Origin of the sequence: Streptomyces tanashiensis (assembly GCF_014648895.1) — a bacterium.
In the GTDB taxonomy this organism is placed as follows: Bacteria; Actinomycetota; Actinomycetes; order Streptomycetales; family Streptomycetaceae; genus Streptomyces; species Streptomyces tanashiensis.
In genome coordinates, this window is record NZ_BMRZ01000001.1 from 626481 (window position 1) to 683541 (window position 57061).

The 57061-nt window shown below is 73.8% G+C and carries 50 protein-coding genes and 1 pseudogene (2 of these 51 only partly in view); 30 read left to right on the forward strand and 21 right to left on the reverse strand.

What is annotated here, in order from left to right:
* From IE237_RS02800 to IE237_RS02835, 8 genes are all read left to right on the forward strand, one after another.
* Window positions 1-109: the 3' end of a glycosyltransferase gene (locus tag IE237_RS02800; RefSeq protein ID WP_189800167.1), read on the forward strand. The gene continues 1028 nt to the left of window position 1, outside the view; only the last 109 of its 1137 coding nucleotides appear in the window; its start codon lies beyond the left edge, outside the window; its stop codon occupies window positions 107-109.
* Window positions 106-1560, forward strand: a complete 1455-nt coding sequence (locus IE237_RS02805) for a sugar transferase (RefSeq protein WP_189800168.1) — start codon at window positions 106-108, stop codon at window positions 1558-1560. The genes IE237_RS02800 and IE237_RS02805 overlap by 4 nt, the downstream gene beginning before the upstream one ends.
* A 2-nt stretch (window positions 1561-1562) precedes the next feature.
* Window positions 1563-2885, forward strand: a complete 1323-nt coding sequence (locus tag IE237_RS02810) for an O-antigen ligase family protein (protein WP_189800169.1) — start codon at window positions 1563-1565, stop codon at window positions 2883-2885.
* Between the two features lie 934 nt (window positions 2886-3819).
* Window positions 3820-5436 carry a murein biosynthesis integral membrane protein MurJ gene (gene murJ / locus IE237_RS02815; protein WP_229842209.1) on the forward strand — a complete coding sequence of 539 codons (1617 nt, stop codon included), beginning with the start codon at window positions 3820-3822 and terminating at the stop codon, window positions 5434-5436.
* Window positions 5336-6136, forward strand: a complete 801-nt coding sequence (locus tag IE237_RS02820) for a polysaccharide deacetylase family protein (protein WP_189800171.1) — start codon at window positions 5336-5338, stop codon at window positions 6134-6136. The genes murJ and IE237_RS02820 overlap by 101 nt, the downstream gene beginning before the upstream one ends.
* Window positions 6133-7266, forward strand: coding sequence for a glycosyltransferase (locus IE237_RS02825; RefSeq protein ID WP_189800172.1), 1134 nt, complete (start codon window positions 6133-6135; stop codon window positions 7264-7266). The genes IE237_RS02820 and IE237_RS02825 overlap by 4 nt, the downstream gene beginning before the upstream one ends.
* 13 nt (window positions 7267-7279) lie before the next feature.
* Entirely contained in the window at window positions 7280-7957 is a 678-nt protein-coding gene (locus IE237_RS02830) for a YveK family protein (protein ID WP_189800173.1), read from the forward strand.
* Window positions 7954-9078 (forward strand): GNAT family N-acetyltransferase, encoded by a 1125-nt coding sequence (locus tag IE237_RS02835; protein WP_189800174.1) that lies wholly within the window; start codon window positions 7954-7956, stop codon window positions 9076-9078. Before IE237_RS02830 ends, IE237_RS02835 begins: the two co-directional genes overlap by 4 nt.
* A 444-nt stretch (window positions 9079-9522) precedes the next feature.
* Here the strand turns inward: IE237_RS02835 and IE237_RS02840 are convergent.
* Window positions 9523-10731, reverse strand: a pseudogene (locus IE237_RS02840) (glycoside hydrolase family 26 protein); the annotation flags it as partial.
* Window positions 10732-10888: 157 nt separating this feature from the next.
* Here IE237_RS02840 and IE237_RS02845 point away from each other — a divergent pair.
* On the forward strand, window positions 10889-12199 hold the full coding sequence (locus IE237_RS02845; RefSeq protein ID WP_229842211.1) for a carboxylate--amine ligase: 1311 nt from the start codon (window positions 10889-10891) through the stop codon (window positions 12197-12199).
* 26 nt (window positions 12200-12225) lie between these two features.
* The gene (locus IE237_RS02850; RefSeq protein ID WP_189800662.1) at window positions 12226-13482 is read left to right on the forward strand and encodes an FAD-dependent oxidoreductase; all 1257 of its coding nucleotides are present in this window, start codon (window positions 12226-12228) and stop codon (window positions 13480-13482) included.
* A gap of 67 nt (window positions 13483-13549) precedes the next feature.
* Here IE237_RS02850 and IE237_RS02855 read toward each other — a convergent pair whose 3' ends face one another.
* Together IE237_RS02855 and IE237_RS02860 are read right to left on the reverse strand one after the other, a co-directional pair.
* A complete protein-coding gene (locus IE237_RS02855) occupies window positions 13550-13783 on the reverse strand; it encodes a chaplin (protein WP_189800176.1) in 234 nt (77 codons plus the stop codon).
* 176 nt (window positions 13784-13959) lie between these two features.
* Window positions 13960-14373 carry a rodlin gene (locus IE237_RS02860; RefSeq protein ID WP_189800177.1) on the reverse strand — a complete coding sequence of 138 codons (414 nt, stop codon included), beginning with the start codon at window positions 14371-14373 and terminating at the stop codon, window positions 13960-13962.
* A 219-nt stretch (window positions 14374-14592) separates the two neighbouring features.
* On the opposite strand from IE237_RS02860, the gene IE237_RS02865 reads away from it, so the two are divergent.
* Window positions 14593-15003, forward strand: a complete 411-nt coding sequence (locus tag IE237_RS02865) for a rodlin (protein WP_189800178.1) — start codon at window positions 14593-14595, stop codon at window positions 15001-15003.
* Between the two features lie 77 nt (window positions 15004-15080).
* On the opposite strand, the gene IE237_RS02870 is transcribed toward IE237_RS02865, so the two are convergent.
* Window positions 15081-15287, reverse strand: a complete 207-nt coding sequence (locus tag IE237_RS02870; protein ID WP_189800697.1) for a hypothetical protein — start codon at window positions 15285-15287, stop codon at window positions 15081-15083.
* Between the two features lie 118 nt (window positions 15288-15405).
* Here IE237_RS02870 and IE237_RS02875 point away from each other — a divergent pair, with 118 nt between their 5' ends.
* Together IE237_RS02875 and IE237_RS02880 are read left to right on the forward strand one after the other, a co-directional pair.
* Window positions 15406-16446: an LCP family protein gene (locus tag IE237_RS02875; protein WP_189800179.1), complete on the forward strand. Its 1041-nt coding sequence runs from the start codon at window positions 15406-15408 to the stop codon at window positions 16444-16446.
* Between the two features lie 94 nt (window positions 16447-16540).
* Window positions 16541-16948, forward strand: a complete 408-nt coding sequence (locus IE237_RS02880; RefSeq protein WP_189800180.1) for a rodlin — start codon at window positions 16541-16543, stop codon at window positions 16946-16948.
* A gap of 109 nt (window positions 16949-17057) precedes the next feature.
* Here the strand turns inward: IE237_RS02880 and IE237_RS02885 are convergent, their stop codons facing one another.
* A complete protein-coding gene (locus IE237_RS02885; protein ID WP_189800181.1) occupies window positions 17058-19079 on the reverse strand; it encodes a thioredoxin domain-containing protein in 2022 nt (673 codons plus the stop codon).
* A gap of 110 nt (window positions 19080-19189) precedes the next feature.
* On the opposite strand from IE237_RS02885, the gene IE237_RS02890 reads away from it, so the two are divergent.
* Window positions 19190-22651, forward strand: coding sequence for a tetratricopeptide repeat protein (locus IE237_RS02890; RefSeq protein WP_229842213.1), 3462 nt, complete (start codon window positions 19190-19192; stop codon window positions 22649-22651).
* 106 nt (window positions 22652-22757) lie between these two features.
* Here the strand turns inward: IE237_RS02890 and IE237_RS02895 are convergent, their stop codons facing one another.
* Entirely contained in the window at window positions 22758-23006 is a 249-nt protein-coding gene (locus tag IE237_RS02895; protein WP_189800182.1) for a hypothetical protein, read from the reverse strand.
* Window positions 22999-23880, reverse strand: coding sequence for a mycothiol conjugate amidase Mca (gene mca / locus IE237_RS02900; protein ID WP_189800183.1), 882 nt, complete (start codon window positions 23878-23880; stop codon window positions 22999-23001). The genes IE237_RS02895 and mca overlap by 8 nt, the downstream gene beginning before the upstream one ends.
* Before the next feature lie 98 nt (window positions 23881-23978).
* Here mca and IE237_RS02905 point away from each other — a divergent pair, with 98 nt between their 5' ends.
* The 4 genes from IE237_RS02905 (at window position 23979) to IE237_RS02920 (ending at window position 29934) form a co-directional block, all read left to right on the forward strand.
* Complete coding sequence (locus tag IE237_RS02905) at window positions 23979-24380, forward strand: DUF4307 domain-containing protein (protein ID WP_189800184.1); 402 nt, start codon at window positions 23979-23981, stop codon at window positions 24378-24380.
* 190 nt (window positions 24381-24570) lie between these two features.
* The gene (greA, locus tag IE237_RS02910; RefSeq protein WP_189800185.1) at window positions 24571-25068 is read left to right on the forward strand and encodes a transcription elongation factor GreA; all 498 of its coding nucleotides are present in this window, start codon (window positions 24571-24573) and stop codon (window positions 25066-25068) included.
* 107 nt (window positions 25069-25175) lie between these two features.
* Window positions 25176-27641, forward strand: coding sequence for a serine/threonine-protein kinase (locus tag IE237_RS02915; RefSeq protein WP_229842215.1), 2466 nt, complete (start codon window positions 25176-25178; stop codon window positions 27639-27641).
* 4 nt (window positions 27642-27645) lie between these two features.
* The gene (locus IE237_RS02920; RefSeq protein ID WP_189800186.1) at window positions 27646-29934 is read left to right on the forward strand and encodes a serine/threonine-protein kinase; all 2289 of its coding nucleotides are present in this window, start codon (window positions 27646-27648) and stop codon (window positions 29932-29934) included.
* A gap of 12 nt (window positions 29935-29946) precedes the next feature.
* Here IE237_RS02920 and IE237_RS02925 read toward each other — a convergent pair whose 3' ends face one another.
* The 3 genes from IE237_RS02925 to IE237_RS02935 form a co-directional block, all read right to left on the reverse strand.
* Complete coding sequence (locus IE237_RS02925; RefSeq protein ID WP_370468148.1) at window positions 29947-30792, reverse strand: ABC transporter permease; 846 nt, start codon at window positions 30790-30792, stop codon at window positions 29947-29949.
* A gap of 5 nt (window positions 30793-30797) precedes the next feature.
* On the reverse strand, window positions 30798-31823 hold the full coding sequence (locus IE237_RS02930; protein ID WP_189800188.1) for an ATP-binding cassette domain-containing protein: 1026 nt from the start codon (window positions 31821-31823) through the stop codon (window positions 30798-30800).
* A 93-nt stretch (window positions 31824-31916) separates the two neighbouring features.
* The gene (locus tag IE237_RS02935; RefSeq protein WP_189800189.1) at window positions 31917-34796 is read right to left on the reverse strand and encodes an AfsR/SARP family transcriptional regulator; all 2880 of its coding nucleotides are present in this window, start codon (window positions 34794-34796) and stop codon (window positions 31917-31919) included.
* 215 nt (window positions 34797-35011) lie between these two features.
* Here IE237_RS02935 and IE237_RS02940 point away from each other — a divergent pair, with 215 nt between their 5' ends.
* On the forward strand, window positions 35012-35578 hold the full coding sequence (locus IE237_RS02940) for a helix-turn-helix domain-containing protein (RefSeq protein ID WP_229842216.1): 567 nt from the start codon (window positions 35012-35014) through the stop codon (window positions 35576-35578).
* A 113-nt stretch (window positions 35579-35691) separates the two neighbouring features.
* On the opposite strand, the gene ilvA is transcribed toward IE237_RS02940, so the two are convergent.
* Entirely contained in the window at window positions 35692-36921 is a 1230-nt protein-coding gene (ilvA, locus tag IE237_RS02945) for a threonine ammonia-lyase (RefSeq protein WP_189800190.1), read from the reverse strand.
* Window positions 36922-37070: 149 nt separating this feature from the next.
* Here ilvA and IE237_RS02950 point away from each other — a divergent pair, with 149 nt between their 5' ends.
* The 3 genes from IE237_RS02950 (at window position 37071) to IE237_RS02960 (ending at window position 38478) form a co-directional block, all read left to right on the forward strand.
* Window positions 37071-37610: a MarR family winged helix-turn-helix transcriptional regulator gene (locus tag IE237_RS02950; protein ID WP_189800191.1), complete on the forward strand. Its 540-nt coding sequence runs from the start codon at window positions 37071-37073 to the stop codon at window positions 37608-37610.
* A 31-nt stretch (window positions 37611-37641) separates the two neighbouring features.
* The gene (locus IE237_RS02955) at window positions 37642-38112 is read left to right on the forward strand and encodes a sigma factor-like helix-turn-helix DNA-binding protein (RefSeq protein ID WP_189800192.1); all 471 of its coding nucleotides are present in this window, start codon (window positions 37642-37644) and stop codon (window positions 38110-38112) included.
* A gap of 114 nt (window positions 38113-38226) precedes the next feature.
* Entirely contained in the window at window positions 38227-38478 is a 252-nt protein-coding gene (locus IE237_RS02960) for a hypothetical protein (RefSeq protein ID WP_189800193.1), read from the forward strand.
* 34 nt (window positions 38479-38512) lie between these two features.
* Here IE237_RS02960 and IE237_RS02965 read toward each other — a convergent pair whose 3' ends face one another.
* Complete coding sequence (locus tag IE237_RS02965; RefSeq protein WP_189800194.1) at window positions 38513-39667, reverse strand: cystathionine gamma-synthase; 1155 nt, start codon at window positions 39665-39667, stop codon at window positions 38513-38515.
* Between the two features lie 72 nt (window positions 39668-39739).
* On the opposite strand from IE237_RS02965, the gene IE237_RS02970 reads away from it, so the two are divergent.
* The 4 genes from IE237_RS02970 to msrA all read left to right on the forward strand — a co-directional run bounded on the left by IE237_RS02970 (window position 39740) and on the right by msrA (window position 44474).
* Window positions 39740-40849 carry a tetratricopeptide repeat protein gene (locus tag IE237_RS02970; protein ID WP_189800195.1) on the forward strand — a complete coding sequence of 370 codons (1110 nt, stop codon included), beginning with the start codon at window positions 39740-39742 and terminating at the stop codon, window positions 40847-40849.
* A gap of 141 nt (window positions 40850-40990) precedes the next feature.
* Window positions 40991-42652 (forward strand): M48 family metallopeptidase, encoded by a 1662-nt coding sequence (locus tag IE237_RS02975; RefSeq protein ID WP_189800196.1) that lies wholly within the window; start codon window positions 40991-40993, stop codon window positions 42650-42652.
* Window positions 42649-43776, forward strand: a complete 1128-nt coding sequence (locus IE237_RS02980) for a hypothetical protein (protein ID WP_189800197.1) — start codon at window positions 42649-42651, stop codon at window positions 43774-43776. Before IE237_RS02975 ends, IE237_RS02980 begins: the two co-directional genes overlap by 4 nt.
* A gap of 32 nt (window positions 43777-43808) precedes the next feature.
* Entirely contained in the window at window positions 43809-44474 is a 666-nt protein-coding gene (msrA, locus tag IE237_RS02985; protein ID WP_189800198.1) for a peptide-methionine (S)-S-oxide reductase MsrA, read from the forward strand.
* A gap of 10 nt (window positions 44475-44484) precedes the next feature.
* Here the strand turns inward: msrA and IE237_RS02990 are convergent, their stop codons facing one another.
* A complete protein-coding gene (locus IE237_RS02990; protein WP_189800199.1) occupies window positions 44485-44838 on the reverse strand; it encodes a DUF1330 domain-containing protein in 354 nt (117 codons plus the stop codon).
* Window positions 44839-44940: 102 nt separating this feature from the next.
* Window positions 44941-45993 (reverse strand): NAD(P)-dependent alcohol dehydrogenase, encoded by a 1053-nt coding sequence (locus IE237_RS02995; RefSeq protein ID WP_189800200.1) that lies wholly within the window; start codon window positions 45991-45993, stop codon window positions 44941-44943.
* A 128-nt stretch (window positions 45994-46121) separates the two neighbouring features.
* On the opposite strand from IE237_RS02995, the gene IE237_RS03000 reads away from it, so the two are divergent.
* Window positions 46122-46967 (forward strand): helix-turn-helix domain-containing protein, encoded by an 846-nt coding sequence (locus IE237_RS03000; RefSeq protein ID WP_189800201.1) that lies wholly within the window; start codon window positions 46122-46124, stop codon window positions 46965-46967.
* 76 nt (window positions 46968-47043) lie between these two features.
* Here IE237_RS03000 and IE237_RS03005 read toward each other — a convergent pair whose 3' ends face one another.
* Both IE237_RS03005 and IE237_RS03010 read right to left on the reverse strand, forming a co-directional pair.
* Window positions 47044-48312: a L,D-transpeptidase gene (locus IE237_RS03005; protein ID WP_189800202.1), complete on the reverse strand. Its 1269-nt coding sequence runs from the start codon at window positions 48310-48312 to the stop codon at window positions 47044-47046.
* A gap of 183 nt (window positions 48313-48495) precedes the next feature.
* Window positions 48496-48834 (reverse strand): hypothetical protein, encoded by a 339-nt coding sequence (locus tag IE237_RS03010; protein WP_189800203.1) that lies wholly within the window; start codon window positions 48832-48834, stop codon window positions 48496-48498.
* Between the two features lie 111 nt (window positions 48835-48945).
* Here IE237_RS03010 and IE237_RS03015 point away from each other — a divergent pair, with 111 nt between their 5' ends.
* A complete protein-coding gene (locus IE237_RS03015) occupies window positions 48946-49212 on the forward strand; it encodes a hypothetical protein (RefSeq protein ID WP_189800204.1) in 267 nt (88 codons plus the stop codon).
* Window positions 49213-49428: 216 nt separating this feature from the next.
* Here the strand turns inward: IE237_RS03015 and hutH are convergent, their stop codons facing one another.
* Window positions 49429-50970, reverse strand: coding sequence for a histidine ammonia-lyase (hutH, locus tag IE237_RS03020; RefSeq protein WP_189800667.1), 1542 nt, complete (start codon window positions 50968-50970; stop codon window positions 49429-49431).
* Between the two features lie 240 nt (window positions 50971-51210).
* Here hutH and IE237_RS03025 point away from each other — a divergent pair, with 240 nt between their 5' ends.
* Window positions 51211-51747: an RICIN domain-containing protein gene (locus IE237_RS03025; protein WP_189800205.1), complete on the forward strand. Its 537-nt coding sequence runs from the start codon at window positions 51211-51213 to the stop codon at window positions 51745-51747.
* A gap of 4 nt (window positions 51748-51751) precedes the next feature.
* On the opposite strand, the gene IE237_RS03030 is transcribed toward IE237_RS03025, so the two are convergent.
* The 4 genes from IE237_RS03030 to IE237_RS03045 form a co-directional block, all read right to left on the reverse strand.
* Window positions 51752-52912, reverse strand: coding sequence for a GGDEF domain-containing protein (locus tag IE237_RS03030; protein ID WP_189800206.1), 1161 nt, complete (start codon window positions 52910-52912; stop codon window positions 51752-51754).
* 87 nt (window positions 52913-52999) lie between these two features.
* The gene (locus IE237_RS03035) at window positions 53000-53788 is read right to left on the reverse strand and encodes an enoyl-CoA hydratase/isomerase family protein (protein ID WP_189800207.1); all 789 of its coding nucleotides are present in this window, start codon (window positions 53786-53788) and stop codon (window positions 53000-53002) included.
* A gap of 62 nt (window positions 53789-53850) precedes the next feature.
* A complete protein-coding gene (locus tag IE237_RS03040; protein ID WP_189800208.1) occupies window positions 53851-55002 on the reverse strand; it encodes an adenylate/guanylate cyclase domain-containing protein in 1152 nt (383 codons plus the stop codon).
* A 186-nt stretch (window positions 55003-55188) separates the two neighbouring features.
* Complete coding sequence (locus IE237_RS03045) at window positions 55189-56034, reverse strand: biotin--[acetyl-CoA-carboxylase] ligase (protein ID WP_189800209.1); 846 nt, start codon at window positions 56032-56034, stop codon at window positions 55189-55191.
* Window positions 56035-56168: 134 nt separating this feature from the next.
* On the opposite strand from IE237_RS03045, the gene IE237_RS03050 reads away from it, so the two are divergent.
* Window positions 56169-57061: the 5' portion of an acyl-CoA carboxylase subunit beta gene (locus IE237_RS03050; protein ID WP_189800210.1), read on the forward strand. Its footprint extends 700 nt past the window's final position; 893 of the gene's 1593 nt are visible here — the first part of the coding sequence; its start codon is at window positions 56169-56171; its stop codon lies beyond the right edge, outside the window.

A 57061-nucleotide genomic window follows, 5' to 3' on the forward strand; every position in this document is an offset into this window, starting at 1 on the left:
CGTCCTCAGCAGATTCGATGTCCGGCGCACCGGCGCGGCCGTCGCGGACGTCTACCGCGAGCTGGCCGGAGTGCGGGGGGCCGAGCACAGAGAGCCGATCGCGAAGTGACCACGGAAAGTACCAGCGTTCCCCCCTCGCCGGGCCCCTGGCCCACGGCGAGCCAGGCGGCCTTCGGCCTCGCCTCCCTGGCGCCGCGCCGCGGCACGCCCGGCCGTCTCGCGCTGCCGCGCCACCGCCGCGTGCCGCGCCGGTCCGGCGTGGCGGCGCTCGTGGCGGTCGACGCCCTGGCCGTCCTCGGCGCCGCGTCGGTGCTGAGCGCGGCGCACCAGGACCTCCGGCTCGTGCTGCCGGTCCTGGCGGTCGTCCTCGTCCTCGACGGGCACGCGGGGCTCTATCGGCCGGCCGCGCACACCCGGGCCCTCGACGAGCTGCCCGCGCTCGGCTCCCGCGCCGGGTTCGCCTGGTGCCTGGCGGCGGCGGCGGTCGCCGCGTACTCCCCCGCCCTGGCGATGGGGCCGCTGCGGCTGTGCGCCGCCTACGGCATTCATGTGGCCGTGGTGTGCCTGGTCCGCGCCGTGCTGCTCGGGCGGCGGCGCCGGATCGCGCGGGAGCGTCCGCGGTCGGCGCTCGTCGTCGGCGGGGCGGGGGCCGCGCGCCGGTTCGCGGCCGCGGCCGCCCAGCACCCCGAGTACGGGATGCGGCCGGTCGGGATCGTGGGCGTCCCGGAGCAGGGCGGAGCCCCCCGGATGCCCGGGGAGGCCGGGCTCCCGGTGCTCACCACGACCGAGGAGATCAAGCGGGCCGTCATCCAGAACGCCGTGCGCGACGCGGTGTTCCTCGACGACGAGCCCGGTCTGGTGACGCTCTTCCAGCAGTACGGCTGCGCCACCTGGCGGGTCGGCGGACGGCACCAGGACGGGCCGATGGGCGCGCACATGTGGGGGTACGCCTGGCGGCCGGTCGTCCCGCTGGGCGAGCGGCGCGGGCGGACCGCGAAGCGGGCCCTCGACATCGCGCTCGCCGCCCCCGCGCTCGCGGTCGCGCTGCCGGTGCTGCTGCTCTGCGCGCTGGCCGTGCGGCTCTCGGACGGTCCCGGGGTGCTCTTCCGGCAGGAACGGGTGGGCCAGCACGGGCGCCACTTCACGCTGCTGAAGTTCCGTACGCTGCGTCCCTCCGACGACACCGAGTCGGCGACCCGCTGGAACGTGGCGGGCGACCGGCGGATGAGCGCGGCCGGGAGCTTCCTGCGGAAGTCCTCGCTGGACGAGCTGCCGCAGCTGTGGAACGTGCTGCGCGGCGACATGAGCCTGGTCGGGCCCCGGCCCGAACGGCCCTACTTCGTCGCCCAGTTCAGCAAGATCCACACGGGGTACGCGGCCCGGCACCGGATGCCGGTGGGGCTCACGGGTCTCGCGCAGGTGCACGGGCTGCGCGGGGACACCTCGATCGAGGACCGCTGCCGCTTCGACAACCACTACATCGACCACTGGTCGCTCTGGCAGGACGTCTGCATCCTGCTGCGCACGGCGGCCGGCCTCGTCCGACCCACGGGGAGCTGAGAATGGCCACGGCCGTGACGGTGACGACGACGGTTCCGGACTCCGGTGCCGAGGTACGGGACTGGGCCCGCAGGGCCGGGGCGCTGTCCCCGGTGCTCGCCGTGATCGCGCTGCTGCTCGTCCCGGGCGGCGGCGGCGCGCAGGGCGGCACCGGAGGCACGGGGACGGTCGCGGACGCGGCCTCCGGGCTCCTGGTCCTGATCTGCCTGGTGCGGGTGATGCGCGGCGGGACCCGGCCGCTGACCCGGGCGGCGGCCGTCGTCCTCGGTCTGCCGGTGCTCGGGATCTGTCTGGCCGCGATCACCTCGCACGACCCGGCGGCGAGCCTGCCGGGCGTCGCCCGGTACGTGCAGATCTTCGTCCTCGTGCCGGCGGCCGTGCTCCTGATGATCCGCGACCGGCGGGACTTCGCCCTGGTGGCCTGGAGTCTGGTCGCGTTCGCGCTGCTCCAGGGCGCGGTCGGCGTCGTCCAGTTCCTGACGGGCACGGGCGCCTCGTACCAGGGTGAGGACATCCGCGCCGTCGGCACCTTCGGGGCCACCGACGTGATGGGCATGGCGACGGTCGTGGCGTACGGGCTCGTCGTCGTCACCGGGATCGCGCTCGGCAGCGGCCCCGGCCGCGTCCGCACGACCGCGCTGGTCTGCGCGGGTCTCCTCTTCCTGCCGCTGGTGCTGTCGTTCAGCCGGGGCGCGTGGATCGCGACCGTGCTCGCCTGCGCGATCCAGCTGCTGCTCGCCGGGGTGCGGCGGGCGGCACGGGCGGCGCTCGTGGCGGGCGCGCTCGGCGTGGTCCTCGTCGGCGGTCTCGGGATCGGCTCGGAGATGGTGAAGGAGCGGGTCACCAGCATCACGCAGGTGGCGGCCGCGCCGGACCAGTCGGTCACCGACCGGTACACGATGTGGGCGGCGGCCGGGCGGATGTGGCACGCGGAACCGGTCACGGGCGTCGGCCTCAAGGGCTTCCCCCAGTACCGCGACTCGAACGCCTCGCTGGCACTCTCCTCCGGCAGCGACACGGCCGGCGCGGGCGCCGCCTTCGCGCGCCAGCCGCTGCTCTCCCCGCACAACATGTACCTGCTCGTGCTGAGCGAGCAGGGCCTGGTCGGGCTGCTCGCCCTGGCGGGCAGCTGGGTGGCGCTGCTCGTCGGCGCGCTGCGGCGGCAGCGGCTCGGCGCGGACTGCGCGCTCGTCGCGACGGGACTGCTCTCCTGGCAGCTCATCGACTTCTTCTACGCGGACATCGGCGGCCCCTCCACGGTCCTGATGTCGGTCGTCTTCGGTCTGGCGGCCTGGTGGTCGCTGGCGGAGGTGAGGCGTGCGTGACCCGTGGGCCGGGGAACCGGAGCCCACGGACGCGCCGTGGGCCGACGGGTCGCGCCCCGCGCCCCGGCCGCCCTGCGGCGCCCCGCTGAACGACCCCTGGCAGGCCTCGCCTCCGGGTCCCACGGACTCCCCGTGGGACCCGGAGGCCGTCGTGCTGCCGGGGCCGGGAGCGGTGGCGGCCGGGACGGCCACGGGAGCGGGAGCGGGAGCGCGGGCCGGGACGGCCGCCGCGGTGGCCGGCGCCCGCGCCGCCCGCGCCACGCGGCCCCCGACGATCCCCGGGCCCGGCCCGGCATCCGCCCCCGGCCCCGGCGCGGCGGAGGCCGCGGGGGCCGCGGGGGCCGGAACGGGGCCGGACCGGCCCGGCACGGGATCCGGCTGGTCCGGTACTGGATCCGATTGGCCCGGCGCGGGATCCAACCGGTCCGGTACTGGATCCGGCTGGTCCGGTACTGGATCCAACCGATCCGATACTGGATCCGAATGGTCCGGCACGGGATCCAACCGGTCCGGCACTGGATCCGAATGGTCCGGCACGGGATCCAACCGATCCGGTACTGGATCCGAATGGTCCGGCACGGGATCCAACCGATCCGGCACTGGATCCGAATGGTCCGGCACGGGATCCAACCGATCCGATACTGGATCCGAATGGTCCGCCGCCGGGTCGGGCCGAGCCCGCGGGGAGTCCGGCCGGGACACTGCCGGGCCCGGCCGGGCCGGCGCCGGCTCCGGGCCCGTCGGTGTCGGGGGTTCCCGGGACGCCCGGCTCGTCGCCGGGGCACGGTGGGTGCCGCGCCGCCCCGCCGGGGCTCCGGCCGCCGCGCCCCGGCCTTCGGTCGCCCCTCCCCCCGGACGCCGGGCGCACGCCCGCGCGCGGGTCTCCCGCGCCCGGGCGTCCGGAGGCGGCGGGTTCCTGGCGAGGGCGGCGGCCGTGACCGCGGGTCTGACCGCGGCCGGGGCGGTCCTCGGGCTCGTGCGGGACCAGATCATGGCCGGGTACTTCGGCGCCGGGACCGGCACCGACGCGTTCCTGGTGGCGTGGACGGTGCCCGAGTTCGCCTCGACGCTGCTCATCGAGGACGCGATGGCGCTGATCCTGGTGCCCGCCTTCTCCCGCGCGCTGGCCCGGCGTTCGTCCGCCCTGTCCGGCGATCCGGTGCGTGCCCTGGTGCGTGGGACGCTCCCCCGGATCGTCCTCGCCCTCGGTGTCGCCGCCCTCGTCCTGATCGTCGCCGCCCCGCTGCTCGTGACCGCGCTCGCGCCGGGGCTGCCCGACCCGGCTCTCGCCGTCGACTGCACCCGGCTCACCGGCACCTGCGTGCTGTCCTTCGCCCTCGTGGGGTACTGCTCGGCGGCGCTGCGGGCGCACGGCCGCTTCCTGCCCCCGGCGGCGATCTACGTCGCGTACAACGCGGGGATCATCGGCACGATCCTGGTGCTGCGCGAGCCGTGGGGGGTGCGGTCCGCCGCCGCCGGGGTCGCCGTCGGCGGGGTCCTGATGGTCCTCGTCCAGGCCCCCTCGCTCCTGCGTGAGCTGCGGACGCCCCGGCGCACGGAGCCGGTGGCGGCCGCGCCCGCCTCCACGGGCGAGGGCCGCATCCTGGTCCTCGGACTCATCGCGCCCGTCGTCGCGTTCTCCCTGTGCCGCCAGTCCCAGACCCTGATCGAGCGGTTCCTCGCCTCGCCGCTGCCCGCCGGCGCCATCTCGCATCTGAACTACGCGCAGAAGGTCGCGCAGATGCCGATGATCCTCTCCCTGATGCTGTGCACGGTCAGCTTCCCGGTGGTCGCCCGCGCGCTCGCGGCGGGCGACCCCGAGGCGGCCCGCCGCCGGGTCGAGCGGGATCTGCTGCTCGCCGCCGTCGTCGTGCTCGTCGGCGCCTCGACGGTGATCGCCGCCGCCCCCCGGATCGTCGAGCTGCTCTTCGAGCGCGGTGAGTTCACCGGCGCCGACACCGTCTCCACGGCCGCCGTCATGCGGGTGTACGCGCTCGGCCTGCTCGGCCAGACGATGGTCGGCGCCCTCGTCCGCTGCTACTTCTCCGCCGCCCGCCCGCTCTGGTACCCGGCCGTCGCCATGGCCGCCGGCCTCGTCACGACCGCCGCCGCCGGCGTCCCCGGCGCCCACTACTGGGGCGCGGTCGGCATCGCCGCCGCCAACGCCCTCGGCATCACCCTCAGCGCCGTCCTGCTGCTGCGGGGCGCGCACCGCCAGGCCGTCCCCGTCCGCGTCGGCCATCTCGGCGAGGGACTGCTCCGGCTCGCCACCGCGAGCGCCTGGGCCACCGGCGCCGGCTGGCTCGGCCAGCTGGCGATCGACTCCTCCGCCCTCGCCGTCGCCGTCGCCGGACTGATCGTCGTCGGTGTCTTCGTGCTCTTCATCGCCTGCGCCGCCAAGGCGCCCGAGATCCCGCCCCTGCCCCGCTCCGCCTTCCGGAGGACCCCCCATGCCCGCCGCCACCGCGCTGCGCCGTCCGCTGCCGAAGCCGCCCCTGTGGAAGCCGCCCCTGTGGGTGGCGATGTACCACTCGATCACGGACACCGCTGACGATCCGTACCGGGTGACCGTCTCCCCCGTGCGCTTCGCCCGGCAGCTGCACTGGCTCGGCGACCGGGGGCTGCGCGGGGTCTCGGTGCGGGAGCTGCTCGCCGCCACCGCCGAGGGGCGCGCCAAGGGGCTCGTGGGCCTGACCTTCGACGACGGGTACGCGGACTTCCTCGACTCGGCGCTGCCGCTGCTGCGCCGGCACGGCTTCACGGCGACGGTGTACGTCCTGCCGGGCCGCCTCGGCGGCGAGAACGGCTGGGACACGGCCGGGCCCCGCAAGTCGCTGCTCGACGAGGACGGCATCCGGCGGATCGCCGAGGCCGGCATGGAGATCGGCTCGCACGGCCTCCGGCACGTCCGGCTCACCGAGGCCGACGACGCGACGCTCGCCGCCGAGACCCGGCAGAGCCGTGAGCTCCTGGAGGAGATGACCGGCCGGCCGGTGGACGGCTTCTGCTACCCGTACGGGCAGGTCGACCCGCGCGCGATCCGCGCCGTGCGCAAGGCCGGTTACCGCCACGCCTGCGCCATCGACCCGGGCCCGCACACCGGCACGTACGCCCTGCCCCGCATCCACATCGGCGAGAACGACACCCCCTGGCGGCTCACCGCGAAGCGGGTCCTGCACCCGCTGCGCCGCCGCCATCCCGCCGATCTGCCCACCGCCCCGTACGCCCCGGCCCCGGTCGGTGCGCCGTGAGGGTCCTGCACGTCATCACCGGGCTCGGCATCGGCGGGGCCGAGCAGCAGCTGCGGCTCCTGCTGCGCCACCTCCCGGTGAGCGGCGGGGTCGTCACGCTCACCAACCCGGGCGCCGTCGCCGCGGGCATCGAGGCCGACGGCACACCCGTCACCCACCTCGGCATGACGGGGAACCGCGACATCGGGGCGCTGCCCCGGCTCGCCCGGATCGTCCGGCAGGGCCGCTACGACCTCGTCCACACGCATCTGTACCGGGCGTGCGTGTACGGCAGGACGGCGGCCCGGCTCGCCGGGGTCCGCCGGGTCATCGCCACCGAACACTCCCTCGGCGAGACGCAGATCGAGGGCAGGCCGCTCTCCGCGGGCACCCGCGCCCTGTATCTGGCGTCCGAGCGGCTCGGCACCTCCACGGTCGCCGTCTCGCCCAGCGTCGCCCGCCGGCTCGCGGACTGGGGCGTGCCCCCGGACCGCATCCGGGTGGTGCCGAACGGCATCGAGACCGGCCGGTTCGCCTTCGACGCGCGCGCCCGCCGCCTCACCCGGGGCGTCCTCGGCATCCCCGAGGACGCGTACGTCGTCGGCGGCGTCGGACGGCTCACGCCCGGGAAGAGGTTCGACCGGCTGGTCCGGGCGGTGGCCTCGGTGCCGGAGGCCCGGCTGCTCCTGGTCGGCGAGGGCGAGCACCGCGAGGAGCTGCTGCGGGTCGCCCGGGAGTGCGGGGCCGCCGGCCGGATCCTGCTCGCCGGGGCCTGCGAGGACCCGCCGACCCACACCCCGCTCGGGCCCACGCTGCCCGAACTCCTCTCCGCCATGGACGTCTTCGTGTCCACCTCACCCGACGAGACCTTCGGGCTCGCGGTCGTCGAGGCGCTCGCCGCCGGCCTTCCCGTGCTGTACGTGGCCTGCCCGGCGATCGACGACCTGTCCCCGGACGCGGCACCGGGCGCGCGCCGGATCGGGGAGTCCGTGCCCGAGCTGATCTCCGCGCTGCGCGGCCTCGGGGACGCCCGGCCCACCCGGCTCCCGCCGCCGGCGGCCGCCCACCGCTACGACATCGCGCACAGCGCACGGCAGTTGATGTCCCTCTACGACCAGGCCGTCCACGGCACCCCCTCCCCCGCGAAGTGAGAGAGCCCGCACCATGAACACCACCCCACCCCGCGCCTTCCTCCCCGCCGGCCTGCGCTCCCCGGGCCGCTGGGCGGTCCTCCCTGCGGCCGTCCTCGCCGGGGCGGTCCTCGGCGGCGGCTACGGCGCCCTGAAGACCCCGGAGTACGCGGCGACCAGCTACGTGATCGTCGTACCGGCCGAGAAGTCCGACCCGGCGGCGGCGCTCGGCTTCGCCCAGGCGTACGGGCGGGTCGCCACCGACATCGCGGTGACCGGCGACGCCCAGGTGTGGGCGGGGGTCACCGCCGACACCCTGCGGAAGAACGTGCTGGCCGCGACCTCCCCCGACGCGCCGATGATCTCGATCACGGCACGGTCGGCGAAGCCCGCCCAGGCGGTCTCGATGGCCGACGGGGTGGCCCGCGCGCTCGTCCTCAACAGCACACACGTCGCCGGCAGCACCGGGGTGAAGGTCGTCCAGTTCTCCCGCGCCACCAAGCCCGTCGCCCCCGTCTCCCCGTCCACGTCGCTCTCCGCGCTCGTCGGCGGCTGTGCGGGCGGTCTCCTCGGCGGCCTGGTCCTCCTGGTCCGCCCGAAGCGCCCCGCCTCCCGCGACGGGGCCCGGCATTCCCGGCAGGCGACCGCCCCGGCCCCGTCCGCCCCCGTGCCCGCCCCGGCGGTCGCCCAGCACCAGCCGGAGGCGGTGTGAGCCCGAGAGCCCTGCGGACCGAGGTCTGCCGTGACGAGGAGGAGTTCGGGCGGCTTTCGGCCGAGTGGACGGCGCTGTACGGGCGCTGCTCCTCCGCCACCCCCTTCCAGTCCCACTCCTGGCTGCACTCCTGGTGGCTCTCGTACGGCCGGCCCGGTGCGCTGCGGGTGGTGCTCGTACGACGGGAGGACGGCGAGCTCGTCGCCGCCGCTCCCCTGATGCGGGCCCGCGGGCCGCTGCCCGTCCTCACCCAGCTCGGCGGCACCATCACCGACTTCACGGACGTGCTCCTCGACGACGGCTGCCCGGAGGCGGCGTCCGCCCTGGCCGGGGCCCTCGCGCGGGCCGCCCGGGGCGCCGTCGTCGACCTGCGGGAGGTCCGGCCCGGCGCGGCCAGCGAACGGGTCTTCGCCCACTGGCGCGGCCCGCGCCGCCGGCTGCCCGACTCGCTCTGTCTGGAGCTGCCCGCCGTCCCCATGGAGGGCCTCCTCGAACGGATCCCGTCCGGGAAGGCCCAGCGGGTCCGTGCCAAGCTGCGGAAGCTGGACGCGCTCGGCATCGACGCGCACGTGGTGACCGGCGAGGAGGTCCCGGCCGCCCTCGACCGGCTCCTGAGCCTCCATCAGCTCCAGTGGCAGGGCCGGGGCGTCACCGCCGAGCACACCAGCGAGCGGTTCGCCCAGCACCTCACCCGGGCCGTGCGGCCCATGGTCGAGCGCGGCGACGCGATGGTGACCGAGTTCCGGCTCGCCGGGGACGTGGTCGCCGCCGATCTGACCCTGATGTCCCCGCGGCTCGCGGGCGGCTATCTGTACGGCGCCGACCCCGCGCTGCGCGCCCGCAAGGTCGACGTGGCGACGATGCTGCTGCGGCACGGGGCGCGGGAGACCAGTGCGGGCGGGCGGGCGACGCTCAGCATGCTGCGGGGCAGCGAGTCGTACAAGCAGCACTGGCGGCCCGAACCGGTCCGCAACCGCCGGCTGCTCCTCACCGGGCGCGGTACGGCCCCGCTCCTCTGGCTGTGCGCGGGCGCGGCCGACGCCCGGCGCTGGGTGGCCCGGCAGGCGCGGGAACGGGCCTGGGTGGGGCGGGCGCTCGGCCGCGGCGGTGGTGGCGGATGAGCTCCGCCACCACCGCCGTGAGGGACGTCAGAAGGGCCAGACCTCCTTCAGGGTGTCCTTCCAGTCGAGGTCGACCTCGTCCTTCCAGTTGTCCTTCGGGACGCAGACGGGCCCGCCGATCCAGCTCTCGACCCACGAACCGAGCTCGACGGTCCAGCAGTCGGGCTTGGGTTCCGGCTTGGGCTCCGGCTTGGGCTCGGGCTTGGGCTCCGGCCTCGGCTCGGGCTTCGGTTCCGGCTTGGGCTCCGGCTTCGGCTCCGGCTTCGGCTCGGGCTTCGGTTCCGGCTTCGGCTCGGGCTTGGGTTCCGGCTTCGGCTCGGGCTTCGGCTCGGGCTTCGGCTCGGGCTTCGGTTCCGGCTTCGGCTCGGGCTTGGGTTCCGGCTTCGGCTCGGGCTTGGGCTCAGGCTTGGGCTCAGGCTTGGGCTCAGGCTTGGGCTCAGGCTTGGGCTCAGGCTTGGGCTCAGGCTTGGGCTCAGGCTTGGGCTCAGGCTTGGGCTCAGGCTTGGGCACAGGGACCGTCGGGTCCGTCGGGTCTACGGGGTCCGTCGGATCGGTCGGATCGACCGGGTCCACCGGATCGGTCGGGTCGACCGGGTCCGTCGGATCCGTCGGGTCGACCGGGTCCGTCGGCTCCGTCGGGAGTTCCGGTTCCGTGCCGTACAGCATCTGCCGGAACACCAGCGACGACCGCGGATTGTCGTCGCACTGCCAGACGCCGTGCGGGCAGTAGTCGGTGATCGTGTGGTAGAGCGGCTTGTGCTGCTTCATCCACTCCAGCATGCGCCGCATGTATTCCGGATTGTCGCCGTTCCGGAAGAGCCCCCATTCGGGGTAGGAGATCTGCTTTCCGTGCTCGGCGGCGAAATCGACCTGCTTCTGGAGCCCGTACGGTTCGCTGACGTGCCGGTCGAAGTCGCTCCCCGGCGGCTGGTCGTACGAATCCATGCCGATGATGTCGACGACGTCGTCGCCCGGGTAGCACTCGGTCCACGGAATCGCGTCGCGCCCGCGGCTCGGATTGAAGTCGAAGCGGAACTTCTGGCCCGGTACGGCACGCATCGCGGTGACGATCCGGTTCCAGTACTTCTTCCACGCGGTGGGATCGGGAGCGCACCGGTGGGTGTAGGTGGTGCCGTTCATCTCCCAGCCGAGGACGATGACGGTGTCCCTGGCGCCGAGCTCGACGAGGCGTTCGGCGAGGGTCGTGAAGTGGTGGTCGTAGTAGCCGGCGGCGCCGAGCTGGAGCTGGCGGCGGACCTCGTGGTCGGGGACGCCGGCCTCGTTGCGCTCCAGCATGGGGACGTTGAGGACGAAGAGCCGGTCGGTCCGCTCGTTGCGCCAGTCGGCCCAGGCGTCGAGGAAGCCCGGGGGTCCCTCGATGTTCTTCCAGCGGTCGCCCGGCAGGTAGGTGTGGCCGACGCGGAGCTCGTGGCCGCCGAGCCACTGCTGGAGCTGCCCGATGCGGGCGACCCCGAGCGCGCCCGATTCGAGGAAGGCTCCCATGGCGCCGGAGAGAGTCGGACCGGGGTCTTTCGTCGTTACGGATTCGGTGGCGTGCGCGGGGGACGAGAGCACGACTGAGCCCGAGGTGAGGAGACCGGCGGTGACCACCCCCAGCCACACTCTCGCTGTTCTCCGGTGGGCAGCTGCCATGGCCGCTCCTTCGCTCCGTAGGCCATTTGATGGTCCGTCAATCCGATACTCCGAAAGTATTCCTAATGAGCCGACCGTGAACTCTGCTTCCATCTGATCAGTAGTCCATTAGAGGATTTCATCGCCCACTTGGGGCACCCGAGATGAAGGGCATGCCGTGCTGAGCCATCAGCATTTCGACATCAGCGTCCCCACCGTCCTGGTGCGGCTCGACCGGAACCCCTTCCATCACGGCACACTCGGCGCCGCGCGCTCGCTGGGACGGGCGGGAATTCCGGTCCACGCGGTCATCGAATCGAGCACCAGTCCGGTCACCCGCTCCCGCTTCCTCCGCTCGGCCCGGGAGCGCCCCGGGACGAATTCCTCCGCCGAGCTCTCCGCCCTGCTGAACCGCGTCGCGGACCAGATCACCGACGATCCGTCACATCCCGTGCTGGCCGTGCCGCTGGACGACGTGAGCGCCCTCGCCCTGGCCCGGCGCCGTGCCGGACTCGTCCCGCGCTTCCTGCTGCCCGAGCAGACCGAGGAACAGCTGCTGCGGGTCGCGGACAAGGCGGAACTCGCCGAGACCTGCGCCGGTCTGGGCCTGCCCCATCCCCGTACCGAACTCCCCGAGGGCGCCGACGAGGCCGCCGCCATGGCCTGGTCGCTCGGCCTTCCGGTGGTCGCCAAATGGAGTCGCCCCTGGCTGCTCCCGGCCGGCGGCGGGCTGCGCAGCACCTCGATCGTGCGGTCCCTGGCCGAGGTGCGGGAGCTCTACGCCCGCACCCCGGAGGCCGGCAGCCGGCTGCTGCTCCAGGAACTGCTCCCGGCGGGCCGGGACCTCGACTGGTTCTTCCACGGGTACGTGGACTCCGCGGGCCGCTGCTCGACCGGGGCGACCGGCCGCAAGGAACGCTCCTGGCCGGACGGGGCGGGGCTGACCGCCTCGGGCCGCTGGACGGTGAACCCCACCGTCGACCGGACGGCCCGCGAGCTGCTCGACGCGCTGGGCTACCGGGGCGTGTGCGACCTGGACTTCCGGCTGAACAGGGCGACCGGCGCGTACCACCTGCTCGACTTCAACCCCCGGCCCGGCGCCCAGTTCCGACTCTTCACCGACCCGGACGGCCTGGACGTGGTCCGGGCGCTGCACCTGGACCTCACCGGCCGTCCCGTGCCGCCGCACTCCCCCGCGTACGGCCGCCGGTTCCTGGTCGAGAACTACGCGACGCTCTCGCTGCTCGCCTCCCCGCGCCGCCGGTACGCGCCGGAGCCCGGCGGTACGCGGGAGCGGACCGAGTGCGCCTGGTTCGCGGCCGACGATCCGGCGCCCGCGCTCGCCATGGGGGGCGCGTGGCTCACGCACCTGCTGCGCAAGGCCCTGAAGACGCTGCGCCGGGCGGTCGCGTCCCGCCTGGCGGGCCCGGCCGCCACCCCCGCGGCGCCCCCGGCCCGCACCTCGACCGACCAGCTCACCCCACGATGAACGCGGAAGGCACGATGTCGAAGTCGATGTACGACCTGGTGGTCGTCGGGGCCGGACCCTACGGCCTGTCCGTGGCCGCCCACGCGGCGGCCCACGGGCTGAACCTCAGGACCTTCGGTCGCTCGATGGAGTCCTGGCACGCCATGCCCTCGGGCATGTTCCTCAAGTCGGAGCCCTGGGCCTCCCACCTCTCCGACCCGGAGGGGGCGTACGGGCTCGACGCCTACGCGGCGACCAGGGGCGTCCGCGCCGAGCACGGCGTGCCGCTCCCGGTGGACCTCTTCGCCGCGTACGGCGACTGGTTCGCCCGGCAGGCGGTGCCCGCGCTCGACGGGCGGCTCATCGGCTCCGTGGCGCCCGCCGCCGGGGGCTTCGAGCTGCGCACCGAGGACGGCGAGGCGCTGCGCGCCCGGACGGTGGCGCTGGCCGTCGGCGTCCTGCCCTTCCTGGAGATCCCCGGGCCCCTGCGGGAACTGCCCCGGCGGTACGTCACCCACTCCAGCCACCACGGCGAGCTCGACGGATTCGCCGGCCGGGACGTCACGGTCGTCGGGGCCGGACAGGCGGCCCTGGAGACCGCAGCGCTCCTCAGCGAGCGGGGCGCCGCCGCCGTACGGATCGTCGCCCGCGCCGACCGGCTGAACTGGAACACCCTGCCGCCGGCCCTCGACCGCGGCCTGTGGCCCTCGCTGCGCGCCCCGCACACGGGTCTCGGCTGCGGCTGGCAGAACAAGCTGTACGCGGACACCCCCGGGATCTTCCGGCGCCTTCCGGCCGCCACCCGTGAGCGGATCTTCGACGCGGCACTCGGCCCGGCGGGCGCCTGGTGGCTCCGCGAGCGGTTCGCGGCGGTCGGCGACGTCCGCCTGGGCCATTGGATCACCTCGGCGGCCGTGACCGGGGACGAGCGGCTGCGGCTCGACGTTGCGGGGCCCGACGGGACGTCCGTCGTGGAGACCGACCACGTGATCGCGGCCACCGGCTTCACTCCGACCCTGGACCGGGCCGGGGTCCTCTCCCCCGCGCTGCGCGGGGCGCTGCGCAGGGTCGGCGCGGGCGGCGCTCCGGAGGTCGGCGGCCTCTTCGAGTCCTCCTGGCCGGGTCTCTTCCTCGCCGGTCTGCTCACGGCCCCTTCGTACGGGCCGTCGATGCGGTTCGTCTTCGGCGCCGAGTACACGGCGGGGCGGCTGGTGAAGGGCGTCCGGCAGCGGCTGCGGGCGGGCGCCGGGAGCGGGTTGCCGGGCCGGCCGCGGACGGGCGGGAAGGCGCCGGTCGCGGCATGACGGAGGGCCGGTCCCGGGGAGCGGATGCTCTCCGGGACCGGCCCTCCGCGCCTGCGGGCGCCGGGACTCAGGCGTTGATGCAGGTGTTGAAGGCGGCCGGGTTCAGGGCGCCGATGACGTTCACGCTGTTGCCGCAGACGTTGATCGGGACGTGGATCGGGATCTGCACGACGTTCCCGGAGAGGACGCCCGGCGAACCGACGGCGAGACCGTGCGCGTCCGCGTCCGCGAAGGCGGGCGACGCCACACCCAGGGCCATGACGATTCCGGCGACGACGGCCGCAGCCTTCTTACAGTTCATTTCGTCTGGATCCTTTCCTCGGCGGAATACGTTTCCGCTGCACACAACACAACGAACATCCCGCGCAAAGGAAACCGGAATAACAGCGGCACCTTCGCTTTCACTCCATTGCCCGCACGGAACAGGGCCGGAGGGAACGTGAGCGCTCCCTCCAGCCCTGTCGTGCGCGAAACGGATCAGCCGTTGTAGGCGCCGTTCCCGGAGAGGACCGGGATGTCCTCGATGAGGTGCGACAGCGGCTCGTCGCCCTTGGCCTGGGTGGAGTTCTCGGCGCACTGCTGGTTCTGCGGGGACGACAGGACGTTGACGTCCTGGACGGCGACCGGAACCAGGAGACCGAAGAGGGGGCCGACGTTGCCCTTCACCGGGGCACCGAGGCAGAGCTTGTTCAGGGAGCCCTGGACGGCGGAGAACTGCGGGCTCATGTCGCCGTGGGTCTTGGAGTTGCCGAACGACTGGTGCGCGCCGTTGCCCGAGAGCGAGGTCGTGCCGCCGTCGTCGGCGATGGCGAGCGCCGGGGAGACCGCCGCAGCAGAAACGCCCACGACGGAGGCCGTGACAGCCGCAGCCGCCATAATCTTCTTGATCACGGTGATTCCGTTCCTGTTCCCACCAATCGACCTGATTGATGCGACGGGATCAACTGCGGCCGCGGGCTTTGGTTCCGGCGCTTCACTCGTTCGACTGGGTACGCGTTTCGCGCTGCCGCGTGCGCTCCGCCAAGGGGGTGACACGGCGGAACCCCTGCGTCCGAAGGCCTGTTGATCAGGTCGCTCCCTGCACGGAGCAGGTTCTAGAAGGGAACTCCCGTGATCAAGAAGGTTATGGCCACCGCGGCCACGGCCGCGGCCATCGTCGGCGCCTCCGCCGCCGTGGCCTCCCCGGCGCTCGCCATCGCCAACGACGGCGGCACCACGTCGCTCTCGGGCAACGGTGCGCACCAGGAGTTCGGCAACTCCGCCACCTACGGCAACATGAGCCCGCAGTTCGCGCTCGTCCAGGGCTCCCTGAACAAGCCGTGCATCGGTCTGCCGGCCAAGGTCAACGCCGGTTCGCTGATCGGTGCCATCCCGATCGCCGTCCAGGACATCAACGTCCTGTCGTCCCCGCAGAACCAGCAGTGCACCGAGAACTCCACCCAGGCCAAGGGTGACGAGGCTCTGTCGCACATCCTGGACGACATCCCGGTCCTGTCGGGCAACGGCGTCGGCAACCACTGACGTTCCGCCTGAGCACGACGACGTTCACACGTCAGGGGCCGCCCTCCGGGGCGGCCCCTTTCGTCCGTCCGCAGGTGCTACCAGTTCGGCCAGACCGGCGTCGCCATCAGGCGCTCCCACTCCCGGTCGGGCATCCCCGGCACCGCCCGCCCCGCCTGCACCCACTGGGTGACCAGTGCGGAATAGACGGGGAACGGAGTGCTGTCGGCCGGGGGCGGGTCGCTCACATATCGGCTCTTCGGAATGAAGGCCATCCGTTCCCATTTTCCGGGATCCGGCGCCATTTTCGCTCCTTCCGCTGCGATTCCCGCATCATTACACAGGCGCCGCAGGAGAGTGATTCGTCCCGTTCAAGTCGCGTCGCGTACCTGTGTGCGAGCGGGTCGAAAATACGGTGCGGAGATGAAATTCCCGCTCCCTCGGCCGGCCCGGCGTCCGCTGCTCGCCGCGGCGGCTCTCGCCTCTCTCGCCGCACTGTCCCCCGGGGCGCTCGCCGTCGCCCCCACCGGTCTCCCCGCCCCCGAGAAGGGGCTGAATCTGCTGGTCGTCGGCATCGACAGCCGCAAGGGCATCACCGAGGAGGAGAAGGAACGTTTCCACCTCGGTGGGAAGGGGTGCGACTGCACGGACGTGATGATGCTCGTGCACGTCTCGGCGGCGAACGACCGGGTCGAGGTCGTGGGCCTGCCCCGCGACTCCCTCGCCTCCCTCCGGGCGGGGCACGTGGACCGGCGCACCGGGAAGACGCACGCCGCCCACCAGGCGAAGATCAACGGCGCCTGGACGGAGGGCGGCTCCGCGTTCACGGTGGAGACCGTCGAGTCGATGACCGGGCTGCCCGTCCACCGCTATCTGGAGATCGACTTCCGGCGCTTCATGGACACCGTGGACCGCGTCGACGGCGGCGTACCGATCTGTACGGAGCAGCCGCTCAAGGACCCGTCCACCGGCATCGACCTCCAGCCGGGGACCAAGCGGGTGGCCGGCGGCGAGGCGCTCCAGTACGTGCGGTCCCGGAAGGCCGACGGACAGATGGACTTCGGCCGCATCCGCAAGCAGCAGAAGTTCGTCGTGAACACCCTGCGCCGGCTCCACGACGGGATCCTCGACGACCCGGCGCGGCTGAAGGCCCTCGCGGACACCCTTCGCGGGACGGCGGCGGCCGAGCGGGGGATCTCGACGGCGGAGCTGCTGACCCTCGCCGCGCACCTGCGGGACCTGCCCCCGGAGCGCACGGAGTTCACGACCGTGCCCGTACGGGGCTTCAACCCGGACATCGAGGGTGTCGGGTCCACGCTCGCCTGGGACGAGGAAGGGGCCGCGGAGGTCTTCGGGCGCCTGGCCGAGGACCTGCCGCTGCCCGCCGCGGGGGCCGTCGCGCCGAGCGAGATCCCGGCGGCCGTGTACCGGCCCGCCCGGGGTTCTTCGCTCATCTGCCCGTAGGCCGTCCGGTGGACTTCCCGGAACCTCCGGACCGCTGACCAGTTGATCAGCACGGCTCGGCACTCAGCGGGCCAGGACCCGAAAGGCCTGAACAATGAAGAAGCTCTTGGCGACGGCTGCTGTGGCCGCGTCCGTCCTCGGCGCGACGGCGGCGGGTGCCGGTCAGGCGCTGGCCATCGCCGACGACGGCGGCACCACCTCGCTGTCCGGCAACGGCGCGCACCAGGAGTTCGGCAACTCCTCGACCCACGGCGACATGAGCCCGCAGTTCGCGCTCGTCCAGGGCTCCCTGAACAAGCCGTGCGTCGGCCTGCCGGCCAAGGTCAACGCCGGTTCGCTGATCGGTCTGATCCCGATCTCGGTCCAGGACGTCAACGTCCTGTCCTCCCCGCAGAACCAGCAGTGCACCGAGAACTCCACCCAGGCCAAGGGTGACGAGCCGCTGTCGCACATCCTCAGCGACATCCCGGTGCTCTCCGGCAACGGCGCCGGCAACAGCTGAGCCGCGACGCCCGGCCACGGCGCGGCCCCGCCGCCCCTCCTCGGAGGGGTCGCGGGGCCGTCCCCGTTCCGGGCCGGGGTCTACCGCGCCGGGGTCTTCCGGGCCGGGCTCAGAGCTTCCGGCGCAGCTCCGCCGGGTCGGTGACCGGCGCGTCGCACGTGAAGTGACGGCACACGTACGCGGCGGGCGCCCCGGCCACGAGCGGCCGGTCCTTCAGGAGCGGGAACTCCTCGCCGCCGGGGGCTCCGGTGGCGAGGACCGCTCCGGGGGTGGTCGCCGCCAGGGCCGTACGGCGCAGCTCCTGGAAGGCCGGGTCGGCGGGGTCGCCGACCACGGCGATCTCGCGGGGTCCGTCGAGGAGGGCCTCGGCGACGGCCAGGCCCCAGCCGATGAAGCGGGGCGCGCGCGGGCCGAGGGCCTTGACCACGCCGAGGGCCCCCTCGGCCGCGGCGCGGTGGGCCTCCGAGCCGGTGTGCGCGGCGTACGAGAGGAGTGCTCCGGCGGCGGCGGTCCAGCCCGACGGGGTGGCGTTGTCGGTGGGGTCCTGGGGGCGCCGGATGAGGGTCTCGGCGTCGTGGGCCGTGTCGTAGAGCGCGCCGCCCTCGGCGGTGAAGCGGTCGAGGACGAGGTCCAGGAGGAAGCCGGCGAACTCCAGCCAGGCGCCCTCGCCGGTGACGGCGGCGAGGGCGAGGAACCCCTCGGCGACGTCGGCGTAGTCCTCCAGGACGCCCGCGTTGGTGCCGGCCCGGCCGTCCTTGGACGTCCGGGTGAGGCGGGCGGTCTCGTCCATGTGGACGCGGACGAGGAGGTCGGCGGCCTCGGTCGCGCGCTCGATCAGGTCGGGGCGGTCGAAGAGGGCGCCGGTCTCGGCGAGGGCCGCGATCGCGAGGCCGTTCCAGGCGGCGACGATCTTGTCGTCCCGCCCGGGACGCTCGCGCTCCTCGCGGGCGGCGAGGAGCCGGGCCGCGATCGAGGCGATCCGGCCGGCGTCGGCCGGGCCGGCCTCCTGCGGGAGCTGCAGGACGGAGCTGCCGTGCTCGAAGGTGCCGTCCTCGGTGACGCCGTAGTGGGCGGCGGCGAGGGCGGCGTCCTCCGCGCCGAGGACCTCGGCGAGCTGCTCGGGGGTCCACACGTAGTAGGCGCCCTCGACGTGCCTGCCGGTGCCGTCGTCGGAGTCGGCGTCGAGCGCGGACGCGAAGCCGCCCTCGGGGGTGCGGAGTTCACGGACGAGGAAGTCCGCGGTCTGCAGGGCGACCCGGCGGGCCAGGTCGCTGCCGGTGGCCTTCCACAGGTGTGCGTACACCCGGCACAGCAGGGCGTTGTCGTAGAGCATCTTCTCGAAGTGCGGGACGACCCAGGCGCGGTCGACGGCGTAGCGGGCGAAGCCGCCGCCGAGCTGGTCGTAGATGCCGCCGCGGGCCATCGCCTCGCAGGTGTCGGCGGCCATCTGGAGGGCGCCCTCGGACTCCGTACGGGCGTGGTGGCGGAGCAGGAACTCCAGGGCCATCGACGGCGGGAACTTGGGGGCGCCGCCGAAGCCGCCGCGGGTCGCGTCGTACTCGCGGGTGAGCGCGAGGAGGGCCTGCGCGAGCTCCTTCTCACCGGGGACGCCGTCGCCGCCGTAGGCGAGGGAGCGGCCCGCCAGGTCCTTCACGATGCGGTCCGCGACCTCGGCGACCTCCTCGCGCCGGCCGGCCCAGGCGTCCTTGACGCCCTCCAGGACCTCCGGGAAGGAGGGCATCCCGTGGCGGGGCTCGGGCGGGAAGTACGTACCGAAGTAGAAGGGAGCGGCGTCCGGGGTGAGGAAGACGGTCATCGGCCAGCCGCCCTGGCCGGTCGCGGCCTGGACGGCCTCCATGTAGACGGCGTCGACGTCGGGGCGCTCCTCGCGGTCGACCTTGACGGCCACGAAGTGGTCGTTGACCAGGGCGGCGGTGGTGTCGTCCTCGAAGGACTCGTGCGCCATGACGTGGCACCAGTGGCAGGAGCTGTACCCGACGCTGAGGAGCACGGGGACGTCGCGGCGCCGGGCCTCCTCGAAGGCCTCGGCCGACCACGGCCACCAGTCGACCGGGTTGTCGGCGTGCTGCAGGAGGTACGGGGAGGTCTCATGGGCCAGTCGGTTCGGCATGTCCCCATCCTGCCGCAGCGGTCTCCTCCTTTCTCCGCTCTCTCGCGCCGACGCGCGCGACGCAGGACACTGGGCCGGATTCGTCGGGCACGCGCGGAGGGGGAACGCAGATGCGGGAGAGTCACCGGGCCGAGGCCGAGCGGCTGTTGGAGCGGGCCGTGGCGGAGGAGATACGGACCTCCGGCGGCCGGGCCGACACGGAGGCGCTCCTCGCGCGGGGTCGGGCCGAGCTGGACGTGATGGCGGCGGGAGCGGTTGACGCGTACGCGGTCTACCTGCGGGCGGTGGAGGAGGCGGAGGCGGGGCCGCCGCGACCGGCGGGCCGTTTCGCCGGCCCGGCGATCGGGGGCCCAGCCCTGGTCACGGGGGTCGCCGCGGCCGCCGCGTTCGGTGCGGACCTGGCGCTCGGTACGGCGGCGGGGACGGCGCTCGGCGCGGGCGCGGCGGTCGCCGTGGCCGGGGCGGCGGCGACCGTCCTCCGCGCGACGACCGGGCACCGCGCGACCGGCACGCCGGGCCGGGCCGCCGGGATCGAGCAGCTACGACTGGCGTGGCTGACGGCCTTCGAGGCACGGGGGGTACGGCCGTTCCTGGAGCGGGAGCGCGCGGGGGCGGGCGGACGGACGCCCGATGCCGGGACGGGGCGGCCGGAGGCCGGGGGTCTTCCCGCCGGGGCCGCGGGGCCTGCGGCCGGGGCCGGCGGGACGGAGGACGGAGCTGCCGGGGGCGGGCTCGGCCGGGCCGGGGCGGAATCCGGGGTCCATGGGGCCGGAGCCTGGAGGGGCTGGGACGGCGCGGGGGCCGGGCTCGGCCAGGCCGGGGCCGGGGGATCCGAGGTTCCGGGGGCCGGAGCCCGGTGGGGTGAGGACGGCACGACGGGGGGTGCCGGGGGCTCCGGGGCTTGGGAAGGCCAGCGGGGGCTTCGTGGGGGCGATCGGAGTGCGGCGGCTCGGAGTCGGACCGTGCTGGCGCGTTCCTTCGGGCATCTGCCCGATCCCGGTGGGGTGTTCGCCGGGCGGCGGGACGAGCTGGCCCGGATCACCCGCTGGGTGCAGGCCGGGCGGGCCGCGCCGGTCACCCGGCCGACCGTCGTGCAGCTGCACGGCGCACCGGGGTCCGGCCGCACCGCGCTCGCCGTGCGGGCCGCCCACGCGCTGCGCGACCAGTTCCGCGGGGCCTGCGTCGTGGACCTGCGCGGCGCGGCGAGCGGCGAGCGGCCCGTCTCGACCCGGGAGGCGCTGCTGCACCTGCTGAACCGGCTCGGCGCCCCGCGCGACCGGCTCCTCTTCCGCGAGGGTGCCTCGGCCGACCAACAGGTGCGTCGGCTCTCGGAGTTGTACCAGCGGCAGCTCACCGGGGTGCCGGTCACGGTGATCCTGGACGACGCCGTGGACCCCGCCCAGGTGCGGGCCCTGCTGCCGGAGCGCTCCGACAGTCTGGTGCTCGTGACCTGCCGGGAACCGCTGGACCTCGGCGAGGACCTGCCGGCCGACGTGCACACGCTGCCGGTGGCCGCGCTCGACGTGGCGGGCGCCGAGGAGCTGCTGCGCGCGACGGCCGGCGCGCCCGACCCCGGGCCGTACGACGCCGAGGCCTTCGAGCGGATACGAGAGCTGTGCGGCGGCCTGCCGCTGGCGCTGCGGGTCGTGGGCTCCCTGTTGGGGCACCGCTCCATGGAGGACGTGGCGCACGTCCTCGCCCGCCCCGGCTGGGGCCCCGATCCCGTCGAACGCGCCCTGTCCGTCCGGTACTTCCTCGACTTCGACGAGGACGCCCGGCAGCTGCTCCGGCGGCTCGCGCTGGCCGGGCGGGCGTCCCTCGGCGCTGCGGCGGCCGCCGCCCTGCTCGACGGGAGCGGGCCGGAGGCGGCCCGGCGGCTGCGGGAGCTCTCCGGGGCCGGTCTCCTCGACCACGTGCGCGGGGAGCGCTACCGGCTGCACGACGTGGTGCGCGGCTTCGCGGCCGTCCGGCTCCTGGACGAGGAGGACGCGGCCGGGATCGCGGCGGCGCAGGAGCGGCTCATCCGGAACCACGCGGAGCTCGCGGACGCGGTGATCCGGATGGTCGACGGCAAGATGTCGACCCGTGCCGACCGGTTCGACGGGCACGGCTTCGGCTCGCTGGAGGCGGCGCTCGGCTGGCTCGACGAGGAGTCCAGTTTCATCACGGCGGCCCTGCGGCACGCGGAGGGCGTCGACCAGCAGACGGTCCTGGGCCTGCTCAGCGCGCTCTGCGACTACTGCCTGCTGCGCGGCGACCTCTACCGTCTCGGCGAGATCAACGAGCTGGCCGAGTCCGTCGGGCAGGGGCTGCTCACCCGCTCGGTGCGCTGGCGGACCGGTATCGCGGCCCGGCAGCTCGGTGAGCTCGACAAGGCCCACAAGACGCTGACCTCGGTCGTCTCCCAGTACCAGGAGGCGCACCAGGACGCGGGGGCCGCGCTCGCGCTCTGCTCGCTGGGGATCACGCTGCACCACCAGGGGCGGCTGACGGAGGCCGCGGCGCGTCTGCGGGAGGCGCTGGCGCTCCAGGAGCCGGAGTCGCTGGCCGCCGACCGGGGCTGGACGCTGCACGCGCTCGCCGCCGTCGAGCGCGACCGGGGCGACCTGGCCGAGGCGACGGCGCTGCTGGAGCGGTCGCTCGCCCTGCACCGCGAGCACGAGTCGCTGCACGGTGAGGCGTGGGCGCACTTCCAGCGCGGCCAGGTGCTGCTGGTCCGGGGTGACGTGCCGGGCGCGGAGGGCGAGCTGCGGCGCGCCCTGGAGACGTACGGGCGCGTCCACGACGGGCGCGGCGAGGCCTGGGCGCTGACCCAGCTGGCGCGGGCGCGGCTCGCCGCCGGGGAGGCGGAGCCGGCGGTGGAGGAGCTGCGCGGGGCGCTCGCGCGGCACCGGGAGCAGGAGGACGCGCGCGGCGAGGCGTGGACGCTGTACTACCTGGGGCAGGCCCTGGAGGAGCGGGGCGACCGTGACGAGGCGGTGCGGGAGCTGGGCCGGGCGCGGTCGATGTTCTCGCGGATGCGGGACCTGTACGGCCTCGCGTGCGCCCGGCACCACCTGGGCCGGGTGACCCGGGACCAGCAGGCGGCCCGGGCGGGGAACCTGCGCAATTCCGGGTTCGCCCGGCAGCTGCTGGTGGACGCGCGGGCGGACTTCCGCCGGATCGGGGTCGCGCACGGCGAGGGCTGGGCCTGTCTGGAGCTCGCGGTCGTCGACGCCGGCAACGGCCGGGTGGCGCAGGCGCTCGCGCTGTGCGAGGAGGCGCGCTCGCTGTTCGACGCGTACGGCGACCGGCGGGGCGCGGACTGGGCCCGGCTCCTGCGCTGCGGGCTGCTCCCGCACGCGGCGCCGGGCACGCCGGAGCCGGGGACGGCGTCGGCGCGCGAGGAGCTCGCGGCGCTGGCCGCGGACCGGCATCCGTCCCGCGATCCGAGGGTCGACGACTGCGCCGAGGCCCATGGACTGCTGCTGGACCGGGGCATCGCGGCGGCGACCCCGTGGCAGGCCTGGGACCTGGGCCTGGTCCCGTCCCGTCACGCCCGGGAGGTCCTGGGGGTGCCGGGGGCCCGGTGACGGGCCGGCTCTCCGCGGGCTCGCGGACGACGGGCGACGGGCTCGCGGGCGACGGGCGACGCCCCCTGTCCCGCACCTCACGGGTGCGGGACAGGGGGCGGTCGTGTCACTTGCCCGGGGCGCCGGCCTGCTTCGCCGGGGTGTCCGGGGTCGTCGCCGCCGGGTCCGGGGCCTCCTCGAAGGAGACCTTGCCCATGTGGCGGTTCATCGACTTCATCAGCATCCAGACCGCGAGGGCCAGGGCGGCGAAGACGACGAAGCCGAGGACGCCGGGGGTCACCTTGTTCTTGTCCAGCTCTTCTGCGGCGAAGGGGACAAGCTGGGTCAGTGCCAGGTGTGCGCTCATGTCAGGCATTGTCGCGGATGCCCGCGAAGAGATCTTCCTCGGGGAGGGAGGTCGGGACCAGCGCCTTGCTGAGCTCGTACTCCTCCGTCGGCCAGACCTCCTTCTGGATCTCCATCGGGACCCGGAACCAGCCGCCGTCGGGGTCGATCTGGGTGCGGTGGGCGATCAGGGCCTTGTCGCGGATCTCGAAGAAGTCCGCGCAGGGCACGAAGGTGGTGAGGGTCCGCTCCTTGCGCTCGAACTCCTTCCAGCGCTCCAGCCACTCTCCGTACGGGGACTCCAGGCCGCGGGCGAGGAGCGCCTCGTGCAGGGCGGTGGTGCGGGGGCGGTTGAAGCCCTGGTTGTAGTAGAGCTTCAGGGGCTGCCAGACCGGGCCGAACTCGGCCTCCGGGTACTTCTCGGTGTCGGTCGCGCCGTCGAAGGCCACCATCGTGATCTTGTGGGTCATGATGTGGTCGGGGTGCGGGTACCCGCCGTTCTCGTCGTAGGTCGTGACGACCTGCGGACGGAAGGAGCGGATCTTGCGGACCAGCTCGCCGGCCGCGGTGTCGACGTCCTCCAGGGCGAAGCAGCCCTCGGGCAGCGGGGGCAGCGGGTCGCCCTCGGGCAGGCCCGAGTCGACGAATCCGAGCCATTCCTGGGAGACGCCGAGGATCTCCCGGGCCTCGTCCATCTCCTTGCGGCGCACCTCGTGGATGTTCGCCTCGATGTAGGGGTCGCCCTGAAGCTGGGGGTTCAGGACCGAGCCGCGCTCGCCGCCCGTGCACGTCACCACCATGACGTCCACCCCCTCGGACACGTACTTGGCCATCGTGGCCGCACCCTTGCTCGACTCGTCGTCGGGGTGGGCGTGAACGGCCATCAGTCGCAGCTGCTCAGTCAAAGCTCGATCCTCAGTGATTCGACGCGGAGCGTGGTCTCTATAGTGACGGAATCGGGGGAGTGAAAATTCCGCCACCCCCGGCTTCGAGAGGATCCCCCATGAGCGCGGTGCGAGAGCAGCTGCCCGAGGGGCGCTACGGGCGCTCCGCGGACGAGCGGGCGGATCGCACGCTGCGGATCGCCGGAGCGGTGCTCGGGGTTCTCTTCGTCGGCCTCCTGGGCTGGTTCGGCTGGTACTACGTCGTCGACAGCAGGATCAGCGCCGAGATGATCAAGTTCGACGTGGTGAGCGCCACCGAGGTCCAGGTGCACCTGGAGGTCCGGAAGGACGAGGGCGTCAAGGGCGTCTGCACGCTGCGCTCGCGCTCCGAGGACGGGGCCGAGGTGGCCCGCAAGGACGTCCGGATCGACGACGACGCGACCCGGGTCGACCGCGTCTTCTCGCTGCGCACGACCGCCCGCGCGACGAGCGCGGAGCTCATGGGGTGTACGGCCCGGTAGCGGTGGGTAGGGACGGTGTGTCGAGTCCCGGCGAGTCACCACGGTGACCTGGGGTGACGCCATCTTGATGGTTTTTGTCCTCCCGCTTTTCGCCACTCATTGTTAGGCTCGTGGTTTCGCCCACCCGGGACAGCACAGTTTTCCCGTGTAGGGCGATGCTTTGTATTCCCAGTACCTACGAGGAGCACCTGTGACCCAGACCAGCGACAACGTCACCTGGCTCACCCAGGAGGCGTACAACAAGCTCAAGGACGAGCTTGAGTACCTGTCTGGTCCCGCGCGTACCGAGATCGCGACGAAGATCGCCGCGGCGCGCGAAGAGGGGGACCTGCGCGAGAACGGCGGGTACCACGCGGCCAAGGAGGAGCAGGGCAAGCAGGAGCTCCGGGTCCGTCAGCTCACCCAGCTGCTCCAGCACGCCAAGGTCGGCGAGGCGCCGGCGGACGACGGTGTCGTCGAGCCGGGCATGGTCGTCACGATCGCCTTCGACGGCGACGAGAACGACACGATGACCTTCCTGCTCGCCTCCCGCGAGTACGCGAGCGGTGACATCGAGACCTACTCGCCGCAGTCGCCGCTCGGCGTCGGCGTCAACGGCAAGAAGGCCGGTGACGACGCGGAGTACGAGCTGCCGAACGGCAAGAAGGCCTCGGTGAAGATCCTCAGCGCGAAGCCGTACACCGGCTGATCCGCACTCCTTGAGCGAAGGGCCGGCCCCCGTGGGGGCCGGCCCTTCGTCCTGCATGGACATGCAATGATGCCCATCTGACGTCGCGTCACCAGGGGGAGGCCGAGGTGCTGGGACCGCTGCGCGAGGACGCACCGCGCCGGATCGGACCGTACGAGGTGCTGGCCCGGCTGGGGGCCGGCGGCATGGGCGAGGTGTTCCTCGCGCGGGACACCGACGGCACCGGCGGCGGTGTCTTCGTCGCCGTGAAGACGGTACGGCGGGACGTCGCCGGCGACCCGGCCTTCCGGGACCGCTTCCGGCGCGAGATCAAGGTCGCCGCGCTCGTCGACAGCGCGTACGCCGCCGCGCCGGTCGGCGGTGACGCCGACGCCGGGGTGCCCTGGCTGGCCACCGCGTACGTCCCCGGGCCCAGCCTCTCACAGGCCGTGCGGCGCGGCGGCCCGCTGCCCGTCGCGACCGTGCGGGCGCTCGGCGCGGACGTCGCCCGGGCCCTCGCCGACCTGCACGGGGCCGGGGTCCTGCACCGGGACCTCAAGCCCGGCAACGTCATGCTCTCCGTCGACGGCCCCCGGCTCATCGACTTCGGCATCGCGCGCAGCAGCACCGCGACCACCATGACCGCGACCGGCCTGATGGTCGGCACGCCCTCCTTCATGTCCCCCGAGCACGTGGCCGGCGCCCGCCGGGTCATCGCGGCCTCCGACGTCTTCTGCCTCGGCTCGCTCCTCTGCTACGCGGCGACCGGCGAGGACCCCTTCGGCGACGGGCCCCTCGCGGCCGTCCTCTACCGCGTCTCCCAGGCCGATGCCGACCTGACGCGGGTCCCGGAGGAGCTGCGCGGGACCGTCGCCGCCTGCCTGGCCGTCGACCCGGAGGAGCGGCCCACGCCGCAGGAGCTCGCCGGGCTCCTCGGCGCCGGGACGGGGAAGGTCTTCCCCTGGCCGGAGGGCGTACGGGACCACATCGGCGAGTACGGCAGGGAGCTCGCCCAGCTCGTCGCCTCGGGCGGGCCGCTCCTGGAGGCGCCGCCCGCGCCGGCCGGTCCCGTGGTCACCCCGACCGTCCCCGGCCTGCACTCCGTCCCGACGCTCGCGCCGGTGGCCCCGCCCACCGTGCCCGCCGCGGTGGCGCCCCGGAAGCGGCGGAAGCGGCTGCTCGCCGCCGTCCTCGCGCTCGCGGCCGTGGCCGGCGGCCTCGGCACGTATCTGCTGTGGCCCGACCCGGCGCCGCCGAAGACGCCCGTCACGGCGGGCCCGCCGGCCGGGCCCCGCGTCCCCGGCGTGAGCGACCGCGGCCCCGCGGACGCCTCGGGCGTCGTCGCGCAGAACGCCGCCCAGCGCCCGGCCGGCTGGAAGCCCTGGCGGGCGAAGCTGACCGCCCCCGCGCTCGGCTGCTCGGCCGGGGAGAAGGTGCTGGTGTGCCGGACGACGGACGGGCGGTACGAGGCGCTGGACCCGGCGAACGGGAAGCGGCTGTGGACCGCGGACCTGGTGGCGGACCCCCGCGACGACATGAGCTTCATCGGGCCCACCGGCGGGATCTTCATCGCGGGCGGCACCGCCGTGCCCGCCGTCCACGACGGTTCGGTCGCCCTGCTCTCCGGTGAGCGCGTCCAGGTCCGGGAGGCCCGCAGCGGCGCGGTGCGCTGGGAGAAGAAGAGCACCGCAGGTGCCAAGATCCGCACGCAGCCGGTCGTGGGCGACGGGGCGGTCTTCGTGCCGACCGGTGACGACGACAGCGGCCGGATGACGGCCTTCGCGCTGGCGGACGGCCGGGAGCTGTGGACCAAGGCGCTCACCAACGCCGACCTCGCGCGCGGGTATTTCCGCGACTTCGAGCCGGTCGCCTACGCGAACGGGCTCGTGTACGCGCTCAGCGACGGCGGCTTCGTGGCGTTCGACGCGAAGACCGGCCGGCAGCGCGGCCAGGTGCCCCCGGCGGCCAAGGAGTGCGACAGCCTCCTCGTCCAGGGCCGGTACGCCTACTGCGCGCCGCTCGACGCGACGAACGAGGCCCCGCTCGTGCTGCACCGCCTGGACGCCACGACGCTCGCACCGGTGGGCGGTGGCCCGCTCGCGGTCCCGGCCGGGGTGGCGAAGTCGGGCGCCTGGCCGACCGCCGTGTCCGCCCGGGCCGCCGTCGTCCTCGACCGGGGGGCCATGCGCTGGGCCGACTGGGGCAACACCAGCGCGCCCGAGGGCGCGTTCGTCCTCGACCCGGCCACCGGCGGCCTCCTCGGCCGCTACCCGCTTCCGCCGGCCGGGGCGGCCGACGTCGGGCGGCAGCTCGTCTCCGACCCGCTGATCGCCGGGAACTCCCTGCTGTGGGCGGACTTCTCGTCCCTGCACCTGGTGCCCTTGGGCAACGGCGGCAAGCCCGGCAAGGAGCGGGTCGTGCCCGTGCCCGGCGCTCCCGGGCCGCGCGCCAGTGACCCGTACGACCGCGTGAACGGCACCTACCTGGACCGGGAGATCCGGCCGCCGGTGGTCCTGCCGCTCGGCGGTGTCGCCCACGTCGTGTACGACACCGGGGTCGTCGCCTCCGTCGCGCTCCCCGGCGAGAAGGAGTAGTCCCGTGCTGGAAGCCCTGCCCCCGGGACCCCCGCGGCTCCTCGGGCCCTACCGGCTGCTCGCCCGCCTCGGCGCCGGCGGCATGGGCGAGGTGCACCTCGCCTGCCGGGCGGACGCGCCGACGGCCGATCCGTACCGGATGGTCGCGGTGAAGACCGTGCGGGAGGACCTGGAGGTCGACGGGGACTTCAGGACCCGCTTCCGGCGCGAGATCGCGGCGGCGAGGACCGTGGACGGGCCGGGCGTCGCGCGGCTCGTGGACGCGGACGCCGACGCGCCGTCGCCGTGGCTGGCGACCGAGTACGTGCCGGGGCCCTCGCTCGCGGAGGCGGTCGTACGGTCCGGGGCGCTGCCCGTCGCGGCCGTACGCGCCCTGGGGGTCGCCCTGGCGCGGGCGCTCGCGGACGTGCACGCGGTGAAGGTGCTGCACCGGGACCTCAAGCCGGCGAACGTGCTGCTCGCCTCGGCCGGGCCGAAGCTGATCGACTTCGGCATCGCGCAGGCCTTCGAGGCGACCGCGCTGACCTCGACCGGTCTGGTGGTGGGCTCCCCCGGCTTCATGTCGCCGGAGCACCTGGTGGGGAGCAGGGCGGTGGTGCCCGCCTCGGACGTGTTCTGCCTGGGCGCGGTGCTCGCGTTCGCGGCGAGCGGCCGGGGGCCGTTCCACGACGACGAGATGGCGGCCGTGATCTACCGGATCAGCCGGGCCGAGGCCGACCTGGACGGGGTGCCGGAGGAGCTGCGGCCGGCGGTGGAGCGCTGCCTCCGGCTCGACCCGGCGGAGCGGCCGTCGGCGGCGGAGCTGACGGAGCTGCTCGGCGGCGGGGACGCGCCCGGGGTGTTCCCGTGGCCCGGCACGGTGCTGTCGCTGCTCGCCGAGTACGGGGAGGCGGCCCGGAGCGCCGGCGAGGCGGCGGCCTCCGGCGCGGGCGTGGCCGACCTGCCGACGCTCGGCCCGGTGGTGCCCTACTCCCCCACGGCGGTGACGGACCGGCCGGTGCTCCCTCCGACGCCCGTGGAGCGGCGCCGCCGCCCGTGGGGCGCGGTGGTCGCGGGCGCGGTGGCGGTCGCGCTGGTGGCGACGGTGGGCGTGGTGCTCCTGAACCGGAACGACGGGCAGGACGGTGGGTCCACGGGCGGGGTCGCGGGACCCTCGGCGACGGGCCCCGGGGCGGGCACCACGCCGCCGGTCGCCTCGCTGAGCCGGGTGGTCCTGCCGTACGGCGGCGAGGGCCGCGGCAACGACTTCGGCGCGGCCGCCACCGACCGCGCCCACCGCCCGGCGGGCTGGTCGCCCTGGACCGCGAGGGTCGAGCAGGGCGTCGGCAGCTGCGCGCTCTCGCCGAAGGTCCTGGTCTGCCCCGGGTCCGGCGGTGGGGTCACCGGGCTGAGCGCGGCGGACGGCAAGGAGCTGTGGAAGGTGCCGGGCCGGGGCGAGGGCCTGCGCAGCGGGCCCCAGTACCCGGCGGTCGTCGGCGGCACGGCGTATGTGACGGGTCCGGACGGGGTCGTCTCGTACAACGTCGAGGACGGCCGGGAGCGGGGTCGTGTCCCGGGGCCCGGGGCCGACTGGGCCGTGAAGGGCACGGACCTGCGGGACGGCGTCCTCTACTCGACGTACGTGAACATGCGTGACGAGGGGACGGGACTGGTGACCGCCGTGCGTCTCGCCGACGGCGAGGAGCTGTGGCGGACGCCGCTCGACGCCCTGCCGGAGGAGCCGGTGGCGGCGGCGGGCCGGGTTCTGGTGCCGCTGGGGGTCGTGCCGGTGGCGCTGGACGCCCGTACGGGCAGGGAGGTGGCGCGCGGGGCGGCGGGCTGCCAGCGGTTCGTGGTGCACGAGAAGAGCGGCGGCGTGCTGTGCACGGGCTCCTCGGACGGGTCCGTGACGGTGCTGGACGGCACGACGCTGAAGCGCGAGCGGTCCTTCGGCACCGGCGTGACGGCGGGGCCCGCGGTGAACGCGGACGGTCTGGTGGCGGTGGCGAGCGGCGCGGCCGTGAGCGTCTACGACCTGGAGAGCGGCGCGCGGCGCTGGTCCCTGCTGCCCGTGGTGACCGAGGGGGTTCTGCGGGAGGTGTACTTCGCGGGGGACCGTGTGCTGGCCTTCGGCAAGAACGAGGCCGTGTCCGTCGCGGCGGCGGGTCCCTCCTCCGACGACGACTACGGGCGGTTCGAGGCGAGACTTCCCGACGGGTTCACGGTGCAGGCCGCCGGGGAGGCGCTGGCCGCCGGAGGGGCGGCGTTCCTCGCCTTCCCCGACGGCCTCGTGGTCTCCGCGTACCTGCCCTGAGGCCGTCGGCCGTCACGCCGTCGCCGAGCGGTACTTCCGTACCGACAGCGTCCGGAAGACGACGACGATCAGGATCGACCAGAGGAGCGACGCCCACACCGGGTGCTGCATCGGCCAGGCGTCGGAGGTCGAGACGCCGGGGTTGCCGAAGAGCACGCGGCAGGCCTGGACGGTCGCGCTGAACGGGTTCCACTCGGCGATGGGCTGGAGCCAGGAGGGCAGGTTGCTGGAGTCCACGAACGCGTTCGAGATGAACGTGACCGGGAAGAGCCAGATCAGCCCGCCCGAGGTCGCCGCCTCCGGTGTGCGGACCGAGAGGCCGATGAGCGCCCCGATCCAGGAGAAGGCGTAACCGAGGAGGAGCAGCAGGGCGAAGGCGGCGAGGGCCTTGGGGATGCCCTCGTGGATGCGCCAGCCCACGAGCAGGGCGACGATCGCGAGGACGACGAGGGTGAGCGTCGTCTGGACGAGGTCGGCGAGCGTACGGCCGGTGAGGACCGCGCCCCGCGCCATCGGCAGCGAGCGGAAGCGGTCGATCAGGCCCTTGTGCATGTCGTCGGCGATGCCCGCGCCCGCTCCGGCCGTGGCGAAGGTGACGGTCTGGGCGAAGATGCCGGCCATCAGGAACTCGCGGTAGACGGTCGGCGAGGTGGAGCCGTCGATCTGCATGGAGCCGCCGAAGACGTAGCTGAACAGCACCACGAACATGATCGGCTGGATGAGCCCGAAGATGATCATCTCCGGGATCCGGGACATCTTGATGAGGTTGCGGCGGGCGATCACGAGCGAGTCGTTGACGGACTGGACGATCCCTCCGCGCGGGCGCGGGGCGGTCAGATGGTCCGGCGACCCCAGGATGGTGGTCACTTCACGGCCTCCTTCCGGCTCTTCCGGCCCCCGGCCCCGACCGGCGGCTGTTCCTCCTCCTCGGCCCGCTCGGCCGCGTGGCCGGTGAGGGAGATGAAGACGTCGTCGAGGGTCGGGCGGCGCAGGCCGATGTCGTCGATCTCGACGCCGACGGCGTCCAGGTCGCGGATGACCTCGGCGAGCAGCTTGGCGCCGCCGGCGACGGGGACGGTGAGCTTGCGGGTGTGCTCCTCGACGGAGACCTCTCCGTGGCCGATCCCCGCGATGCCGTAGCGGGCGAGGACGTCCCGGGCGCCGGTGATCATCTCCGGCTCGTGCACGACGACCTCGACGCGCTCGCCGCCCGTCTGGGCCTTGAGCTGGTCGGAGGTGCCCCGGGCGATGACCCTGCCCTGGTCGACGACGCAGATGTCGTGGGCCAGGTGATCGGCCTCCTCCAGGTACTGCGTGGTGAGGAGCAGGGTCGTACCGCCGGCGACGAGCTCCTTGATGACGTCCCAGAGCTCCTGGCGGTTGCGCGGGTCGAGGCCGGTGGTCGGCTCGTCCATGAACATGACCGGCGGGGAGACGACGAGGGCGGCCGCCAGGTCGAGGCGGCGGCGCATGCCGCCGGAGTACGTCTTCGCGGGCCGGTCGGCGGCGTCGGCGAGGTGGAACCGGTCGAGCAGCTCACCGGCCCGCACCTTCGCGGCCTTCGCCCTCATCTGGTAGAGCTGGCCGACCATCTGGAGGTTCTCGCGGCCGGTGAGGTACTCGTCGACGGCCGCGAACTGGCCGGAGAGGCCGATCGAGCGGCGGACCTCGTTGGGGTGCCTGAGGACGTCGATCCCGGCGACGACGGCCCGTCCGCTGTCGGGCTTGATGAGGGTCGTCAGGACGCGCACGGTGGTCGTCTTCCCCGCGCCGTTCGGGCCGAGCAGACCCAGGACGGTGCCCTCCGGCACGTCGAGGTCGACCCCGTCCAGAGCTCGTACGTCGCCGAAGGTCTTCACCAGACCCTCGGCGTATATCGCGCCTGGCATGTGGATTCTCCCAGGGAGATTCGGGCGTTTCCTACCGATCCTAGGATTTCGGCGCGGCTCCCGCCCGGTGAATCCGTGACCCGGGACACACGATCAGGCCGGGGTACGGGCCTCGCCCGGCCCCGCGGGCCAGGCCCGCACCTCCGCGAGGCGCCGGCGCAGCTCGACGACCCTGCCCATGTCACCGAACCGCTCCATGCCGAGCAGCGCGCGCTCCCAGCAGGCCACGGCCTCGGCGGGCTCGCCGTGATCGGAGAACGCGTCCCCGAGGCCGAACAGGGAGACGGCCTCGCCGTGCAGGTCCCCGCCCTGCCGCTGGAGGACGAGCGCCCGCCGGTACGCCTCGACCGCCTCCGCCGGGCGGCGGGCGCCGCGCAGGACGTCCCCCCTGATCCGCAGGCCGATGGCGAGGCTCACCCGGTCGCAGGTCGCGTGCTGGGTCTCCTCCGCCTCGTCGAGGACGGCCAGGGCCTCGTCGTGGCGGCCCAGGTTGGCCAGGGCGTCCGCCAGGTTGTTCATCGTCGCCGCGCTGTCGCTCTCGTGGACGAGGGCCTGCTGGTAGTAGCGGAGCGCCGACTCGTGGTCGCCGAGGTCGGTCCAGCAGGTGCCGATGTTGCTGAGGACGGCGCCGAGCTCGCGGTCCCGCCCCGGCCTTCCCTCGTGGACGCTGAGGGCCTGGCGGTAGTACTCGATCGCCTCGTCGGGACGGCCCACCTGCATCCGGCTGTTCCCCAGGCCGTTCAGCATCCACGCCTCGGCCAGTTCGTCCCCGTCGGCCCTGGCCGCCGCGAGGCCGATGGTGTGGCTGGACAGCCAGTCGTCGCTCCGGCCGAGCCTGAGATACGCCCAGAGGGCGGCCGCCACCTTCCACGCGAGGGCGTGGAGCCCGGCGTCGTGCGCCAGGCACACCCCCGCGACCAGCAGCTTCCGCTCCCGCTCGCACCAGGCGTACGCCTCGTCGTAGCCGGCGAAGGAGACCGGCCCCCGCTCCTGCCCCGGTATCCGCTCCAGCGGTACGCGGCGGGCCGAGGGCGCGAGCCGGGCGGTGGCCGCGTCGGCACCGTGCAGACACCAGGTGACCAGGCGCTCGACGGCCCGCAGCCGCTCCTCCTCGGTGTCCGTCTCCTTGGCGAGCTCCCGCGCGAGCGCCTGCACCAGGCAGTGGAACTGGTAGCGGCCCGGTGCGGGGGACTCCAGGAGGTGGGCGTCCACGAGCGCCTCCAGCCAGTCCTCCACGGACAGCTCGTCGCACTCCAGCAGGGCGGCGGCCGCCTCGACGCCGAACGCCACGCTCGGCATCAGCCCGAGCAGCCGGAACGCCCGCGCCGGGCCTGCCGGACCCGCCGGGTCCTGGAGGAGCAGTTCGTAACTCATCTGGAGCGCCGTGCGGACGTGCAGGTCGTCGGCGTACAGCTCGCGCAGGACACGGCCGTGGTTGTTCAGACGGTGGGCCAGGTCCCGGACCGACCAGGCGGGGCGGGCGGCGAGGCGGGAGCCCGCGAGGCGCAGCGCCAGCGGCATCCCGCCGCACGCGCGCAGCACCTCGGCCGTCGCCTCCGGATGGGCCGCGACCCGCTCCTCCCCGACGATCGAGGAGAGCAGCCGGTGGGCCTCGTGGTCCGGCAGGGCCCCGAGGTCGATCCGTACGCCCGGGAAGCTGACCAGCCGGCGGCGGCTGGTGACCAGGACGGCGCTGCCCGCCGCGCCCGGGAGCAGGGGCCGCACCTGGGCGGCGTCGCCCGCGTCGTCCAGGAGGATCAGCATCCGCCGGCCGGCGACCAGGCTGCGGAAGAGCGCGCTGCGGGCCTGCACCCCGCCCGGCACCTCCTCCGGGGCCACGCCGAGGCTCCGGAGCAGCAGCCCGAGCGCGGTCTCCGGGGGCATGGGCATCGTGGTCATGCCGCCGAGGTCCAGGAAGATCTGCCCGTCGGGGAACCGCGCGCGGATCTGGTGCGCCGCCTGCACCATCAGGGTCGTCTTCCCCATGCCGCCACCGCCGGAGACCCGGTGGACGAGGACCGTCGCGCCCTCGGGCCGGTCGGTCACGGCGAGCTCGCCGACGATCCGCCCGAGCTCGTCCTCCCGGCCGGTGAAGTCGGCGATCGCCGAGGGCAGCTGGTGCGGTACGCGCGCGGTGGAGGCCCTCGTCCCGACGGCGGCCGGCGGGTCCTCGGGCGCCGCCGGCACGGCGAGCGCCGGGTCGAGCCGGAGGATGCGCCGGTGCAGCTCCACGAGCCCCGGCTCGGGGTCGACACCCAGCTCGCTGCGGATCGTCCGGCGCGCGGTGTCGTAGGCGAGGAGGGCGTCGGCCTGCCGTCCGCTGCGGTGGAGCGCCAGCATCAGCTGTCCGTGGAAGGTCTCCCGCAGCGGATGGGCGGCGACGAGCTCGGCCAGTTCGGCGGCGATGCCCTGGTGGCGGCCCAGGTGGAGATCGGCCTCGTAGCGCCACTCCAGGACCTGGAGCCTGGCCTCCTCCAGGCGCCGGACGAAGGGTCCGCGCTCGGTGTCGGGCAGGGCGACGTCGGAGAGCGGCTCGCCGCGCCACAGGGCGAGCGCCGAGCCCGTCAGGGCCTCGACCGCCGTCCAGTCCTTGGCCAGTCTCGCCGCGCGCGCCCGGCAGAGGAATCCGTCGAACAGGGAGACGTCCAGCTCGTCCTCCGCGACGCGCAGCCGGAAGCCGACGGGGGCGACCTGGATGCGGGACTCCGTCCCGCCGCCGTCGTCGAGGTCGCGCCGGATGCGGGCGACGTGGTTGTGGAGGGAGGCGCGGGCGGTGGCCGGAATCGAGTTCCCCCACATCGCGGTCTTCACGGTGTCCCAGGACACCAGGGTGTCGGGCCGCATCAGGAGCACGGCGAGGAGCGCCCGTGCCTTCGGCGTCCCGACCGGCCGGGGTGTGCCCCCGGCGTCCTCCACGACGAACGAACCCAGCAGGCCGAAGCGCACGGCGACCATCCCCCCATAGCCGTTCACCAGCACGAGGGAGGTGATCCGACGGAGGCATCGTAGGCACGGAGTGGCCGAAAGGTGAGGTGGTTTCGCATGGTGGGCGCTACGGCGTGTCGGACCCGTCCCGGGTGTCCCGGACGGGGGCCCGGGACACCGTTGGCGTGCTGTTGGCGGGCTGTTGGTCGCGGGGGTGAAGCTGGGGTCCTGGCACGGAGCACGACGATGACGGGGAGCACGAGATGGCGGTCGGCGTACACGGCACGGGCAGGACCGGCGGGACGAGCGGGACGGGCAGGACCGGTGGGGCGGGGGCGGCCGGCGGGGTGGGCGAGCCGGGCGACCGGGGGTGCTCCGGATGTGCCGGGTGTGACACGACGACGCCCTGGGCGGAGCTGGCCGCCGAGATGCGCCGCATCAAGTGCGCCACCGAGCTGAGCTACGGCAAGCTCGCGCAGCGCACCCACTACAGCCGCTCCTCGTGGGAACGGTTCCTGAACCAGAAGCAGTTGCCGACGCGGGTCGCGGTCGAGGAGTTCGCCGCGGCGGCCGGGACGGACCCGGGCCCGCTCCTGCTCCGCCTGGAGCGCTCGCTGGCGCACGAGACGGCCGCCCGCGCGGCGGCCGCCGCCCACGACGGGGCACGGGGCGGGGAGCCGGCACTCGTCCCCGCGGTCCCGGCCGCCCGACGGGACTCCGGCCGCCCGGGCCTGGGCCGGCCACTGGGCCTGCTCGCGGCGGGGGCCCTGGTCGGCGGCGGTCTGGTGACGGTCCTCAACCGGGCGGTCCGGGTCCGCAGGGACCTCTGAGGCGGGGCCGCACGGAGGGGGGCTCCGGGGCAGGGCCTCAAGGAGACCGAGGAGGCGTCCGCGGGGACGCCGGTCGAGCGGTGCGCGACCGGCGGTCCCGCGTCCGCGGGAGCTCAGCCGAGCACGGTGTACCCGGCGTCCCGCAGCGCCTCCTCCACCTCCCGGCAGTGCTCCGGGCCCTTCGTCTCCAGGTGCAGCTCGACCTCCGCCTCCGTCAGACCGAGGCGCGGATCGGTCCGTACGTGGCTCACGTCGAGGACGTTCGCGTCGACCACCGTCAGGACCGCGAGCAGGGTCGCGAGCGCCCCCGGCCGGTCCGTGACGCGCAGCCGCAGGCTCAGGTAGCGGCCCCCGGCGGCCATGCCGTGCCGCAGGATCCGCTGGAGCAGCAGCGGGTCGACGTTCCCGCCGGAGAGGACCGCCACCACCGGCCCCTCGAAGGCCTTCGGGTCACTCAGAAGGGCCGCCACGGGGCTCGCGCCCGCCGGTTCGACCAGCAGCTTCGCCCGCTCCAGGCAGAGCAGCAGCGCGGAGGAGAGCGCGTCCTCGGAGACCGTGCGGACCTCGTCGACGTACTCCTGGATCAGGGCGAACGGCACGTCGCCCGGACGCCCGACCTTGATCCCGTCCGCCATCGTCACGGGCGACTCGATCACCACCGGGTGTCCGGCGGCCAGCGAGGGCGGGTAGGCGGCCGCGCCCTCCGCCTGGACGCCGATCACCCGCACGTCCGGGCGCACCGACTTCACCGCGAGCCCGATGCCGGCCGCGAGACCGCCGCCGCCGATGCCGACGAGGATCGTCCGCACCTCGGGGCACTGCTCCAGGATCTCCAGGCCGACCGTGCCCTGCCCGACGATGACGTCGGGGTGGTCGAAGGGGTGGATGAAGACCGCGCCGGTCTCGCGGGCGTACTCCTCCGCCGCCGCGAGCGTCTCGTCGACGACATGGCCGTGCATCCGGACGTCGGCGCCGTACTCCCGGGTCGCCGCGACCTTCGGCAGCGGGGCACCGACCGGCATGAAGACGGTGGCGTGCACGCCGAGGAGTTTCGAGGCGAGCGCGACGCCCTGCGCGTGGTTGCCCGCGGAGGCGGCGACCACTCCGGCCGCCCGCTCCTCGGGGCGCAGCCCGGCGATCCGGACGTACGCACCGCGGAGTTTGAAGGAACCGGTCCGCTGGAGGTTCTCGCACTTGAGGTGGACCGGGGCTCCCACCAGCGAGGACAGATGACGGCTGCCTTCCATCGCCGTCACCCTGGCCACCCCGGCCAGCATCTTCTGCGCCCCCCGCACGTCGTCGAGCATCAGCCGGTGCAAGGGGTGTGGCGTACGGAAGCTCATGACAGCAAGTCTCGCAGCTCACGACCCCCGTGGCCGCCCGTCGGGCGGGCGTCGGGACGGGTTTGCGCAGCGCCGGTACGGACCCCGGCGGGGCCGCGTACTCTGTCCCCCACCGACCGACCACCCCCGCACGAGAGAGACCCACAGCCATGCCCAATTCTCAGGACATGACGACTGCGCTCGACCCCGGTCTCCTCGATGCCCTCCAGCACCAGGTGGCCGTCTTCGCCCGCCGGGCCGAGCAGACCCGCCTCGGCGGCACCGGCCAGCTCCGCAACTCCATGGACCGCGCGGCCTACCTCCTCCTCAACCGCCTCGACCAGGAAGGGCCGATGGGGGTGAAGGCGCTCGCGGCGGGCATGGGGATCGACTCGTCCACCGTGACCCGTCAGGTCGCCCCGCTCGTCGACACCGGCCTGGTGAAGCGGACCTCGCACCCGGAGGACGGGCGGGCGGTCGTCCTCCAGCTGTCGCCGCGCGGGCTCGCGCGTCTGGAGGAGGTCCGCTCCTCGCGCCGCCAGCTGATGGTCGAGGTCACGGAGGGCTGGACGCCCGACGAGCGGGAGTCCTTCTGCACCCTGCTCACCCGCTTCAACACCGCCCTGTCCGCGCGGCAGTCGGCGCACACGGGCCACGCGCCTGCCGAGTCGGCGGCGGGCCGGGCCGGGGAGTCCGCGCAGACCTCTTGACCCCGCCCCCGCGCTGTCCTCAGATGAGGAGGTGCGAGAGCAACAGCGCGGACGGAGCGCCGAACAAGCCCACCGCACCCGGGAGTTCGAGGCGTTCGTGGCCGGGGCGGCGGGCCGGCTGCTGCACGCCGCGACGCTGCTCACCGCGGAGACCCGCACCCGCAACCCGTACGCCCAGGCCCTGCTGACCGCCGCCCTCGCGCACACGTACGCGGTGTGGAACCGGCTGCGCGACGAGGACCCGTACGATCTCGCGCGGCGCGACCTCGCCGGCCGCTTCGCGCGCGGCGCCTGGCGCCACCACGGCGGCCAGGGCGGGGTGCTCGCCGTCCTCACCCCGCAGGAGCGGCTCGTCGTCGTGCTGCGGCTGTACGAAGGGGTCGCGGAGGAGCAGGTGGCGGCGCTGCTCGGCCTGTCCGAGGCCCGCGTCCGCGCCGTGTGCGCGCGCTCGGTCGCCACCCTCAGGGCCGCCGCCCGGGGCGCCACGGGGGCCGCCGCGTGAGCCGGGGCGCGAGCAGGCGCGCGCGCCGGGGTGCCGAAGCCCGTGCCGGCCGGCGGGCGAAGGCCCGTGCGCGCCGGCGGGAGGCCCTCGCGTGAGCCGGCGGGAGGCCGTCGCGTGAGCCGGTACGAGGACAAGGAGGCGGCGGTCCGGCGGCTGCTCGACACGCCGCACCCGCCCGTCCCCCGCGACCTCGCGCTGCGGGCCGCCGAGCGCGGGGCCCGTCGGCTCCACCACGCCCGGCGGGTACGGCGCGTGCTGTGGGCCCTGGGCGCGGTCGCCGTGCTCGCCTTCGTGGTGTGGGCGTCGATGACCCGCCCGTGGGAGGTCCCCCCGGCGGAGACGACCCCGCCACTCGAAGGCTGGTGACGGCCGGGAGGCCCGGCCGTCACCGCGCGCGGGACTAGCCCAGCGCCTGACGCAGGTCGGCGAGCAGGTCGTCGACGTTCTCGATGCCCACCGAGATGCGGACCAGGTCGGCCGGGACCTCCAGGGCGGAGCCCGCCACGGAGGCGTGGGTCATCCGGCCCGGGTGCTCGATGAGGGACTCGACGCCGCCCAGCGACTCACCGAGGGTGAAGAGCTGCGCGCGGTTGCAGACCTCGACGGCCGCCTCCTCGCCGCCCTGCACGCGGAAGGAGATCATGCCGCCGAAGGAGCGCATCTGCTTGGCCGCGATCTCGTGCCCCGGGTGCTCCGGGAGACCCGGGTAGAGGACCTGGGTGACCTTCGGGTGCTGGGTGAGCATCTCGGCGATCTTCGTCGCGTTCTCGCTGTGCCGGTCCATGCGCACGGCGAGGGTCTTGATGCCGCGCAGCACGATCCACGAGTCGAAGGGCCCGGCGACCGCGCCCATCGCGTTCTGGTGGTAGGCGAGTTCCTCGCCGAGCGCCTCGTCCGCGGTCACCAGGGCGCCGCCGACGACGTCGGAGTGGCCGCCCATGTACTTGGTGAGCGAGTGCACGACGACGTCCGCGCCGAGCGCCAGCGGCTGCTGGAGGTAGGGCGAGGCGAAGGTGTTGTCGACGACGAGCTTCACGCCGGCCTGGCGGGCGACGCCGGCGACGGCCTCGATGTCGGTGATGCCGAGGAGCGGGTTCGAGGGGGTCTCGACCCAGATCAGCTTCGTGCGGTCGTTGACCGCACCGCGCACCGACTCGATGTCGGAGGTGTTCGCGACGGAGAAGTCCACGCCCCAGCGCTGCACGACCTTGGCGAAGAGCCGGAAGGTGCCGCCGTAGGCGTCGTTCGGGATGACCACGTGGTCGCCGGGCACGAGGAGCGTGCGCAGCAGGCAGTCCTCGGCGGCGAGGCCCGAGGCGAAGGCGAGACCGCGACGGCCGCCCTCCAGGGCCGCGAGGTTCTCCTCCAGGGCGGTACGGGTCGGGTTGGCGCTGCGGCTGTACTCGTAACCTCCGCGCAGCCCGCCCACGCCGTCCTGCTTGTAGGTGGACACCTGGTAGATGGGCGGGACGACCGCGCCGGTCAGCGGGTCGGCGGTGTTGCCCGCGTGGATCGCGCGGGTCTCGAAGCTCTGATGAGAGTGCTGGTCGCTCATGAGTCAGGAGCGTAGTGCCGCGGGCCTCCCGCCGCTTCGTTCGTCTCACCGGGTGTCCTGGACAATGGACACATGGAGATTCTCTGGTTCCTGATCGCGCTCGGCCTGCTCTTCGGCGTCCTCGGTCCCTACCTGCTGCGCCGCCGGGGCGGCGGCGGGATCCGGCAGGTCGCGCCGGGGGCGCCGGACGCGGCGGACCCGGAGGCGTACGGCTTCGTGCGACAGGAGGACCAGGACGTGCGGCTGCCGGGCTCCGACGACGAGCTCCTCCACGTCCTCGACGTCGTCCAGGCCACCCAGGACTGGCGGCCGGCCTCGCGGCTGCTCGCCGCCACGGGCAAGGAGGGCGAGGTGCGCTGGCAGCGCGTCCAGGCCTTCGCGGGCGCGGCCTCCCTCGAACTGCAGCAGCGGCCCGGCGCCGGCGGGGCGTGGCTGCGGACCTGGCGGGCGGAGGCCCCGAAGGACGCGGGCGGCGCGGCCGTGCACGCCGAGTTCCTGGTCCAGCAGGCCTGGCGCTCCTCGGCGGCGGGGACGGACGACTTCCGGATCATCCTGGAGGAGGCGCTGAAGGTCACCGAGGAGGCGGCGCTGCTCGCCCCGGGCGACCCCGTCCCGTACATCACGCAGCTCGCGGTGGCGCGGGGGCTCGGCTACGACCACGAGCGGTTCGACCAGGTGTGGGCGCAGGTGATCGACCGCGCGCCGGCCCACATGGGGGCGCATCTGGCGGCCCTGCACTACTGGTGCGAGAAGTGGCACGGCTCCCGCGAGGAGGCCGACCACTTCGCGACGACGGCCGCGGCGCGCGCCCCGCACGGCTCGCTGCTCGCCGCGCTGCCGCTGTTCGCGGTGTTCGAGCACGTGCCGGACGTGGTGCTCGTGCAGGACTTCTTCCGTACGGCGGTGGTGTCCAAGGCGATGGACGGGGCGCTGTACGCGGTCCACTCGGCCCGCGCCGACGACCCGATGCTCGCGCACGTCCGCCATCTGCTCGTCTGGTTCCTGGTGCGCTCGGAGCGCTGGGCGGAGGCCATGCACCAGCTGGTCCGGGTCGACGGGCACATCGGCGCGGTGCCGTGGACGCTGAACGCGGACCCGGCGGAGGCGTACACGCTCTTCCGGAACCTGGCGGTCGCGGGCTACGAGGCGAACGGCGGCAGCCCGGCGACGCTGCCGCGCTGACCGGCCGGCCGACCCGCCGTCACCTGCGCGAACCCACGGAATCCAGGTGGACGGTATCCGTCCCCGTGGGCCATGATCGAGACTCCCCCCACCTGCTCGTACGATGATCGTCACGCCTTTCCCGTGGGGGGAATCTGCCCGATGGGCGCCACTCTGCGCGCGCTGCGCGCCCTCGTCCTGCTCGCCGGCTTCCACCTGCTCGGCCTCCTCCTGCTCGCCCTGCTCGGCGCGCTGGACTGGGTGGCCTGGCGGTGGGCTCCGGCCGTGTGGGCGCTCAAGACGTACGCCCTGAGCTTCGTCCTCGCCGTCCCCGTCGTCCGCGGCATGCTCATGCTCCGCACCCCCCGGGACGAGGGCGTCGCCGGCGTCCCCGTCACCGAGGCCGAGGAGCCCCGGCTCTGGGCGGCCGTACGCGAACTCGCCGGGCGCGTCGGGACCCGGGCGCCCGACGAGATCCGGCTCACCGCCGACATGAACGCCGCCGTCACCGAGGACGCCCGCCTCCTCGGCCTCCGCGGCGGCACCCGCCGCCTCTACCTCGGACTCCCCCTGGTGGCCGGCCTCCCCGAGGCCCGGCTGCGCGCCGTGCTCGCCCACGAGCTCGGCCACTACGCCAACTCCGACACCCGCCTCTCCGGCATCACCGAACGCAGCCGCCTCCACGTCGCCCGCACCGTCGGCCGGTTCGAGGAGAAGTCCGGCCTCAAGGTCGCCAAGGAACGCGCCCGGCAGGAACGGAAGTCCGCCCGGCGGGTCGCCAAGGGCAAGACGGCCAAGGAGGTCGACACCACCGGAGCCGGCTTCTCGTACCGCGTGATGGCGCGGATCTACACGGCGTACGGCCGCTTCTCCATGCGCGCCACCCAGAGCGGCTCCCGCCGCCAGGAGATCGCCGCCGACCTCGCCGCCGCCCGCATCGCCGGCCGCGACGCCACCGCGTCGGCGCTGCGCGCGCTTCCGGCGCTCGACACGGCGCACGAGTTCTACCTGAACTCGTACGCCACCCTCGGCGTCGAGTTCGGGATGCTGCCGCCGCACGGGGAGGTCTTCGGCGGAGTACGCCACCTGCTCGACGCCCGCGCGGAGGAACTGGCCGGGATGCGCGCCGAACTGCCCACCGAACCCGCCACCCCGTACGACTCGCACCCGCCGACCGCCGAGCGCGTCGCCACGATCGAGTCCCTGCCCGACGACGGCCGGTCCGCGGAGGAGGACCGCCCGGCCTTCGCTCTGTTCGCCTCCCCCGAGGCGGCCCTGCGCGCGGTCGAGGACGCCACCCTGACCCCGGAGGCGCTGTCGATGCGCCGACTCGACTGGCCGGAGCTGGTCCACGCGTCGATGACCGCGCGCTACGTCCGGGACACGGAGCCGCTGCGCACGGCGATCACGGAACTGCCCGGGACGCGGGACGATCGGGCGGCCGGCGAGGGCACCGCCCTGGACCTCGGCCTCGGCCTCGCCATCGCCCGTCAGACCGAGGCCTTCCTCGACGCCGTCGACACCGGTGCGGTCTGGGACCTCGTCGACCGGCTTCCCAAGTCCGAGGAGGCCGCCGCCGCCACCGGGCGGGCGGCCCGCGAGTTCGCCCGCTCCTCGCTGCGACGCGAACTCGCCCGCCTCCTGACGACCGCGCTCACCGCGGACGGCCGGGCCCGCTGGCAGCTCTCCTGGTCGGCCCCCGCGTCCCTGCTGCTCCCCGACGGGTACGCCGACGAACTCCCCGCGGCCCTGGACGCGGCGATCGCGGACCGCCCCGACACCGAGCCGCTGCGCAAGCTGCTGGCGACCGGCGGCGCGCTGTGACCGTACTGCTCTGGATCGTCCTGACCCCGCTCGCGCTGTGCGTGGCGGCCGTCGCCCTCGTCTTCCTCGTGGCGATCGTCCGCGGCCTCACCCGGGACGTCCGCACCGACCCCGGTGCCGCGGAGACCGCCGCCCGGGTCGCCGCGCACGGGCTGCTGCCCGCCGAGCGGCAGCACACCGAACGGGCCGCGCCCCTGGCCCCCGCCCTCGCCGTGGCGCTGGCCGCCGCCCGGGCCGGAGACTGGGCGCCTGCCGCCGAGCTGCTCGACGCGACCGCGGAGGCCCGCGACTGGGAGGGCCGCACGGCGCTCTGCGAGCGGCTCGCGGATCTGGCCGCCGAGGAGGACGGGTGGCTGCGGGACTGGGAGGAGGCCCGGCCGGCCGATCCGGGGGCGGCGCTGGTGCGGGCACGCGGGACGGTGTTCCTGGCGTGGAACGTACGGGGCGGGCAGCGGGACGAGGACACCACGCAGGAGCAGGCCGAGGGGTTCCGCCGCGTCCTGGCCCGCTCCCGGGCGGAGCACACGCGCGCGGTGGCCCTGGCGCCGGCGGAGGACCCCGCGCCGTACGTGGGCGCGATCTGGACGGCGATGGGCCTCGGCCTGCCCCACGAGGAGCTGCGGCGGCTCTGGCACGAGGTCACCGACCGGGCCCCGCACCACTACGAGGCGCACTTCGCGGCGCTGCAGTACTGGTGCGGCAAGTGGTGCGGCTCGGCGGAGCAGGCGCACGCCTTCGCGGTACGGGCGGCGGCGGGCGCCCCGGCCGGCAGCCTGCTGACGGCGCTCCCGCTGATCGCCCACTTCGAGCACGACACCTCGGACGCGACGGACGTCGACCGGACGCCGGAGATGTACGCGGCCGTGGACGCGCTCCTCGCGGACGTGACCGCCGCCGACCCTGACCACCCGCGCCTCCCGGAGGCCCGGCACCTGCTGGCGTACTACCTCTGGCTCCAGGACCGGCACACGGAGGCGATGGAGCAGTTCCGCCTGGTGGACGGCTACGTCGGCGCCCTGCCCTGGCGGTACAAGACGGACCCGGCGGAGGAGTTCTGCCGGGCCCGCGACGACTGCGCGGGGCACGTACCGGACGGGGAATCCCGCCCGCCCCTGCGGCGTTGACAGGACTGCCGACCGTCGAGGAGAGATGCAGCATGTTCCTGTCCCGCACCCCCGTCCTCCCCACCCCCGAGCAGGCCCTGCCCGGCCGGGCCGAGCCGGAGTTCTCCGTCCCGGAGCGCCACACCGTCCTCGGCAACCCGCTCCTCGGCCCCTACCCGGAGGGCCTTGAGGTCGCCGACTTCGCGCTGGGCTGTTTCTGGGGGGCCGAGCGCAAGTTCTGGCAGACCGAGGGCGTCTGGACGACCCTCGTCGGCTACCAGGGCGGCATCACGCCGAACCCGGCGTACGAGGAGGTCTGCTCGGGCCTGACCGGGCACACCGAGGTCGTCCGCGTCGTCTTCGACCCGTCGAAGGTCTCGTACGCGTCGCTCCTGAAGCTCTTCTGGGAGTCCCACGACCCCACGCAGGGCTTCCGCCAGGGCAACGACGTGGGCACCCAGTACCGCTCGGCGGTCTACACCCACTCCCCCGCCCAGGCGGAGCAGGCGGAGGCCTCCCGCGAGGCCTACCAGAAGGTCCTGACGGGCTCCGGCTACGGAGAGATCACCACGACCGTCCTGCCGGCCGACGGGACCCGCCCCTTCTACCCGGCGGAGGCCTACCACCAGCAGTACCTCGACAAGAACCCGGCGGGCTACTGCGGCATCGGCGGCACGGGCCTGTCCTGCCCGATCGGCGTCGCGAAGGCGGACGGCTGAGTCCCGCTCGTCAGGTTCGGGCGACGGCCGCGCGGAGACGGGCGGCCGTCGCCGCCGCCTCGTAGCCCTCCGGGACGCCTTCGACCAGGAGGACGTCGCCGGTCATGTGGCGGGTGCGGAGGGGGATCAGGGCCTGGTAGGGCTCGGAGTCGTACCAGGCGCGGGCGTTCTCGTACGTCGGGAAGCCGATGATCACGAGGGCGCCGGGCCAGGTGCCCTCGCGGACCTCGCGGGCGGGGGCGCCGTGGACGAGGAAGCGGCCGCCGAAGGGGTCCAGGGTGGCCTGGATCCGCTCCATGTAGGTGAAGACCTCCTCGTCGAGGACGGGCTTCGGGTGCAGGTTTCCGATGGCGTATGCGGTCATGACGCCAGCGTGCCGGGGCATGCCGTACCGGGTCGATTACCCGGGACGTCATGCCCCGGCCGTCATGTACCGGCCGCCGAAGGGGTCGAGGGCCGCCGTCGGTCAGATCGTCGACGTGTCGATCACGAAGCGGTAGCGGACGTCGCTCTTCACGACCCGCTCGTACGCCTCGTTGATCTGGTCCGCGCGGATCAGTTCGATCTCCGCGCCCAGGCCGTGCTCGGCGCAGAAGTCGAGCATCTCCTGGGTCTCGGCGATGCCTCCGATCATCGAGCCGGCGAGGGTCTTGCGGCCGCCGATGAGGGAGAAGAGGCCGACCTTGACGGGCTCCTCGGGGGCGCCGACGTTCACCAGGGCGCCGTCCGTCCTGACCAGGCTCAGGTAGGCGTCGAAGTCGAGCGGCGCCGAGACCGTGGAGATCACCAGGTCGAAGGTGCCGGCGAGCTCGGTGAAGGTCCGCGGGTCGCTGGTCGCGTGGAAGTGGTCGGCGCCCAGCTTCAGGCCGTCCTCCCGCTTGCGCAGCGACTGGCTGAGGACGGTCACCTCGGCGCCCAGCGCGTGGGCGATCTTGACGCCCATGTGGCCGAGACCGCCGAGGCCGACGATCGCGACCTTCTTGCCGGGGCCGGCCTGCCAGTGGGCGAGCGGGGAGTAGAGGGTGATGCCGGCGCAGAGCAGCGGGGCGGCCTCGTCCAGGCCGATGCCCTCGGGGATGCGCAGGGTGTAGTTCTCGTCGACGACGATGTGGGTGGAGTAGCCGCCGTACGTCGGCTCGCCGTTCTTGTCGAGCGCGTTGTACGTGCCGGTCATGCCGCTGGTGCAGTACTGCTCCAGGCCGCGCAGGCAGTACGCGCACTCCCGGCAGGAGTCGACGAAGCAGCCGACGCCGACCCGGTCGCCGACCCGGAACTTCGTCACGCCGGGACCGACCTCGGCGACGATCCCGGCGATCTCGTGTCCGGGGACCATCGGGAAGATGCCCTCGCCCCAGCCGTCGGTGGCCTGGTGGATGTCCGAGTGGCAGATTCCGGCGTACTTGATCTCGATGAGGACGTCGTGCTCGCCGACGGGCCGGCGCGGCACGGTGGTGCGCTCCAGCGGGGCGTTGGCGGCGGGTGCGGCGTACGCGGGGACGGTGGTCGCGTTCGTGGTCATGCGTCCAGCGTGCCGGAGCGCGAGGAACGTACCCAGCCACCTGTTCTGCCTACGACCGGTGTGCCTACCACTGGCAGGGTCAGGATCGTACGTCCGTCCGCGCGGGCCGGCGGCGATAATCGGGCGGTATGGACCTCAGTGCCGAACTCAGTGAATTCCTGCGCTCCCGCAGGGCCCGGCTGAAGCCCGAGGACGTGGGCCTGCCCGAGTTCGGGCGCCACCGTCGGGTGCCGGGCCTGCGCCGCGAGGAGCTGGCGCAGCTGGCCGGGGTGTCCGTGGCGTACTACACGAGGCTCGAACAGGGCCACGGGCGGAACGTGTCCATGGAGGTGCTCGACTCGATCGCGCGGGCGTTGCGGCTGAGCGAGGCGGAGCGGGAGCATCTCACCCGGCTGGCGAAGCCGGCGCCGGGGCGGCGGCGGCCGTCGCGGCCGCAGCGTCTGCGGCCGGGCGTGCAGCAGTTGATGGACGCGATGGCGGGGGTCCCCGCGTATGTCGTGGGGCGCCGCACGGACGTCCTCGGGTGCAACCGGATGGCCGCCGCGCTGTTCGGTGATGTCGCCGCGCTGCCGCCGGAGGAGCGCAACATCGCGCGGCTTCTCTTCCTGGGCGACAACTGCCGGGACCTGTTCGTCGACTGGGAGCAGAAGGCGTGCGAGGTCGTGAGTTTTCTGCGGCTCGACGCGGGCCGGCATCCGGACGATCCGCTGCTGTCGGCGCTGGTCGGCGAGCTGTCGGTGAAGAGCGAGCCGTTCAGGAGCCTGTGGGCGGCGCATCACGTGAAGGACAAGGGACACGGCAGCAAGCGGCTGCACCACCCGCTGGTGGGTGAGCTGACGCTGTGGTGCGAGACGCTGATGCTCGCCGACGACCCGGAGCAGTGCCTGGTGACCTTCCACGCCGAGCCGGGTTCGCCCTCGGAGGAGGCGCTGGGGCTGCTGGCCAGCTGGGGTGCGGAGCACGCCCTGCGGTGACGGCAGGTGACGGCAGATGACGACGGACGGCGGCCCCCTCGGAGCGAGGGGGCCGCCGTTCTCGTCCGTGCGTGGATCAGACCGCCGAGCCGGCCTTCCACTCCGACCAGCTCATGTTCCAGCCGTTGAGGCCGTTGTCCGGCTTGATCGTCTTGTCGTTGGAGTTCTTGACGATCACGACGTCACCGATGATCGAGTTGTCGAAGAGCCAGGCGGCCGTCTGGTTGGGGTCGCCGGCGCCCTTGACGTCTGCGAGGCCGACGCAGCCGTGGCTGGTGTTCACGCTGCCGAAGATCGACCGCGCGCCCCAGTAGTTGCCGTGGATGAAGGTGCCGGAGGTGGACAGGCGCATGGCGTGCGGCACGTCCTTGATGTCGTACTCGCCCTTGCCGTCGTCGTCGGTGAAGCCGACGGTGGCGCCGTTCATCCGGGTCTCCTTGAACTTCTCGGAGATCACCATCTGACCGTTGTAGGTGGTGTTCTCCGGGGAGCCGGCGGAGATCGGGATGGTCTTGATCGTCTTGCCGTCCTGCTTGACCGTCATGGTCTTGGTGGCGACGTCGACGGTCGAGACCTGGTTGCGGCCGATCTTGAAGGTGACGGTCTTCTGCTGGACGCCGAAGACGCCGTCCGCGCCCTCGACGCCGTCGAGGTCGAGCTTCAGGGTGACGGTCGAGCCCTCGGTCCAGTACGCGTCGGGGCGGAAGTCCAGACGCGTGGAGTCGAACCAGTGGCCGACGACCTCCTGGCCGGAGCTGGAGGAGACCGTGATGCCGCCCTGGACGGCCTTCTTGTCGGTGATCGCCTTGTTGAAGTTGATCGAGACCGGCATGCCGACGCCGACGGTCGAGCCGTCCTCGGGCGTGAAGTTGCCGATGAAGCTGTTCGCCTGCGAGACGGTGGTGAACGAGGAGTTCTCGTGGGCCTCCAGGCCCGCCGCGTCGGCGGCGGTCACGGCGATCTTGTAGACCGTGGCGCGCTTGAGCGGCCCGCTCGGCTTCCAGCTGAGGCCGTCGGCCGCTATCTCGCCCTTGACCTCGGCGCCCTCGGCCGAGGTCATGGTGACCGCGGTGAGCTTGCCCTCGGTCACGGTGACCTTGGCGTCGTTGTTGATGGAGGCGTTCTGCGCGCCGTTCTTCGGCGAGATGGTGATCTGCGCCTTGGAGGTCTTCTGCGCGGCCGCCTCGTCGACCTGGGCCTGTGACTGCGGCGTCGCGGAACCGGAGGCGCCGCCGTCCTTGTCCCCGTCGTTGCACGCCGAGAGCACGAGTACGCCGCTGAGCACCGCGGCGGCGGCCGCCAGGCTCCTGCGGCGCTTGCCGACCGTCATCACACGCTTCTCCATCGTCGCCGGTTCCCTGCCAACATCTTCTATGAACGCCCATGACACCCCGTCCGGTTCCGTGACCGAACGGTTTTGTGGGGAACACCACTGATCCACACGCACGGGCGGAGCATCCGGTTCCCGGTGCCGCGCAAAGGCCCCGGGACGGCGTCCCGGGGCCCGCGAACAGGGCGGATACCGGTCTTACGACCGGACGTCGTCTTCCTCGGCACCATCTTCCTCGCCGAGGTCCCACTCCAGCGCATCGGGGTCGTACTCGATCTCCTCGCTGCTCCAGGAGGCCTGGACCATCTCGATCCCGGGGACGTCGCGGATCAGGTCGAAGGGCTCGACGAGGTAGGCGAGCGCCTCGGCGCTGTCCTCGCGCGCGGCCTCGCGCGCGTGCACCCGCTCCTCCTCGGGCATGAAGTCGTCGCCGTCGATCCGGGCCTCGGCGGCCTCGGTCAGTTCGGCGGGTCCGTCGATCTCCAGGACGACATCGACGCGAAGGCGGACATAGCGTGCGGTCTCAGATGTGCTCATGGGTCGGAGCGTAGGGGTCCGGGGGGTCTCGGCTTTCCCGCGACCCGCTGTGTTCCGTAGCATCGGCGCACCGACCAATTCGCGGTTTCCGCAAGGGGGATCGAAATTTCCGTGTCCGCCGCCCGACGCCCACTGCTGACCGCCGTGACCGCGGGGACGCTGCTGTGCGCCCTGTGGTTCGTGCCGTCCGCGAACGCCACCGACCAGCAGGGCGGGGCGCGGATCGGGGTGACCCAGGACGGTCCTCTGACGGACGACGGGCGCCTGGCCGAGACGGGCCGGGACACCACGCCGTATCTGCTGGGCGGGACGGGTTTCCTGGGGGTCGGGGCGGGTTTCGTGGCGCTGGCGATGCGCAGGCGGGGCCGCGCCTTCTGACGTGACGCGGCGCCGGGGTCGTGACCTCCGGGGCCGCGCCTTCGAGGCGATGCGGCGCCCGGGCCGCGCCTTCTGACGTGACGCGGCGCCGGGGTCGTGACCTCCGGGGCCGCGCCTTCGAGGCGATGCGGCGCCCGGGCCGCGCCTTCCGGCCGTGTACGCGAGGAAGGGCCGCCTCCGGGGATCGGGGGCGGCCCTTCTCGTACGGTGCCGTCGTTACGCCAGCGGGCCGGTGACCGGCTCGACCGCGGCGACCAGCTTCCCTTCGCGGACGAAGGCGTCGGCGGCCGCCAGGTCGGGGGCGAGGAACCGGTCCGGGCCGGGGCCCTCGACGCCGGCCGCGCGCAGGGCGTCGATGGCGGCCTGCGAGGCGGGCGCCGGGGTCAGGCCCGTGCGGAGCTCGACGCCCCGGGTGGCGGCGTACAGCTCGACCGCGATGATCCGGTTGAGGTTGCCGATCGCGGTGCGCAGCTTGCGGGCGGCGGACCAGCCCATGGAGACGTGGTCCTCCTGCATGGCGGAGGACGGGATGGAGTCGGCGGAGGCCGGGACGGCGAGCCGCTTCATCTCGCTGACCAGGGCGGCCTGCGTGTACTGGGCGATCATCAGGCCCGAGTCGACGCCGGCGTCGTCCGCGAGGAACGGCGGGAGGCCGTGCGAGCGGTTCTTGTCGAGGAGCCGGTCGGTGCGGCGCTCGGCGATGGAGCCGAGGTCGGCGGCGGCGATCGCGAGGAAGTCGAGGACGTACGCGACGGGGGCGCCGTGGAAGTTGCCGTTGGAGGCGACGCGGCCGTCGGGCAGGACGACGGGGTTGTCGACGGCGGCGGCGAGCTCGCGCTCGGCGACGAGCCGGGCGTGGGCCATGGTGTCGCGGCCGGCGCCGGCGACCTGCGGGGCGCAGCGCACCGAGTAGGCGTCCTGGACGCGGGGGGCCTCGCCGGCCTGGGCGTGGCCGGTGAGGCCGGAGCCCTTGAGCACGGCCAGCATGTTGGCGGCGGAGGCGGCCTGGCCGGGGTGCGGGCGGATGGCGTGCAGCTCGGGCTCGAGGACCTTCTCGGTGCCGAGGAGGGCTTCGAGGGAGAGCGCGGCGGTGATGTCGGCCGACTTGTAGAGCGTGTCGAGGTCGGCGAGGGCCATGACCAGCATGCCGAGCATGCCGTCGGTGCCGTTGAGGAGGGCGAGGCCCTCCTTCTCCTTGAGCTCGACGGGGGCGATGCCGGCGGCGGCGAGGAGCTCGCCGGCGGGCTTGAGCACGCCGTCGGGGCCCTCGGCGTCGCCCTCGCCCATGAGCGCGAGGGCGCAGTGGGAGAGCGGGGCGAGGTCGCCGGAGCAGCCGAGGGAGCCGTACTCGTGGACGACCGGGGTGATGCCGGCGTTGAGGACGTCGGCCATGGTCTGGGCGACCTCGGGGCGGACGCCGGTGTGCCCGGAGGCGACGGTCTTCAGCCGGAGGAACATCAGGGCGCGCACGACCTCGCGCTCGACGCGCGGGCCCATGCCGGCGGCGTGCGAGCGGACGATGTTGCGCTGGAGCTGGGCGCGGAGCTCGTGGCTGATGTGCCGGGTGGCGAGCGCGCCGAAGCCGGTGGAGACCCCGTAGACGGGCTCGGGCTTGGCGGCGAGCGCGTCGACGATGTCCCGGGCGGCGGCCAGGGCGCGCACGGCCTCGGTCGACAGCTCGACGCGGGCGCCGTGGCGGGCGACGTCGATGACGTCCTGCGGGGTCGTGCCGGACGTGCCGAGGACGACTGTCTGCATATCCATATTCAGCACCCTACGGATTGAAGACCGACATGTCACTAGTCGACTTCGTCACCGGTCCAGAGGGAGCCGGACCCTTACAGGGAGATGATCGCCCGTCCCGCCCCGATCGGCCCGCCGGGAGCCCGCCGGCATCTCGGGACGTCCCGGCGGGCCGTGGGACCGGTGAGGGGTGCGCGGCGCCGCTAGGTTCCCCCTGACCGCCACCGACAGCTCCAGCACCTCCAGGGGAACCCCATGCGCATACGCACCGCCGCCACCGCGATGACCATGGTCGCCGCGGCCGCTCTCGGCTCCTTCGCGACCGCCGCGCCGGCCCAGGCCGCCGACCGCTACAACATCGAGATCGACCTCGCCGACGGCAAGTGCCTCGACGTGCCCAACTCCGACTTCCGGGACCGCGTGGAGGTCCAGGAGTGGAGCTGCAACGGCACCAACGCCCAGCGCTGGGACGTCGTCTACGTGAGCAGCAAGTACTTCCAGGTGCGGGTGCACGCCAACCCGGGCCTGTGCCTGAACAACTGGAACGGCAAGGGCGCCAAGGGCGACCCCATCATGCTCCACCCCTGCAACACCAGCAACGACTCCTGGTTCAACCAGGTCGGTTCGGGCTGGAACGACTACTTCCAGTTCCAGCCCATCGACGCCGGCTCCACCTGCGTCACCGCCTGGGGCGGCACCGCCCAGGGCGCCAAGATGAAGCTCGACACGTGCTCCAACAACAGCTACGGCTCCTACTTCGACCTGTGGAACATCGTCCACTCGGAGAACTGAGCCGTCACGGGCCGCGGCCCTCCGGGGCGTCCGGCTCCGCCGGCAGCGGGCCCGTCGGCGGCGCGTCGCGGAAGCGGCGGCGGTCCCGGGCTCCGGGGGGAGCGTCGGCGAGGCGGATGACCGTGCCGTCGCGGCCCGCCACGACGGGCTTCGACGAGCGGTCGGCCTTGGCCCGGTACTGGGCGGCGTCGGCCAGCCGGAAGAGGCGGCGGGCCGACCTGAGCGGGCCGATGGGGTCGCCGGTGGAGGCGACCCCGCAGGCCACGCCCTCGCCGAGCTCCAGCTCCGCCGCCCGTACGCACAGCTCCTCGGCGACCGCGACGACCTCGTCCGCCGTCGGACCGACGCTGAGGAGGCAGAACTCGTCGCCGCCGAGGCGGGCGGCGAGGGCGCCGGGGAGCATGGCGCCGCAGCGGGAGAGGACCGAGCCGAAGCGTTCGAGCAGGCGGTCGCCGACGGCGTGGCCGTGGGTGTCGTTGACGTGCTTGAGGCCGTTCAGGTCGCAGACCATGAGGCTCACCACGGAGCCGTCCGCCCGGTAGCGCTCGATGGCCTCGTCCAGACGGGTGTCGACGGCCCGCCGGTTGGCCAGGCCGGTCAGCGGGTCGGTGAAGGCCAGCTTGCGGACCTCCTCCAGGCGTTCGGCCTGGGCGATGCCGGCGGCGACGACCGCCGCCAGGACCGTCGCGAAGTCGGCGTCCGCGCGGGTGAAAGGTTTCTGCTCCGGAGGGCGGGCCACGTACAGCTCGCCCCACGCGCGCCCGTGCAGCACGATCGGGGCGACCACGCAGCAGCCGCGCCCCCGCCGCCGCAGGCCCGTCACGCGGCCGGTCGGGACGGGGTCGGCGGCCGTCTCCACCCAGGCGTCCGGCTCGCCGCCGCCCGCCCACTGCTCGTGCAGGAACTCGGTGATCTCGGGGAACTGGTGCACCGGATACGTCTCCGAGTCCGGGAACTCCTCCTCGCCCACGGCCCGGTCCCCGGCGTTCACCAGGACCTTGAGGCGGCCGTGGTCCCGCTCCCAGACGGACAGGGCGGCGAAGCTCCCGTCGAGCCCTTCACAGGCCCCGAGCGCCGCCGCCCGCCAGAACTCGCGCGGAGTGTGCGCCGCCGCCATCGCCTGCGCCAGCGCCACCACGGCCCGCAGCCGCACGTCCTCTCCCATTCCTCCAGCTTAGGGAGGTTTGATCCGTTTTCCCTACCGAGACGTCACCGTAAGTCACATTTGGTACAAAACGGTAAGAATCGGGGATCACTCGCCCGGCCAGTTCGGCTTCCGCTTCTCGTTGAACGCCGCCACGCCCTCCGCCCGGTCGCCCGAGAAGGCCACCGAGCGCCAGGCCGCGTCCTCGACCTCAAGACCCGCCCGCAGGTCCAGGCCCATGCCGAGGCGCATCGCCTTCTTCGCCGCGCGCAGACCGACCGGCGAGTTCGCCGCGATCCGCCCGGCGAGCTCCAGGGCCGCCGTCCGCGCGTCCTCCTCCAGGAGGTCGACCAGGCCGAGCTCACGGGCCTCGGCGGCCTCCACGCGGCGGGCCGTGAAGACCAGCTCGGCGGCGCGCGCCGCGCCCACCCGGCGCGGGAGCAGCTGCGTACCGCCGCCGCCGGGGATGACGCCCACGGAGACCTCGGGGAGGCCGACGACGGCGGTCGCGTCGGCCACGATGACGTCGCAGGCGAGCGCCAGCTCGAAGCCGCCGCCGAGGGCGAAGCCGTGCACGGCGGCGACGGTCGGCATCGGCAGCTCCAGGACGCCGGTGTAGGCGGCGCGGGCGGTCGGGCGCTGGCGGACGAGCTCGGCGTCGGTGAAGGAGTTGCGCTCCTTCAGGTCGGCGCCGACGCAGAAGGCGCGGTCGTTCGAGGACGTCAGGACGGTGACCCGGACCTCGGGGTCGGCGGCGAGGGCGTCGCAGGCGGCGCCGATGGAGCGGGCCATCTCGGAGGAGACCGCGTTCATGGCCTTGGGCCGGTCGAGGACCAGCTCCGCGACGTGACCGTCCTTCCGGATCACCACGAACTCACCAAAGCGCTGCTCGGACATGACCGCACACCCTCCCGGTTCAGGCCTGTTAACGGCTGTTAACAGGCGTTCACCGGGAGATCCTAAGTCGGACGGCGGCTCAGGAGCCAGGGTTCGACGACGCCGAGGCCTCGGACCGGGCGCTGCCACATGGGCTGGAGCGCGAAGCGGTACGCGGCGGCCTGCCGGCCCTCCTTCTCGGCGCGGGTCGCCTCCTCGGCCGCCTCCGCCTCCGAGGCGGGTGCCTCGCCGGTCCTGGTCAGTTCCTCGGCGAGGGCGCCGTCGACGAGGACGGCGTCCTTGGGGGCTATCGAGGTGAGGCGGCTGGCCAGGTTCACGGTGGTGCCGAAGACATCGCCCATCCGGGTCGTCACGGTGCCGAAGGCGATGCCGACGCGCAGTGCGGGCATCGTCTCGTCGTGGCTGAGGGTCTCGATGAGCCGGAGCGCGATCTCGGCGGCCGTACCGGCGTCGTCGGCGCAGTACAGCACCTCGTCGCCGAGGGTCTTGATGAGCCGGCCGCCGTGCGCGGCGACGAGATCGGCGCAGGTGGTCTCGAAGGCCTCGACGAGCTCGCCGAGCTCCTCCTCCTCCAGGCGGCGGGTGAGGCGGGTGAAGCCGACGAGGTCCGCGAAGCCGACGGCGAGCCGCCGGTCGACCATCTCCTCGTCGTCGGCGGCCTGCACGAGCACCCGGCCGGTCGCGGCGGCGAGCTGCCGCCGCCAGACGTAGATGAGGAACTCCTCCAGCTCGGGCAGGAGCAGCTCGACCAGCGGGTACGTGACCTCGGTGCGGGTCATGCCGGGCTCGGGCGGCTCGGTGAGGCCCTCCAGGAAGGAGTCGATCTGCCACTCGGCGAGCCGGGCGGTGGTCTGTCCGGTGGAGCGGGCGACCTGCACGGCCATCGGCTCGCTGAGCAGCCCGGCCTCGACGAGACCGGCCAGCCGGCGCAGCGCGAGGACGTCGGCCTCGGTGAGCGCCTTGGCCTGGCCGATGTCGGCGAAGCCCATGGCGCGCCAGAAACGGGAGGCGAGCTCCATGGAGACGCCGGCGGTGCGGGCGGCCTGGAACGGGGTGTAGCGGCGTTCCGCGCCGAGGATGAGCTGTTCGAGGCGGATGGCGAGCGGATCGTCGCTCGGCTCGGCCGTGTGGTCGACCTCGTGGTGGGGGGTGGGGTACGTCGGCGGTCCAGCCGGCTCGGCTCCGCCGCCCGCGTTCGCGTCGTCGACGGTCACCGGCCGCCTCCTGCCCGTTCCCTGCCCACTTGTCCTGCCGATCTGTCGCCATGGATCGCGCTCCACGATACGGCAGGTGTGTGCTGGCTCACGCCCGATCGCCGCCACGTGGCGGCCGTGCGCGCGGGCCCTCCGGGTGAACGGCCTGGAGGGCGCGGCGCCCGTGGGGGTGTGCCCACACCCGTGTCACGTCCGCAGGTGGACGATGTCGCCCGCTCCCACCGCTTCCGTGCCGCCGCCCTCGGTGGCGACCACCAGGCGGCCGTCGCCGTCCAGGGCGACGGCCTCTCCCTCCAGCATGCGCTCGCCGGGCAGCTCGGCGCGGACGCGGCGGCCCAGGGTGGCGCAGCCGGCCGTGTAGGCCGCCTGGAGGCCGGAGGCGTCCGGGTCGCCGTCGGCCCGCACCCAGTCGCCGTACCACTGCTCCAGGGAGCGCAGGACGGCCCGCAGGAGGGTGTCGCGGTCGGTGGAGACCGCGCCGGCGAGGAGGAGGGAACCGGCCGCCGGGACGGGCAGCTCGTCCTCACGGAGGGTGACGTTGATGCCGAGGCCGACGACGATCGCGTCGGCGCCGGCGCGCTCGGCGAGGATGCCGCCGGTCTTGCGCTCCTCGCCCGCGACGGAAACCAGCACGTCGTTGGGCCACTTGAGGGAGGTGTCGACGCCGGCGGCCTTCGCGAGGCCGGTGGCGGCGGCCACGCCGGTGAGCAGCGGGAGCCAGCCCCAGCGGTGGACGGGCACGGCGGGCTTGAGGAGGACGGAGAGGAAGAGTCCGGAGCGGGCGGGCGCGGTCCAGGTGCGGTCGAGCCGGCCGCGGCCGGAGGTCTGTTCCTCGGCGACCAGTACGGCGCCTTCGGGCAGTTCGTCGGCCCGTGCGGCGAGGTCGCTGTTGGTGGAGCCGGTGGCGGTGACCACGTCGAGCGAGGTCCACAGTCCGTCGGGGAGGACGAGCGCGCGGCGCAGCGCGGGAGCGTTCAGCGGGGGCCGGTCGAGGTCGGACCAGCGTCCGCCGGAGCCTTGAGAGGACGTCATGCAAGCCAGACTAGGTGTGGCAAAGACCGCAGTGCCGAACCGTATCGGCGTCGATACGCTACGGGTCAGTAGGCCAGCAGTAGCCCATTCGTAGTCAACGAACCCCCCGTGACCAGGCAGGGAGCCGCATCCCGATGTCCGAGCCGGCAGAGCAGTACGAGATCGACATTCACACGACCGCGGGCAAGATCGCGGACCTCAAGCGCCGTATCGACGAGGCCACGCACGCCGGCTCGGAGCGCGCGGTGGAGAAGCAGCATGCCAAGGGCAAGCTGACCGCGCGCGAGCGGATCGCCCTCCTCCTGGACGAGGGCTCGTTCGTGGAGCTGGACGAGCTGGCCCGCCACCGCTCGACCAACTTCGGTCTGGAGAAGAACCGGCCGTACGGCGACGGTGTCGTCACCGGCTACGGCACGGTGGACGGCCGTCCGGTCGCCGTGTTCTCGCAGGACTTCACGGTCTTCGGCGGCGCGCTGGGCGAGACGTACGGCCAGAAGATCATCAAGGTGATGGACTTCGCGCTGAAGACGGGCTGCCCGGTCATCGGCATCAACGACTCCGGCGGCGCCCGCATCCAGGAGGGTGTGAGCGCGCTCGGCATGTACGGCGAGATCTTCCGCCGCAACACCCACGCCTCCGGGGTGATCCCGCAGATCTCCCTGATCGTCGGCCCGTGCGCGGGCGGCGCGGTGTACTCCCCCGCGATCACCGACTTCACGGTGATGGTGGACCAGACCTCGCACATGTTCATCACGGGTCCCGACGTGATCAAGACGGTGACCGGCGAGGACGTGGGCTTCGAGGAGCTGGGCGGCGCCCGGACGCACAACGCGACCTCGGGCGTGGCGCACCACATGGCGGGGGACGAGAAGGACGCGATCGAGTACGTCAAGTCCCTGCTCTCGTACCTCCCTTCGAACAACCTCTCGGAGCCGCCGGCCTTCCCGGAGGTCGCGGAGACCGAGGTCACGGACGAGGACCGCGAGCTCGACACGCTGATCCCGGACTCGGCGAACCAGCCGTACGA

Bases quoted from the DNA above. Each gene is read 5' to 3' on its own strand.
- IE237_RS02810 (WP_189800169.1), top strand. From the start codon at position 1,563: ATGGCCACGGCCGTGACGGTGACGACGACGGTTCCGGACTCCGGTGCC.
- IE237_RS02820 (WP_189800171.1), top strand. From the start codon at position 5,336: ATGCCCGCCGCCACCGCGCTGCGCCGTCCGCTGCCGAAGCCGCCCCTG.
- IE237_RS02830 (WP_189800173.1), top strand. From the start codon at position 7,280: ATGAACACCACCCCACCCCGCGCCTTCCTCCCCGCCGGCCTGCGCTCC.
- IE237_RS02850 (WP_189800662.1), top strand. From the start codon at position 12,226: ATGTACGACCTGGTGGTCGTCGGGGCCGGACCCTACGGCCTGTCCGTG.
- IE237_RS02855 (WP_189800176.1), bottom strand. From the start codon at position 13,783: ATGAACTGTAAGAAGGCTGCGGCCGTCGTCGCCGGAATCGTCATGGCC.
- IE237_RS02870 (WP_189800697.1), bottom strand. From the start codon at position 15,287: ATGGCGCCGGATCCCGGAAAATGGGAACGGATGGCCTTCATTCCGAAG.
- IE237_RS02875 (WP_189800179.1), top strand. From the start codon at position 15,406: ATGAAATTCCCGCTCCCTCGGCCGGCCCGGCGTCCGCTGCTCGCCGCG.
- IE237_RS02880 (WP_189800180.1), top strand. From the start codon at position 16,541: ATGAAGAAGCTCTTGGCGACGGCTGCTGTGGCCGCGTCCGTCCTCGGC.
- IE237_RS02885 (WP_189800181.1), bottom strand. From the start codon at position 19,079: ATGCCGAACCGACTGGCCCATGAGACCTCCCCGTACCTCCTGCAGCAC.
- IE237_RS02890 (WP_229842213.1), top strand. From the start codon at position 19,190: ATGCGGGAGAGTCACCGGGCCGAGGCCGAGCGGCTGTTGGAGCGGGCC.
- IE237_RS02895 (WP_189800182.1), bottom strand. From the start codon at position 23,006: ATGCCTGACATGAGCGCACACCTGGCACTGACCCAGCTTGTCCCCTTC.
- IE237_RS02905 (WP_189800184.1), top strand. From the start codon at position 23,979: ATGAGCGCGGTGCGAGAGCAGCTGCCCGAGGGGCGCTACGGGCGCTCC.
- IE237_RS02930 (WP_189800188.1), bottom strand. From the start codon at position 31,823: ATGCCAGGCGCGATATACGCCGAGGGTCTGGTGAAGACCTTCGGCGAC.
- IE237_RS02940 (WP_229842216.1), top strand. From the start codon at position 35,012: ATGGCGGTCGGCGTACACGGCACGGGCAGGACCGGCGGGACGAGCGGG.
- ilvA (WP_189800190.1), bottom strand. From the start codon at position 36,921: ATGAGCTTCCGTACGCCACACCCCTTGCACCGGCTGATGCTCGACGAC.
- IE237_RS02950 (WP_189800191.1), top strand. From the start codon at position 37,071: ATGCCCAATTCTCAGGACATGACGACTGCGCTCGACCCCGGTCTCCTC.
- IE237_RS02965 (WP_189800194.1), bottom strand. From the start codon at position 39,667: ATGAGCGACCAGCACTCTCATCAGAGCTTCGAGACCCGCGCGATCCAC.
- IE237_RS02970 (WP_189800195.1), top strand. From the start codon at position 39,740: ATGGAGATTCTCTGGTTCCTGATCGCGCTCGGCCTGCTCTTCGGCGTC.
- IE237_RS02975 (WP_189800196.1), top strand. From the start codon at position 40,991: ATGGGCGCCACTCTGCGCGCGCTGCGCGCCCTCGTCCTGCTCGCCGGC.
- msrA (WP_189800198.1), top strand. From the start codon at position 43,809: ATGTTCCTGTCCCGCACCCCCGTCCTCCCCACCCCCGAGCAGGCCCTG.
- IE237_RS02990 (WP_189800199.1), bottom strand. From the start codon at position 44,838: ATGACCGCATACGCCATCGGAAACCTGCACCCGAAGCCCGTCCTCGAC.
- IE237_RS02995 (WP_189800200.1), bottom strand. From the start codon at position 45,993: ATGACCACGAACGCGACCACCGTCCCCGCGTACGCCGCACCCGCCGCC.
- IE237_RS03000 (WP_189800201.1), top strand. From the start codon at position 46,122: ATGGACCTCAGTGCCGAACTCAGTGAATTCCTGCGCTCCCGCAGGGCC.
- IE237_RS03005 (WP_189800202.1), bottom strand. From the start codon at position 48,312: ATGGAGAAGCGTGTGATGACGGTCGGCAAGCGCCGCAGGAGCCTGGCG.
- IE237_RS03010 (WP_189800203.1), bottom strand. From the start codon at position 48,834: ATGAGCACATCTGAGACCGCACGCTATGTCCGCCTTCGCGTCGATGTC.
- hutH (WP_189800667.1), bottom strand. From the start codon at position 50,970: ATGCAGACAGTCGTCCTCGGCACGTCCGGCACGACCCCGCAGGACGTC.
- IE237_RS03025 (WP_189800205.1), top strand. From the start codon at position 51,211: ATGCGCATACGCACCGCCGCCACCGCGATGACCATGGTCGCCGCGGCC.
- IE237_RS03030 (WP_189800206.1), bottom strand. From the start codon at position 52,912: ATGGGAGAGGACGTGCGGCTGCGGGCCGTGGTGGCGCTGGCGCAGGCG.
- IE237_RS03035 (WP_189800207.1), bottom strand. From the start codon at position 53,788: ATGTCCGAGCAGCGCTTTGGTGAGTTCGTGGTGATCCGGAAGGACGGT.
- IE237_RS03045 (WP_189800209.1), bottom strand. From the start codon at position 56,034: ATGACGTCCTCTCAAGGCTCCGGCGGACGCTGGTCCGACCTCGACCGG.